General features: G+C 63.9%; 49 protein-coding genes and 1 pseudogene (2 of these 50 only partly in view). 22 read left to right on the top strand and 28 right to left on the bottom strand.

What is annotated here, in order from left to right; genetic code table 11:
• A protein-coding gene (locus tag IWX85_RS14100) for a hypothetical protein (protein WP_036809790.1) crosses the window boundary here: on the top strand, positions 1 to 90 show its 3' end. It extends 147 nt beyond the left edge of the window; only the last 90 of its 237 coding nucleotides appear in the window; its start codon lies off the left edge, out of view; the stop codon is at positions 88 to 90.
• 64 nt (positions 91 to 154) lie between these two features.
• Here IWX85_RS14100 and IWX85_RS14095 read toward each other — a convergent pair whose 3' ends face one another.
• From IWX85_RS14095 to IWX85_RS14070, 6 genes are all read right to left on the bottom strand, one after another.
• Positions 155 to 2,731 carry an ABC transporter permease gene (locus tag IWX85_RS14095; protein WP_196870154.1) on the bottom strand — a complete coding sequence of 859 codons (2,577 nt, stop codon included), beginning with the start codon at positions 2,729 to 2,731 and terminating at the stop codon, positions 155 to 157.
• A 77-nt stretch (positions 2,732 to 2,808) separates the two neighbouring features.
• Positions 2,809 to 2,991 carry a hypothetical protein gene (locus IWX85_RS14090; RefSeq protein ID WP_196870153.1) on the bottom strand — a complete coding sequence of 61 codons (183 nt, stop codon included), beginning with the start codon at positions 2,989 to 2,991 and terminating at the stop codon, positions 2,809 to 2,811.
• Complete coding sequence (locus IWX85_RS14085) at positions 2,991 to 5,213, bottom strand: ATP-binding protein (protein ID WP_196870152.1); 2,223 nt, start codon at positions 5,211 to 5,213, stop codon at positions 2,991 to 2,993. The genes IWX85_RS14090 and IWX85_RS14085 overlap by 1 nt, the downstream gene beginning before the upstream one ends.
• Before the next feature lie 159 nt (positions 5,214 to 5,372).
• Complete coding sequence (locus tag IWX85_RS14080; RefSeq protein WP_196870151.1) at positions 5,373 to 6,020, bottom strand: ABC transporter ATP-binding protein; 648 nt, start codon at positions 6,018 to 6,020, stop codon at positions 5,373 to 5,375.
• Complete coding sequence (gene miaA / locus IWX85_RS14075; RefSeq protein WP_196870150.1) at positions 6,011 to 7,045, bottom strand: tRNA (adenosine(37)-N6)-dimethylallyltransferase MiaA; 1,035 nt, start codon at positions 7,043 to 7,045, stop codon at positions 6,011 to 6,013. Before miaA ends, IWX85_RS14080 begins: the two co-directional genes overlap by 10 nt.
• Before the next feature lie 199 nt (positions 7,046 to 7,244).
• Positions 7,245 to 8,150 (bottom strand): alpha/beta hydrolase, encoded by a 906-nt coding sequence (locus IWX85_RS14070; protein ID WP_196870149.1) that lies wholly within the window; start codon positions 8,148 to 8,150, stop codon positions 7,245 to 7,247.
• A gap of 225 nt (positions 8,151 to 8,375) precedes the next feature.
• On the opposite strand from IWX85_RS14070, the gene IWX85_RS14065 reads away from it, so the two are divergent.
• Positions 8,376 to 8,828, top strand: a complete 453-nt coding sequence (locus IWX85_RS14065; RefSeq protein WP_196870148.1) for a DUF3429 domain-containing protein — start codon at positions 8,376 to 8,378, stop codon at positions 8,826 to 8,828.
• A 293-nt stretch (positions 8,829 to 9,121) separates the two neighbouring features.
• On the opposite strand, the gene mutL is transcribed toward IWX85_RS14065, so the two are convergent.
• Positions 9,122 to 11,056 carry a DNA mismatch repair endonuclease MutL gene (gene mutL / locus IWX85_RS14060; protein WP_196870147.1) on the bottom strand — a complete coding sequence of 645 codons (1,935 nt, stop codon included), beginning with the start codon at positions 11,054 to 11,056 and terminating at the stop codon, positions 9,122 to 9,124.
• 199 nt (positions 11,057 to 11,255) lie between these two features.
• Between mutL and IWX85_RS14055 the strand changes: the two genes are divergently transcribed.
• Together IWX85_RS14055 and IWX85_RS14050 are read left to right on the top strand one after the other, a co-directional pair.
• The gene (locus IWX85_RS14055; RefSeq protein ID WP_036809806.1) at positions 11,256 to 11,915 is read left to right on the top strand and encodes a DedA family protein; all 660 of its coding nucleotides are present in this window, start codon (positions 11,256 to 11,258) and stop codon (positions 11,913 to 11,915) included.
• Between the two features lie 89 nt (positions 11,916 to 12,004).
• A pseudogene (locus IWX85_RS14050) lies at positions 12,005 to 12,921 on the top strand (AMP-binding protein); the annotation flags it as partial.
• A 160-nt stretch (positions 12,922 to 13,081) separates the two neighbouring features.
• On the opposite strand, the gene IWX85_RS14045 reads toward IWX85_RS14050, so the two are convergent.
• The 3 genes from IWX85_RS14045 to tsaE form a co-directional block, all read right to left on the bottom strand.
• Positions 13,082 to 13,294 (bottom strand): glycine zipper 2TM domain-containing protein, encoded by a 213-nt coding sequence (locus tag IWX85_RS14045; protein ID WP_029523924.1) that lies wholly within the window; start codon positions 13,292 to 13,294, stop codon positions 13,082 to 13,084.
• A 169-nt stretch (positions 13,295 to 13,463) separates the two neighbouring features.
• Positions 13,464 to 14,987, bottom strand: a complete 1,524-nt coding sequence (locus IWX85_RS14040) for an N-acetylmuramoyl-L-alanine amidase (protein ID WP_036809808.1) — start codon at positions 14,985 to 14,987, stop codon at positions 13,464 to 13,466.
• Positions 14,984 to 15,502, bottom strand: coding sequence for a tRNA (adenosine(37)-N6)-threonylcarbamoyltransferase complex ATPase subunit type 1 TsaE (gene tsaE, locus IWX85_RS14035; protein WP_196870146.1), 519 nt, complete (start codon positions 15,500 to 15,502; stop codon positions 14,984 to 14,986). The genes IWX85_RS14040 and tsaE overlap by 4 nt, the downstream gene beginning before the upstream one ends.
• Between tsaE and queG the strand changes: the two genes are divergently transcribed.
• The gene (gene queG / locus IWX85_RS14030; protein WP_196870145.1) at positions 15,473 to 16,576 is read left to right on the top strand and encodes a tRNA epoxyqueuosine(34) reductase QueG; all 1,104 of its coding nucleotides are present in this window, start codon (positions 15,473 to 15,475) and stop codon (positions 16,574 to 16,576) included. The genes tsaE and queG overlap by 30 nt on opposite strands.
• 104 nt (positions 16,577 to 16,680) lie before the next feature.
• Here the strand turns inward: queG and IWX85_RS14025 are convergent, their stop codons facing one another.
• The gene (locus tag IWX85_RS14025) at positions 16,681 to 17,598 is read right to left on the bottom strand and encodes an AEC family transporter (RefSeq protein ID WP_370584294.1); all 918 of its coding nucleotides are present in this window, start codon (positions 17,596 to 17,598) and stop codon (positions 16,681 to 16,683) included.
• Between the two features lie 100 nt (positions 17,599 to 17,698).
• Between IWX85_RS14025 and IWX85_RS14020 the strand changes: the two genes are divergently transcribed.
• Together IWX85_RS14020 and xerD are read left to right on the top strand one after the other, a co-directional pair.
• Entirely contained in the window at positions 17,699 to 18,670 is a 972-nt protein-coding gene (locus IWX85_RS14020) for a tripartite tricarboxylate transporter substrate binding protein BugE (RefSeq protein WP_196870144.1), read from the top strand.
• A gap of 86 nt (positions 18,671 to 18,756) precedes the next feature.
• Positions 18,757 to 19,659 carry a site-specific tyrosine recombinase XerD gene (gene xerD, locus IWX85_RS14015; protein ID WP_196870143.1) on the top strand — a complete coding sequence of 301 codons (903 nt, stop codon included), beginning with the start codon at positions 18,757 to 18,759 and terminating at the stop codon, positions 19,657 to 19,659.
• Between the two features lie 143 nt (positions 19,660 to 19,802).
• Here xerD and IWX85_RS14010 read toward each other — a convergent pair whose 3' ends face one another.
• From IWX85_RS14010 to IWX85_RS14000, 3 genes are all read right to left on the bottom strand, one after another.
• A complete protein-coding gene (locus IWX85_RS14010; RefSeq protein WP_196870142.1) occupies positions 19,803 to 21,077 on the bottom strand; it encodes a class I SAM-dependent methyltransferase in 1,275 nt (424 codons plus the stop codon).
• Between the two features lie 124 nt (positions 21,078 to 21,201).
• Positions 21,202 to 21,465 carry a hypothetical protein gene (locus IWX85_RS14005; protein WP_196870141.1) on the bottom strand — a complete coding sequence of 88 codons (264 nt, stop codon included), beginning with the start codon at positions 21,463 to 21,465 and terminating at the stop codon, positions 21,202 to 21,204.
• 117 nt (positions 21,466 to 21,582) lie between these two features.
• Positions 21,583 to 22,404, bottom strand: coding sequence for a ferritin-like domain-containing protein (locus IWX85_RS14000; protein WP_196870140.1), 822 nt, complete (start codon positions 22,402 to 22,404; stop codon positions 21,583 to 21,585).
• Positions 22,405 to 22,536: 132 nt separating this feature from the next.
• On the opposite strand from IWX85_RS14000, the gene IWX85_RS13995 reads away from it, so the two are divergent.
• Complete coding sequence (locus tag IWX85_RS13995; RefSeq protein ID WP_196870139.1) at positions 22,537 to 23,061, top strand: gamma carbonic anhydrase family protein; 525 nt, start codon at positions 22,537 to 22,539, stop codon at positions 23,059 to 23,061.
• 264 nt (positions 23,062 to 23,325) lie between these two features.
• Entirely contained in the window at positions 23,326 to 24,294 is a 969-nt protein-coding gene (locus IWX85_RS13990; protein WP_196870138.1) for an Hsp33 family molecular chaperone HslO, read from the top strand.
• Here the strand turns inward: IWX85_RS13990 and IWX85_RS13985 are convergent.
• The 4 genes from IWX85_RS13985 to IWX85_RS13970 form a co-directional block, all read right to left on the bottom strand.
• Positions 24,280 to 24,813: a hypothetical protein gene (locus IWX85_RS13985; protein ID WP_196870137.1), complete on the bottom strand. Its 534-nt coding sequence runs from the start codon at positions 24,811 to 24,813 to the stop codon at positions 24,280 to 24,282. The two genes, IWX85_RS13990 and IWX85_RS13985, sit on opposite strands and share 15 nt — an antisense overlap.
• Positions 24,814 to 24,885: 72 nt before the next feature.
• Complete coding sequence (locus IWX85_RS13980; RefSeq protein WP_036809833.1) at positions 24,886 to 25,164, bottom strand: septum formation initiator family protein; 279 nt, start codon at positions 25,162 to 25,164, stop codon at positions 24,886 to 24,888.
• Positions 25,165 to 25,179: 15 nt separating this feature from the next.
• A complete protein-coding gene (eno, locus tag IWX85_RS13975) occupies positions 25,180 to 26,463 on the bottom strand; it encodes a phosphopyruvate hydratase (protein WP_036809836.1) in 1,284 nt (427 codons plus the stop codon).
• A 126-nt stretch (positions 26,464 to 26,589) separates the two neighbouring features.
• A complete protein-coding gene (locus IWX85_RS13970; RefSeq protein WP_196870136.1) occupies positions 26,590 to 28,290 on the bottom strand; it encodes a CTP synthase in 1,701 nt (566 codons plus the stop codon).
• 377 nt (positions 28,291 to 28,667) lie between these two features.
• Here IWX85_RS13970 and coaBC point away from each other — a divergent pair, with 377 nt between their 5' ends.
• The 4 genes from coaBC (at position 28,668) to IWX85_RS13950 (ending at position 31,563) form a co-directional block, all read left to right on the top strand.
• On the top strand, positions 28,668 to 29,948 hold the full coding sequence (coaBC, locus tag IWX85_RS13965) for a bifunctional phosphopantothenoylcysteine decarboxylase/phosphopantothenate--cysteine ligase CoaBC (protein ID WP_196870135.1): 1,281 nt from the start codon (positions 28,668 to 28,670) through the stop codon (positions 29,946 to 29,948).
• Entirely contained in the window at positions 29,948 to 30,352 is a 405-nt protein-coding gene (locus IWX85_RS13960; protein WP_196870134.1) for a hypothetical protein, read from the top strand. The genes coaBC and IWX85_RS13960 overlap by 1 nt, the downstream gene beginning before the upstream one ends.
• Complete coding sequence (dut, locus tag IWX85_RS13955) at positions 30,349 to 30,795, top strand: dUTP diphosphatase (protein WP_036809851.1); 447 nt, start codon at positions 30,349 to 30,351, stop codon at positions 30,793 to 30,795. The genes IWX85_RS13960 and dut overlap by 4 nt, the downstream gene beginning before the upstream one ends.
• A gap of 210 nt (positions 30,796 to 31,005) precedes the next feature.
• On the top strand, positions 31,006 to 31,563 hold the full coding sequence (locus IWX85_RS13950; RefSeq protein ID WP_036809854.1) for a glycine zipper 2TM domain-containing protein: 558 nt from the start codon (positions 31,006 to 31,008) through the stop codon (positions 31,561 to 31,563).
• Positions 31,564 to 31,646: 83 nt separating this feature from the next.
• Here the strand turns inward: IWX85_RS13950 and IWX85_RS13945 are convergent, their stop codons facing one another.
• Complete coding sequence (locus IWX85_RS13945) at positions 31,647 to 32,171, bottom strand: peptidylprolyl isomerase (RefSeq protein ID WP_036809857.1); 525 nt, start codon at positions 32,169 to 32,171, stop codon at positions 31,647 to 31,649.
• Positions 32,172 to 32,185: 14 nt separating this feature from the next.
• Between IWX85_RS13945 and IWX85_RS13940 the strand changes: the two genes are divergently transcribed.
• The 3 genes from IWX85_RS13940 (at position 32,186) to IWX85_RS13930 (ending at position 34,447) form a co-directional block, all read left to right on the top strand.
• A complete protein-coding gene (locus tag IWX85_RS13940) occupies positions 32,186 to 33,415 on the top strand; it encodes a cupin domain-containing protein (protein WP_196870133.1) in 1,230 nt (409 codons plus the stop codon).
• Between the two features lie 37 nt (positions 33,416 to 33,452).
• The gene (locus IWX85_RS13935) at positions 33,453 to 33,965 is read left to right on the top strand and encodes a hypothetical protein (RefSeq protein WP_196870132.1); all 513 of its coding nucleotides are present in this window, start codon (positions 33,453 to 33,455) and stop codon (positions 33,963 to 33,965) included.
• A 215-nt stretch (positions 33,966 to 34,180) separates the two neighbouring features.
• Positions 34,181 to 34,447: a hypothetical protein gene (locus tag IWX85_RS13930; RefSeq protein WP_081932645.1), complete on the top strand. Its 267-nt coding sequence runs from the start codon at positions 34,181 to 34,183 to the stop codon at positions 34,445 to 34,447.
• 53 nt (positions 34,448 to 34,500) lie between these two features.
• Here IWX85_RS13930 and IWX85_RS13925 read toward each other — a convergent pair whose 3' ends face one another.
• The 5 genes from IWX85_RS13925 to IWX85_RS13905 form a co-directional block, all read right to left on the bottom strand.
• Positions 34,501 to 35,274: an MBL fold metallo-hydrolase gene (locus IWX85_RS13925; protein WP_196870162.1), complete on the bottom strand. Its 774-nt coding sequence runs from the start codon at positions 35,272 to 35,274 to the stop codon at positions 34,501 to 34,503.
• 34 nt (positions 35,275 to 35,308) lie between these two features.
• Complete coding sequence (gene bamC / locus IWX85_RS13920; protein WP_081932809.1) at positions 35,309 to 36,349, bottom strand: outer membrane protein assembly factor BamC; 1,041 nt, start codon at positions 36,347 to 36,349, stop codon at positions 35,309 to 35,311.
• Between the two features lie 138 nt (positions 36,350 to 36,487).
• Positions 36,488 to 37,372, bottom strand: a complete 885-nt coding sequence (gene dapA / locus IWX85_RS13915) for a 4-hydroxy-tetrahydrodipicolinate synthase (RefSeq protein ID WP_196870131.1) — start codon at positions 37,370 to 37,372, stop codon at positions 36,488 to 36,490.
• A gap of 92 nt (positions 37,373 to 37,464) precedes the next feature.
• Positions 37,465 to 38,094 (bottom strand): bifunctional 2-polyprenyl-6-hydroxyphenol methylase/3-demethylubiquinol 3-O-methyltransferase UbiG, encoded by a 630-nt coding sequence (locus IWX85_RS13910; protein ID WP_196870130.1) that lies wholly within the window; start codon positions 38,092 to 38,094, stop codon positions 37,465 to 37,467.
• Positions 38,095 to 38,285: 191 nt separating this feature from the next.
• Positions 38,286 to 39,527, bottom strand: a complete 1,242-nt coding sequence (locus IWX85_RS13905) for an MFS transporter (protein ID WP_196870129.1) — start codon at positions 39,525 to 39,527, stop codon at positions 38,286 to 38,288.
• 157 nt (positions 39,528 to 39,684) lie between these two features.
• On the opposite strand from IWX85_RS13905, the gene IWX85_RS13900 reads away from it, so the two are divergent.
• The 3 genes from IWX85_RS13900 to parC all read left to right on the top strand — a co-directional run bounded on the left by IWX85_RS13900 (position 39,685) and on the right by parC (position 45,248).
• Positions 39,685 to 41,664, top strand: a complete 1,980-nt coding sequence (locus IWX85_RS13900) for a DNA topoisomerase IV subunit B (protein WP_196870128.1) — start codon at positions 39,685 to 39,687, stop codon at positions 41,662 to 41,664.
• On the top strand, positions 41,664 to 42,569 hold the full coding sequence (locus IWX85_RS13895; protein ID WP_196870127.1) for a lytic transglycosylase domain-containing protein: 906 nt from the start codon (positions 41,664 to 41,666) through the stop codon (positions 42,567 to 42,569). The genes IWX85_RS13900 and IWX85_RS13895 overlap by 1 nt, the downstream gene beginning before the upstream one ends.
• A 324-nt stretch (positions 42,570 to 42,893) precedes the next feature.
• Positions 42,894 to 45,248, top strand: a complete 2,355-nt coding sequence (gene parC / locus IWX85_RS13890) for a DNA topoisomerase IV subunit A (protein ID WP_196870126.1) — start codon at positions 42,894 to 42,896, stop codon at positions 45,246 to 45,248.
• Between the two features lie 313 nt (positions 45,249 to 45,561).
• Here the strand turns inward: parC and IWX85_RS13885 are convergent, their stop codons facing one another.
• The 4 genes from IWX85_RS13885 to IWX85_RS13870 all read right to left on the bottom strand — a co-directional run bounded on the left by IWX85_RS13885 (position 45,562) and on the right by IWX85_RS13870 (position 51,725).
• Positions 45,562 to 45,849: a hypothetical protein gene (locus IWX85_RS13885; RefSeq protein WP_196870125.1), complete on the bottom strand. Its 288-nt coding sequence runs from the start codon at positions 45,847 to 45,849 to the stop codon at positions 45,562 to 45,564.
• A 353-nt stretch (positions 45,850 to 46,202) separates the two neighbouring features.
• Positions 46,203 to 48,137, bottom strand: a complete 1,935-nt coding sequence (locus tag IWX85_RS13880) for a hypothetical protein (protein WP_196870124.1) — start codon at positions 48,135 to 48,137, stop codon at positions 46,203 to 46,205.
• Positions 48,137 to 51,136 (bottom strand): caspase family protein, encoded by a 3,000-nt coding sequence (locus tag IWX85_RS13875; RefSeq protein ID WP_196870123.1) that lies wholly within the window; start codon positions 51,134 to 51,136, stop codon positions 48,137 to 48,139. Before IWX85_RS13875 ends, IWX85_RS13880 begins: the two co-directional genes overlap by 1 nt.
• 118 nt (positions 51,137 to 51,254) lie before the next feature.
• Entirely contained in the window at positions 51,255 to 51,725 is a 471-nt protein-coding gene (locus IWX85_RS13870; protein WP_036809881.1) for a RidA family protein, read from the bottom strand.
• A 282-nt stretch (positions 51,726 to 52,007) separates the two neighbouring features.
• Between IWX85_RS13870 and IWX85_RS13865 the strand changes: the two genes are divergently transcribed.
• From IWX85_RS13865 to IWX85_RS13855, 3 genes are all read left to right on the top strand, one after another.
• The gene (locus IWX85_RS13865) at positions 52,008 to 54,536 is read left to right on the top strand and encodes a DNA internalization-related competence protein ComEC/Rec2 (RefSeq protein ID WP_231379775.1); all 2,529 of its coding nucleotides are present in this window, start codon (positions 52,008 to 52,010) and stop codon (positions 54,534 to 54,536) included.
• A 91-nt stretch (positions 54,537 to 54,627) separates the two neighbouring features.
• The gene (locus IWX85_RS13860; RefSeq protein WP_036809884.1) at positions 54,628 to 56,160 is read left to right on the top strand and encodes a circularly permuted type 2 ATP-grasp protein; all 1,533 of its coding nucleotides are present in this window, start codon (positions 54,628 to 54,630) and stop codon (positions 56,158 to 56,160) included.
• Between the two features lie 2 nt (positions 56,161 to 56,162).
• Positions 56,163 to 56,461 carry the beginning of an alpha-E domain-containing protein gene (locus tag IWX85_RS13855; protein WP_196870121.1) on the top strand. Its footprint extends 664 nt past the window's final position, so 299 of the gene's 963 nt are visible here — the first part of the coding sequence; its start codon is at positions 56,163 to 56,165; its stop codon lies off the right edge, out of view.

Raw genomic sequence — 56,461 nt, 5'->3', positions numbered from 1 at the left:
CGCGCTGACGGCGAAGCCTTCCACAAGGCGGGCAAGCATGCCGAATCCGAGAAGGCCTTGGGAGAAGCCAAGAAACTTCTCGGCATCTGAATTTTCAGACCGGGACAGGCGCCTGACCGGCCTGGAGATGCGCAAGCTGCTCAGGCCAGCGCCATCACCAGTCTTCCTTGACTGCCAGCACCGCATCCCGGCCCGCCGCTGACCGCCCGGCCAGCCAGGCGGTCAGCGTGCCCGCCGCCACCACGGCGGCGCACAGCAACAACAGCCGAGCCCACGGCACCTGCAAGTCCATGGTCCAGTGAAAGCTTTGCGGGTTGACGACAAACACCAGCACGGTGGACACCGCCAGGCCGAGCGCCAAGCCCGCAAATGCGCCAATCACCGTCCAGGCTGCGCCTTCGCCAGCCACCACGGTCAGGATTTGCCGGCGTGTCAAGCCCAGGTGAACCAGCAGGCCAAACTCCTTGCGCCGCGCCAGCACCTGCGCACTGAAGCTGGCCGCCACGCCAAACAGGCCAATCGCAATCGCCACGCCCTGCAGCCAGTAGGTCACGGCAAAGCTGCGGTCAAAAATCTTCAGCGACGTGGTGCGAATCTGGCTGACCGAGGCCATTTCCAGCAGTGCGCCGCCGCCGGGTGACTGGGCATCGGCCAGCTGGCGTATGGCCTGTTGCACGTCGGTATCCGGCACGTTGCCGTTCAACCACAGCGCCACGTCATTGACGCGCCGGTCGCCGCTCAGGCGCTCGAAGTCACGCTGCGGCATGGCAATCGCGCCAAACTGCCGGGCATAGTCGCGCCACACGCCAGCCACGTAGAATTTTTGATTTGCTATTGAATCAATAGCTGCTTGCGACCGTCCAGACTGCGCCAGAGCACTAAAAGACTGTGAAAGTGGCAAGAATACGGTGCCCGGCCGGGCGCCGTACAGGTCAACCATCGCCTCGCTGACATAAATGCCGATCTGTCCGTCTGGAACCGGCAGCGCCGCGCCGACCATCGGCAGCGACGTGGCCGGGTCGTCGATGGGCCGGGAAATCAGCGTGACGGCGGGTTGGCCGGCGTCCAGCAGCAAGGGCGTCGAGCGCAGCGTGCTGACGCGCGCCACGCCGGGCAGACCGCCGAGCGACTCGACAAACCCGGGTGAAAAGTAAGCCGCGTCGCTGGCCGACGTGCTCAGCGTGGTGCGCACATACAGGTCGGCCGGCAGCACCACGTCGAGCCAGTGCGTCACGGAGTCGCGAAAGCTCGCCACCATGACCGTCAGCGCCACCGCCAGACTGAGCGACGCCACCACGCCGCTGACGGCCACTGCCGCGCTTTCGCGCACCCGGCGCGCGCGCTCTACGGCCAGCAGCGGCAGCAAGCGGTGCGCCACCCACGGGCTGAGCCGGTCGTACAGCAGCGTGATCAGCCAGGGCAGCGCCGTGATGCCGCCGACCAGCAACAACCCGACCGAAAAATAGGCCGCCAGCGGAATGCCGAATACCGGCGGCATCAAGGCCAGCAGGCCGCCCGCCGCCAGCAAAAGAAGGCTCAGCCAGTGGCCGGAGCCGCCACCGGGCGCCAGGCCCAGTCCCTTCAATGTTTGCGCCGGCGGCAGCTTTTGCGCGGCCCGTGCCGGCCACCAGCCGCCCACGCCCGCCGCCACCACGCCGAGCGCGCCGTAGGTCAGCGCCGCGCCGCTGCTCCACTGCAGCGCCGGCGCGACGCCTGAAAAGTAGCCGCCGCCCAGGTCGCCGCCCAGCAGCCGCAGGGCCAGCGCCGCCAGCCCGGTGCCCAGCGCAATGCCGGCCACACTGCCCACCACGCCCAGCGCCAGTGATTCGACGAGCACAATTTGCAGGCGCTCGCGCCCGGTCAGCCCGAGCACGCCGAGCAGCGCAAACTGCTGCGCCCGCTTGGCCACGCTGAGCGACAGCACTGAAAAAACCAGAAAGGCGCCGGTGAACAGCGCCACCAGCGCCAGCACCGTGAGGTTGACGCGGTAGGCGCGCGACAGGTTGCTGACCCGTTCGGCGGCATCGCCGGGCGCGCTGGCCGTGATGCCGGCCGGCAGCTGCAGCGATTCGGCAAAGCGGCGCATGTCAGCGCCGGCGGTCAGCCGCACGTCAATGCGCGACAGCTGGCCAGCCCGGCCAAACAGGTCTTGCGCAGCGCCAATGTCCATCACCGCCAGCGGCCCGCCGCCCGCGTTCACACTGCCCGCGACTAGCACGCTGCGCAGCTGAAGGCCGTCTTGCAGCTGCAACTGGTTGCTGGCAAAGACCTGGCGCGCCGCTGGATTGAGAAACACCGTGGCCGGCAAAAACAGCGCCAGCCGCTCTGCATCTTTGAACGGCACCGGCATCAGCGCGGGCGCAACGGACGCCACGGCCAGCGCATCGACACCGATGATGCGCAGCGCCTGCCGCCGGGTGCTGTCGCTTTTGTCATCCAGCCCGTAGCTGGTGATTTCCAGCACCGGACTGGCCATGGCCACTTGCGGGTGGTTGGCGACGCGCGCGTACAGGCTTTCGTCAAAGCTGCCCTGCACCGCCCGCAATTCCAGGTCGGGCTGGCCATTGACGGCCCGCACCGCCTGCGAGAACTCGCTGAGCGCTGAATTGTTGATAAGGTGCACCGAAAACGCCAGTGCCACGCCCAGCATCACGGCCAGGACGGCCGCGGCATTGCGCCACGGATGGTGAATGAGTTCCCGCCACGAAAAACTGGTCAAAAGTGCGCGCATGAAGGGATTGTGCCGCGCGACTTCATTGGGCCGCCTGCGCCCGCAAGGCGCGTCCTGCGGAAGGATAAATTCCAGCGTTAATCGCGGACCAGTTCTACGGCTGTTTTCACCAAGCCCACTCCAAATATCGCCACGGTCAAGGCCGCTGCAGGCGCTGCAACCACACTGAACAAAATACGGCCTGACGACATGATGAAATCTTTGGGGATGAAGGAAATTTTGGAAATCCGGCTGCCTGCTGGCTCTTTTTTGGGCGGCATTACTTCAAGCTCGCGGCGATTGTTGACACCAGTGCGTTGAGCGTGGTCAACGCTGCGGGTTTGGCCAGATGATGGTCGAAGCCGGCGGTTTGGGACCTGGCCTTTTCCTTGCTGCCATTCCAGCCTGTCAAGGCAACCAGAACGGTCTGCGTCAGCCCTTCCATTTTGCGCAGGGCTTGCGCGGTTTCGTAGCCATTCATGCCGGGCATGTCAATGTCGAGAAAAACCACGTCGGGCTTGAACTTGCCGGCGGTTTTCAGCGCCTGCTGTCCATCGTGCGCCACCTGGGTCGTGTGGCCCTGGATTTCCAGCAGGGCTGCCAGCGTGGTGGCTGCGTCGGCATGGTCGTCCACCACCAGGATGCGCAGCGCCCGGGCTGGCGCCTGGTCGGGTAGGCTTGGCTGCGGCATGTGCAATTCATCGGATAAGGCCTTCAGGGCGTTGCTGGCCAGCGGCAAACGCACGGTAAACGTGCTGCCCTGACCCAGGCCGTCGCTCACCCCTTCAACAGTGCCGCCGTGCAGTTCCACCAGACGGCGCACCAGGGCCAGCCCGATGCCCAGCCCGCCTTGTGCCCCATTCAGGTTTTGCTCGACCTGCTGGTACAGCTCAAACATCGTGGCCAGCGACGCTTCGGCCATGCCGACGCCGTTGTCGCTCACCCATAAGACCGCTTCATTGCCTTCCTGGTGTGCCGTAATTTCGATGCGGCCGCCAACCGGCGTGTACTTGGCCGCGTTGTTCAGCAGATTCACCACCACCTGGGTCATGCGTGCCGGGTCGGCCTCAATCTCCACGCATGCATCGGGCATCTGAACGATCAGCGCATGGCGCCCGGCTTCCATCAGCGGCAGGCTGGTTTCAATCGCACACGAGACGATGCTTTTCAGTGCCACCCGCTGTTTGCGGAGTTTCACCTGGCCGCCGTTGATGCGTGCCACATCCATCAGGTCGTCGATCAGGTGCGTCATCTGGCTGACCTGCCGATCCATCATGTCCAGCACCTTTTCTTTGCCTTCCGGGCTGCTGCCGCCCAGGCGCAACAGGCCCAGGCCACTTCTGATCGGTGCCAGTGGATGCCTGAGTTCATGGGCCAGCGTCGCCATGAATTCGGTTTTGCAGCGGTCGGCTTCGGCCAGCTCCGTGGCCAGCTGGCGCAGCGCTGTGTCGGATTGCCGCCGGCTGGTGATGTCCCTGAACAAGACGGCCACCTTCAGGCTGCCGGGGCTACCGAATGGGCTGGCATAAACCTCGAACCAGCGATTCACGGACTTGACTTCATGGTCAAACCGTACCGGCTTGCCCGTCAGCACCACCCGGCCGCAGGCGTTTGCCCAGAAATTGTCGTGTTCGGGGAAAAGCATGCGCGCTGTTTTGCGCTGGACGCCGGCAATGCCGGTTTGCTGCTCGAACATGGCGTTCATTTCCACGAACCAGTAGTCAATCGGCGCACCGGCCGGGTCGAACCGCATTTCAATGACGCAAAACGCCTGGTCCATCGATTCGAACAGGCTGCGGTAGCGTTCCTTGCAGCTGCGCAAGGCTTGCAGGCCGTCATGGGCGACCTGCAACTCGTCAAGAAGGCGCTGACGCTCGGCCTGCTGGCACCGGCTTTCGGTGAGATCGGAAAACCGGACGACTCCCCCGGCCGGCTTGCCGTTGGCCGTCAGGGGCGACATCGAACAGGCCACCGGGACCGGCGTGCCATTCTTGCGCCAGAAGGTGTCTTCACTCAATGGCCCGGCCATTTTTTCGGGCGGTACTGCCGTTGTCTGGTCCCTGGCCGGCCAAAAGCCTGAAGCATCGGCTGGGCGGTGATGGATGAGTTTAGACAGTGGCTGGCCAACCAGTTCACTGGCTTCATACCCCAGCAGGGCCGCGCCGGCGGCGTTCATGAAGGTGCAGCAACCGGCGGCGTTGATGCCGTAAATACCTTCCAGGGATGACGCCAGCAGCAGTGACAACAGCGCACGGCTGTCATCCGGCGTGCTGCCCTCTGCCTGAATTTGACCGGCGGGCTGCTGCCGGACGGGCACGGTGCGGAAAAGCCGGCTGAAATCATCCAGCGGCTCGGAAGCGATGTGGGCGGCTGATATCGTTTCGTCCACAAGGAAATAGCTGCTATATCGGCGCGAACCCCAGGAATGGTCTGTCGCCAAGCGGCTCATGCTGGCGATCAGAGAAGCGGGGCGCTGGGGCTGAGGGGCGATGTTAAGGGGCATTTTCGACTCCGGTTGGCGCGGTAGAAGCAAGGATTGCGGTGATTTTTACACCGCAGTAACACTAGCTTACAAACTTTGCCTGACAACTGGTGTCGCTGGTCAAAAAATAGAAAAATAGTTCGGCTTTTTGTCAGAGCGCTGCAACGCCTGGCCCGGCAGTCAGGGCCGGATGCCGTCGGCGCTCAGCTGCAGCACCCGGTCAGCGCGTGCGGCGGCGGCTTGTGAATGCGTCACCAGCACCATGGACGCGCCATGTTCGCGGGTTTGCGCCACCAGCGCATCCATCACCCTGGCGGCGGTGGTCGGGTCCAGGTTGCCGGTGGGCTCGTCGGCGAGCAGCAGGCCGGGGCGGTGGATCAGCGCCCGGGCAATCGCCACGCGCTGCAGCTGCCCGCCGCTCAGTTGCTGCGGCAGGCGCCGGCCCAGGCCGCCCAGGCCGACGGCTTCGAGCAGCGCCTCGACGCGCGTGTCGTCGGGCGCGCCGAGCAGCAGCAGCGGCAGTGCCACGTTTTGCGCCACGTCCAGATGCGGCAGCACATGAAAGGCCTGGAACACAAAGCCGACCTGTCGGCGGCGCAGCAGGGCGCGCTGGTCATCGTTCATGGTGCCCAGGTCGGCGCCGTTCAGCACGACCGTGCCTTCGTCCCAGCTGTCCAGCCCCGCCATGCAGTTGAGCAGCGTGGACTTGCCCACGCCCGACTCCCCGACGATGGCGACGAATTCGCCCGGCGCCACGTCGAGCGAGACGTTGCTGAAGACGGCGGCATCGCCATAGTGCTTGCCCAGCTGGCTGATTTTCAGGCGCATGAAAAGTTGTCCCTGTGTGCCTTGACGCGTTCCAGCACCTGTTGCATCGCCGTCGGGTCGTCGCAGGCCACCACCTCGCGCTGCGGCATGGAACGCAGCCAGGTGATCTGCCGCTTGGCCAGCTGGCGCGTGGCAAAAATGCCCTTGTCGCGCAAGGCGTTGAAGTCTTTTTCGGAAAAATTGTCGCCCAGCCCGTCGGCCTGCAGCGCAGCCAGCGCTTCCCACGCCTGGCGGTAACCGACGCAGCGCATGGACGGCAAGTCAGGCATTAAATCTCCCCGGGCGCGCAAGGCCTTGACTTCATCGATGAAGCCGGCGGCCAGCATCGTGTCAAAGCGTTGGGCAATACGCTCGTGCAGCCAGGCACGATCTGCTGGTTCAAGAGAAATAAGGGTGTTTGCGCATACTGGACGTGCGCTGTCAGCTATATTTTTGCTAGCGTTTCGCTGGTGGAAAAACGACAGTGGCTGGCCGGTCAGGCGGAACACTTCCAGCGCCCGCGAAATGCGCTGCGAATCATGCGGTGCCAGGCGCGCGGCCGTGACCGGATCGACCCGCGCCAGTTGCTGGTGCAGCGCCGGCCAGCCTTGGGCGCTGGCTTCAAGCAGCAATGCCGCGCGCACCGCCGGGTCGGCCTTGGGCATGTCGTCGAGCCCGTCAAACAGCGCCTTGAAATACAGCATGGTGCCGCCCACCAATAGCGGCAGCTTGCCGCGCGCGCTGATGTCTTCGATCAGCCGCTGCGCGTCCTGCACGAATTCGGCTGCGCTGTAGGCTTGCAGCGGGTCGCGAATGTCGATCAGGTGGTGCGGCACGGCGGCCAGTTCGCGGGCAGCAGGCTTGGCGGTGCCGATGTCCATGCCCCGGTAAACCAGGGCTGAATCGACGCTGATGATCTCGACCGGGTACTGCCGGGCGATGGCCAGCGCGGCGGCGGTTTTGCCAGACGCCGTAGGGCCGGCCAGGCCAATGCAAAAAGTGTGGGGGTTTGGCGCGCTGCGCGCCAAGGCAAAAGAAACAGGCATGCGCTTGAGGCTACCAGAAACCCCTGCCAGCGCAGGCGCCCTGGTGTCCGGTTTGGAGCTTAGGATGCGGCCAAAAATAATTTCTCTGCGTCATAGACACGAAGGCGGATATCCAGACTCGGTTGAGCGTTTCAGCCGGTGTCGCTGGATTCCCGCCTTCGCGGGAATGCCGGACGGGACGTTATTGATTGCCAGATCCTCAAGGCCGCAACCACTGGGGAGACACCTGGGGCATAACCTGTGCGCCGGTGGGGCTGGCGTTAAACAGCGTGGCCAGCGCCACGCGCAACTGTGCCTGGCCCAGGGAATTGGTGTTGTAGTGCGAACCGCCCTCGACCAGCACGAAGGCCTTGGGTTGCTGCGCCGCTTCATACAGTTTGCGGCCCAGCGCCGGCTGGATCAGCTGGTCATCGGAGCCATGCACCACCAGCAGCGGCGCGCCCAGGCGGCTGACCTTGTCCACCGAGTCGAAGGGCTGGGTGATCAGCAGGCGCAGCGGCAGCCAGCCCCATTGCATGGTGCCGACCACATCGGCAATCGAGGTGAAGGTGCCCTCGACAATGGTGCCAGCCTCGTTGTCCACCCGCGCCGCCAGTTCGATGGCGACCGCGCCACCCAGCGAATGGCCGAAAATGTAGCGTGGCTGGCCCGGCTGCCGCTCGCCAAGCCAGTCCCAGGCAGCGCCGGCGTCTTCGGCGGCCATGTGTTCCGAGGGCAGGCCGGGCGAGCTTTTGCCGAAACCCCGGTAGTCGATCGCCAGCACCGAAAACCCCAGCTCCTGCATGCGGCGGATGCGCGGCGCCGAGCCCTCGACATTCCAGCGCGCACCGTGCAGGTACAGCATCAACGGCGCCTTGGCACCGCTCCAGGCCGCCGGTCCGGTGGCGGGCAGCCACAGGCCATGCAGCCTGACCGTCTGGCCGGTGGCGCGGGAGTCAAAGCCGATCCAGACCTCCTGCATGTCCTGAACCTGTTCGGCGCTGTTGCCCCAGCTGCGGTCGCTGGGCTGAAAAATCCAGCCACGCTGTTTTTCGTCGAGGGTTGCGCCGCCGGCCAGAACGACAAATGCCAGCAGCACGGAAAACAGGAATTGCCAATGTTTCATTGGCTGGACTGACCCGCTGGTGGGTAAATAGTTCGCGCCCAAGGGTTTTCACCCGTCATTCAGGAAGCCAGTCATGCGGGCGGTACATGCCCGGTTCAGCCTGTGCCGCCGGTGACATTGCCGTTGGCAGCACCTGCCTGCTTGAAGTGCAGGCCACGGCTGGCCAGCCCTGGCACGCACCGCTGCAAGGCGGTTGCCAGATTGACGCTGATCTACACTTTGGTCATGACAACCAGCCGTTTTCCCGTGCCATCCACCACGGCCCGCGCGTTGGGCCTTGCAGGCCTGCTGCCTTTTGTCGCCGGCGCAGCAGCGCTGGCCATGTTGCAGGTCCCAGGCCTGCAGGCCTGGGCGGGGACGGCGCTGGTAGCCTACGCTGCGTTGATTGCCACGTTTCTCGGCGGCATTCACTGGGGGCTGGCAATGCAGGATGTGCCGCCCGTGAACGTGCGGTTGGGCTGGGGCATTTCGCCCAGCCTGCTGGCGTGGGTGGCCGTGCTGCTCCCGCCCAGCGCCGGCCTTGTGGTGTTGGCCGCATTGCTGGTGGCCTGCTATGTGGTCGATCGCCGGCTTTATGCCAGCGCCGGACTGTCACGCTGGCTTGGCCTGCGTCTGCAACTGACCGCTGTGGCGACAGCCAGTTGCCTGGCCGGGGCTTGGGCGATGCGTCAGCATTGACCCGCTAACCATTCCAGTTTTTGCCATGCCGAAGCAGGACCCCTCAATGCCTGCGGCCTGGTGGAACAGCCCTCGCCTAGCGCCATGTCCGCTGCTGCGCAAGACAACAATGAAATTCGCCATCAATTGAGGAACTGGCCCTGCAATGAACGATTAGGCTAGAGACCGATTTAATGCTTGATAAAGCTTTTTTTGGCCTGCCGAAGGCGTTTGAAGGCTGAAAGCTGGCGACGCAGGTTCCAAATTTAACCTGGAAGTTAAATTTGGATGCTTTCGATCACCGGGTTGCTGCCTCAGCGCCCCCGTAAAAACAATCCGTCCAGTTCCTTGATGCTGACCTGGCGCCACGTCGGCCGGCCGTGGTTGCACTGGTCGGAGCGCTCGGTGGCTTCCATCTGGCGCAGCAGGGCGTTCATTTCGTCGACCGTGAGCCGCCGGTTGGCGCGCACCGCGCCATGGCAGGCCATGGTCCCGAGCAACTCGTGGTGCGCCCGCTCGACCACGGTGCTGGCATCGTGTTGCGCCAGTTCGGCCAGCACGGATCTGGCCAATTCCACCGCATCACCGGCCGCCAGGCTGGTCGGCACGGCCCGCACCGCCAGCGTCTTGGGCGAAAACGGCGTGATTTCCAGGCCCAGCAGGGCCAGTGTGTCGATGCAGGCTTCAGCCGTCGCCACTTCGTGCGGCGTGGAGGCAAATGTCGCGGGAATCAGCAAGGGCTGGCTGGCGATGCGCGCGCTGTCAAACTGGCTTTTCAGCCGTTCGTAGACGATGCGCTCGTGGGCGGCATGCATGTCCACGATGACCAGGCCCTGGGCGTTTTCGGCCAGGATGTAGACGCCCTGCAACTGCGCCAAAGCGCGGCCCAGCGGCCAGTCGCCGTGGGGCAGGGTGTCCTCTGGCGGCAGACCGGACGGCTGGCTTTCCAGCGTGGCGGCCGTGGCGGTGGTTTGTGGCCGGTCAGGCGCAGCGGGTTTGAGCGTGCCGGGCAGCACCGGCCACAGCGCTTCCAAGTCCGAAACGCGGTTTGTCTGGTCTGCTCCGAATTTGATAGCTGGTTGCGCCCACCCCTGCTGCGAAAAAGCCTTATTTGGCTTTACATTGAGCGTCAGCGTCAGCGACGGCTCAGGGGATGCTTCGCTGGACGTGGCGTACGGGCTGGCCGCCCCGGCGCGCGGCGCGGCCAGCGCATCCTGCACGCCATGGCGCACCGCCTGGTGCACTTCACGGCTGTCGCGAAAGCGCACCTCGATCTTGGTCGGGTGCACATTCACGTCGACCCGTGCGGGGTCGATCTCGACATACAGCGCATACACCGGCTGGCGGTGGCCGTGCAGCACGTCCTCGTAGGCGCTGCGGGCGGCATGCATGAGCACCTTGTCGCGCACGAAGCGGCCGTTGACATAGGCAAACTGCTGGTCCGCGCGCGAGCGGGCGGCGTCGGGAATGCCAGCCCGGCCCCAAATGCGCACCACTGGCTGGCCATCCAGCCGGGTGGCACTGCTCTGGTAGCTCACCGCCACCGACTGCGCCACGAAGTCGTCCCCCAGCACATCGGCCAGGCGCTGGGTGTGGGCTTCAAAACCGTCGGTGCCCTTTGGCCCCACGCAGGCGCGCCATTGTTCGACCAGTTTGCCTTCGTGCCAGATGGCAAAGCCCACATCGGGCCGCACCAAGGCATGGCGGCGCACGGCTTCGATGCAGTGCGCCAGTTCGGTGGCATCGGTCTTCAAAAACTTGCGCCGCGCGGGCGTGGCGTAGAACAGCTCGCGCACCTCGACGCTGGTGCCGCGCGCGCGCGGCGCCGGCTTCAACTCGCCAGTGCGGCCGTCCAGTTGCCATGCGTGGTCGGTGTCCAGCGTGCGCGAGATCAGGCTCATGTCGGCAATCGAGTTGATCGCGGCCAGCGCCTCGCCCCGAAAGCCCATGGTGCCGACGGCTTCGAGGTCCTGCAGCGACGCAATCTTGCTGGTCGCATGGCGGCGCAGCGCCACCGGCAGTTCTTCTCTGGCAATGCCCAGGCCGTTGTCTTCGACCACGATCAGCCGCACGCCGCCGGCCGACAGGCGAACGGTGAGTTGCGTTGCGCCGGCGTCCAGCGCGTTGTCGAGCAGCTCGCGCACCACCGAAGCCGGGCGCTCCACCACCTCGCCCGCGGCGATCTGGCTGATCAGTTCATCGGGAAGGTCACGGATGGGGCGGCGCGTGGCCGTGTCTTGAGGCGTCATGAAGCGCTGATTTTAGGCTCGGCAGCCTTGCGGCCCGCCCCGGCTACAGGGGCATGGCCGCGCCGGCGACCGATGGCGCATGCCTCCCGGACGCTTCCAGCACCGCGCCCCAAACGGTGCAGGACCACTCGGCGTGATGTGACGCCTTTTCCGGGAGTCCTGGAAAAAAAGCTTCGGCAGACCTGTCAAAATCAGCGGCATGGAACTAGCCGCCTTTCTCATCGATTTCATCCTGCATGTCGACAAGCACCTCGAAACCTTCGTGGCCAGTTATGGCCTGTGGGTTTACGCGCTGCTTTTCTTGATCATTTTTGTCGAGACTGGCGTGGTGGTCATGCCGTTTTTGCCGGGCGATTCGCTGCTGTTTGTGGTGGGCGCGATGTGCGGTGTCGGCCTGATGAGCTATCCGCTGGCCGTGGGCCTGCTGTTTGTCGCGGCGGTGCTGGGCGACCAGTGCAATTATTCGATTGGCCGCTACATCGGGCCCAAGGTGTTCCAGTGGGAAGACTCGCGCTTTTTCAACAAGAGGGCGTTCAACCAGGCGCATGCGTTTTACGAGCGCTATGGCGGCGTGACCATCATCGCGGCGCGCTTTATGCCCTTTTTGCGCACCTTCGCGCCCTTCGTCGCCGGCATTTCGCACATGAGCCGCGGCAAGTTCTCGCTGTTCAACGTCGTCGGCGCGGCCTTGTGGGTCGGCGGCATCGTCACCGCCGGCTATGCCTTTGGCAACGTTCCCTTCGTCAAGACGCACCTGGACAAGATTATCTGGGCGATGATTCTGGTTCCTGGCCTGTTCGTGCTTTTTGGCGCCTGGCGGGCACGGCGCCAGGCTGGCAGCACACCGGTCCAGCCTTGACACCGGCGGGGCGTTGCAGCGGCCACGGCCTTACCGGGCGACAGACCATCCATCGCTTTGCACGCCGTGCCAGTGGTTTCGCTGGTGGACTGGCGGACTGGCTGTCAGCGGGGCAGGGCGTTGTGCCTGAGGTTGCGCAGTTCCCGATGCCGGCGAAATGGCGGCCATCGCCCTGACCTCGGGCACGACCGGCAAGCCCAAGGGCGTGATGCATGACGCATGCGAACGTGGTCTCCAACGTGCTCGCCATCCTGGCGCGCGTGGTGCCGACGGCAGACGATGTGTTTTTGTCCTTCCTGCCGCTGTCGCACACCTTCGAGCGCATGACCGGCTACTTGCCTGCCGCTGGCCGTGGCCTATGCGCGGTCGGTGGCGCTGCTGGCAGAAGACCTCAAGACCGTGCGGCCGACGGTGTTGATCTCGGTGCCGCGCATCCATGAGCGCGTGGTCGGCAAATTGCAGGAATCGCTGGCCGTCCCGCCCCTGAAGTCGCGCCTGTTTCGCGCCGCGCAGGCTGTCCACTAGCGAACAGGCCGACATGCAGGACGGGCGCATCCGCATCAGGGGCCGGATCAAGGAAATCATCGTGACATTGACCGGCGAAAAGGTGCCGCCGGGCGATCTGGAGCTGGCCATTGCGGTGGGCCCGCTGTTCGCGCAGGTGCTGGTGGTCGGCGAAAACCGGCCCTTCATCGGCTGCGTGGCGGTGGTCAATCCGGTGGAGTGGCGCCGCCTGGCGGCCTCGCTGGAGCTGGATGCCGAAGCCAACCTGAATTTGCCGGCCGTCCGCCGGGTGGCGCTGGCACGCGTGGCTGCCCAGGCGCGGAACTTTGCCCGTTGTGCCACGCCCCGGGCGATCTTCCTGACGCGCGCTGCCTGGACGGTAGAAAGCACCCTGATGACCCCCACCCTCAAGCTCAAGCGGAGCACCCTGATGGCACGCTTTGCTGTTGAAATCGAATCGATGTACCGTACCGAAGTGCGTCAGGCGAAGGTGAGCGCATAAACCTTGCTGACCTTCGAGGACTTGCGGGGCGGCTTGGGCAAAAAAAAAGACGATCCGCTGACATTGGTCAGGAATCGTCTTTTTTATTTCAACCTGTTTGGCTGAACGCTGTTGCCGCCACTTCGCCCAAGCTTGGCGGGCGGCATGCAAGCCCAAAGGCTTATTTGCGCTTGCCAACCTCATTGCCGATCAGCGCGCCGGCAGCTGCACCGCCAACGGTTCCGAGGGTGCCGCCGAAGACTGCATTTCCAGCCACGCCGCCAAGCACTGCGCCCGCGCCGGTGCCAATTTGCGCATTGGTCGGGTTGGTTCCGCAGCCGGTCAGGGCAATCAGGGAAGCTGCAGCGGCTGACATCAAAATTTTCGTGATCATGGTTTTCACCTTTTCTGTTTGGATCCAGGCTGATTCACCAGGGATCGTCACGTTGTGACATCTCGGCGCAGCCTGTGAGCCACAGTCTAGTGCATGCATCCAAGCCGGACTGTAGGAAGAAACCGCCGGCCCTTGTCGTATGGACGGTTCCTGAGCAGGTCAGCCGGTTTTACAGGGCGCGGTTGCGCGCCAGCGGCGGGTTCTTGGCAAAGTAGCGTGAAATGCCGCGCATCAGCGCATCGGCCAGCTGGATCTGGTAGCCGTCGCTGCGCAGCCGGGCTTCTTCAACCGGGTTGCTGATGAAGGCGGTCTCGACCAGCACGCTCGGAATATCAGGCGCCTTCAGCACGGCGAAGCTGGCCTGCTCGACCCGGGGCTTGTGCAGCTTGCCGACGTTGCCGATCTCGCCCAGCATGGCGCTGCCCAGCTTCATGCTGTCATTGATCTGCGCCGTGGTGCTCATGTCGAACAGGGCCCGCTGCACCTGCGCATCCTTGGCCTTGACATTGATGCCGCCGACCAGGTCAGCGGAGTTTTCCTTGTCGGCAATCCAGCGTGCCGCGCTGCTCGACGCGCCTTTTTCGCTCAGGGCAAAGACGCTGGCGCCCTGCGGCGTTTCGGTGAAAAAAGCGTCGGCATGCAGGCTGATGAACAGGTCGGCCTTCACGCTGCGTGCCTTTTGCACCCGGACATGCAAGGGCACGAAAAAATCGGCATCGCGCGTGAGGTAGGCGCGCATGTTGGGCTGCTGGTTGATGCGGTCGCGCAGGCGGTGCGCAATTTGCAGCACCACGTCTTTTTCACGCGTGCCGCCCGGACCGATGGCGCCGGGGTCCTCGCCGCCATGGCCCGGATCGAGGGCGACGATGACCAGGCGGTCGGTCTTGTTTTCAATCTCTGGCGCGGTATCGCCCCTGGAAAAGGGTGTGGTGTCGGCCTGCGGCCGTGCAGGCGGCAGCCTGATGGCCGGCGGTTCCACGGACGCGACCACCGGTGGCCTGGAGGTGGCCGGACGGCTGGCGTTGGCTGCAACGCTGGCTGACGGTGCAGCAGGCGCCGCCACGGAAGGCGCGGAAGCGGCCTTGCCCGCTTGCTGCGCCATCAAGGTGCCCAACGGGTCATTGGCCTGTGCGGCGGCATTGCCCGGCGGCGCCACGGGCGCAGCGGTTACGGGCGCGGTAGCTGCGGGCGCTACCGGCTTGACCGGGTCGGCCAGTCGTTCGGCAATCAGCGCTTCAAGCGGGTCCACCGGCTGCGCCGGATACAGGTCGAACACCAGCCGGTGCTGGTAGGCGGCCACCGGCGCCAAGCTGAAAACCTGCGGCAGCATCGGCTTTTTCAGGTCCATGACCAGCCGCACCACGCCGGGCGAGTTCTGGCCAACGCGAATGCCCGAAATGTTCGGGTCATCGGACTTGACCTTGGCAACAAGTTCGCGCAGCGCCGGGATCAGGTCAATGCCCTCAATGTCCACGGCCAGCCGGGGCGGCTCGGGAATGAAGAACTGGCGCGCCTTGATTGCGGTGTCGGACTCGATGGTCAGGCGGGTGTAGTCTTTCGACGGCCAGACGCGCACCGCCACGATCGAGGCACCCCGGGCGATGTGCTGGGTGCCCAGCAACAGCACGATGCCGCCCATCTGCAGCGCATGGCGACGACTCGGACCCCGGGAAGACTTTTTATTGTTGTTCATGCCAGTAACTCCGCCCCCGTGGGGGTATGGGCCGTCAGGGTGATGCGCCGTGATTCGTCGGGCTGCATCTCGATGGCAATCACCAGGTCGGGCCGGGGTAGGTGATCCCCTGCCTTTTCCGGCCATTCGACCAGCTTGAGCCCGGGGCTGGCGAAAATGTCGCGGAACCCGGCTTCTTCCCACTCATGCGGATCATTGAAACGGTAAAAGTCAAAATGCCAGATTGCCCATTCCAGATTGTGGCCCGAGTCAAGGCTGGATGCCTTCAATGTGTAAGGTTCTACAACCGCATAGGTGGGGCTCTTGATGCGTCCCCGTACGCCCAGGGCGCCGAGCAGGTGGCGCACAAACGTCGTCTTGCCAGCACCCAGGTCGCCGTGCAGTTCGATCAGTGCCCGGCGAATCGCCGGCTTGGCGGCCAGCGCCCGCGCAAGGGATTGCGTGGCCGCCTCGTCTGGCCAGGTGATGTTTTTTACAATCAGCGCATGCCGACCTGCAATCAGTGGAACAGTCATCAATTCGTTTCTCAAATTCAAACCTGGGCGCGCGAGCTTGGATTTTCGCAAACCGGCATCGCGGATATTGACTTGTCGTCAGCCGAAGCCGGATTATCGGCCTGGCTGGCTGCCGGCTTTCATGGCAGCATGCTCTACATGGCGGCGCATGGCCTTAAAAGAGCACGTCCGGCCGAATTGGTTCCGGGCACAGTCAGCGTAATCACTGTTCGAATGGATTATTTGCCGGCATCCACCCCGCGCCAGCCCGGCGAATGGCAGGCGATGGAACTCGGCCGCCTGCAGCGGCCGACCGAAGGCATCGTCTCGGTGTATGCCCGGGGACGCGACTACCACAAGGTGCTGCGCGCCCGGCTGCAAAAGCTTGCCGAACGCATCGGCGAGGAGATCGGCCCTTTTGGCCACCGCGCCTTCACCGACTCGGCGCCGGTGCTGGAGGCAGAACTGGCATCGCGCAGCGGCCAGGGCTGGCGCGGCAAGCACACGCTGCTGCTGAACCGCGAGGCGGGCTCGATGTTCTTCCTTGGCGAAATCTACGTTGACATTGACCTGCCGCCCAGCGCGCCGGTCACGCCGCATTGCGGCAGCTGCCAGGCGTGCATCGACATCTGCCCGACGCAGGCGATCATTGCGCCCGGCAAGCTCGATGCGCGGCGTTGCATTTCTTACCTGACCATAGAACACGCCGGCCCGATTCCGTTGGAACTTCGCCACTTGATGGGCAACCGCATCTACGGCTGCGACGACTGCCAGCTGGCCTGCCCCTGGAACAAGTTCGCCCAACGCAGCAGCCTGCCTGATTTCGACGAACGCCAGGGCCTGAGCGGACAGCAACTGGCCACACTCTTCGGCTGGAGCGAAGACGCCTTCCTGCGCTTGACCGAAGGCAGCCCGATCCGCCGCATCGGCCATGAACGCTGGCTGCGCAACATCGCGCTGGCCATGGGCAATGCCTTGCGCGGCGGCGTGGCAAATCCGGCGGACGAGGCCGCCCTGCGCGCCAGCTTGCAGGGCCGCGCCGATCACCCGAACGAGGTGGTTCGCGAGCAGGTGGCGTGGGCGCTGGACCCGTGAGGCTGCTGGAATGCAGGATATGATGTAAAGTGATTTTTTCGCACGTTGGACATACATTAGTAGCTATTAAATAAATAGCGGCTAGTGTGCCGCGACCGCCGGCTTTACGGCAGCAGGCCCAGCGCGAACGGCAGGCTCACCACGCCCAGCAGCGTGGATAGCGTGACGAGGCCGGCGACGTAGCTGCCGTTGTAACCCATGCGCGCGGCCAGTACATACGCGCTCGACGCCGTCGGCAGGCCGGAAAACGCCAGCAGGATGCTGCTTTGCACGGCATCGAGGCCAAAGGCCCGGGCGAGTCCCAGCGCCGCCAGAGGCATCAGGAAATGCCTGATCGACAGCACGGCCGCCGACAGGGTCTTGGCCTGTGACAGGTGGCCCAACTGCATGCCGGCGCCGGCCGTCATCAGGCCGAGGACGATGGCCGAGGCGCCAAGGCGCGACAGCGTCGGCACCGACCAAGCGGGCAGGCTGAACCCCAGCAGGTTTGCCGCCAGGCCCGCCGCCGTGGCCAGGATCAGCGGATTGCGCGCCAGTTCACGCAAAAAGCCGTTCCCCGCATGCCGTGCCATTGGCCACACCGCCGCCATATTGAGCAGTGGCACGCACACGCCGATCAGCACGGCGATGAGTTGCAGCCCCTGGCTGCCCGCCAGCCGCTCAGCCAGCGCCAGGCCGATGAAGGAGTTGAAGCGAAAAGCCACCTGGGCGCTGGCGGCATGCTCGCGACGGTCGATGTGACGGCGCAAGCCAGGCAGGAAAGGCAGGCTGTAGGCCAGGGCGATGCCCGCAAGCCCCAACGCCACGCCGGCGCCGATCAGGTTGGATGTCGCGGCCAGGTCGAGCGGGCTTTTGACGATGGACTGGAACAGCAGTACTGGAAACAAAAAATAATAGACCAGGTTTTCCACCGGACCCCATACCGTGCGATTGAGCGCTGTGTGGCGGCACAGCAGGTAGCCGCACAAAATGAGCGAAAAGTCGGGCAAAAGCAGCTGGGCGTAAATCACCGGGCGAAGAATAACCGCAATCGTCGGGGTTAGCCCTTATGCGTTTTCCACAGGTAGGCCCGCCCATGGCAGCGTTTACGATGCAAGGTTGTCTTCTTACAAGGAATTGATCATGAAACGTCGCTACCTGCTGGCTTTTTCCGCATTGGCCCTGGGCGCTGCCTCTGGCGCCGTGCTGGCCCAAGGCTATCCGAACAAGGTCATCAAGCTGCAGATTCCGTTCGCGCCGGGCGGCACGACCGACATCATTGGCCGTGTCATGGCCGATCCGCTGGGCAAGGCGCTGGGCCAGGTGGTGATTGTGGAAAACAAGGCTGGCGGCGGCGGCGTGATTGGCGCGACCGAAACCGCGCGCGCACTGCCCGACGGCTATTCGCTGGGCATCGCCACGGTGTCCACCACCGCTGCCAATCCCGCCATCAATCCAAAAATCCCCTACAACCCGCTGACGGACTTCACGCCGATCATCAACATTGCCGCCACGCCCAACATCATTGCGGTGCATCCGAGCTTTCCGGCGCGCAACTACAAGGAGTTTGTCGCCGAGCTGAAGAAAAACCCCGGCAAGTACTCGTTTTCATCGTCGGGCACCGGGGGCATTGCGCACCTGCAGATGGAACTGTACAAGAGCCTGAGCGGCACTTTCATCACGCACATTCCCTACCGCGGTTCCGGCCCGGCCTTGAACGACACCGTGGCCGGCCAGGTCTTGATCATTTTCGACAATCTGCCGTCCACTTTGCCCTTTGTCCAGCAAAAAAGGCTGATTCCGATTGTTGTCGCGGCGCCTGCGCGTCTTGCGGCCTTGCCCGATGTGCCGACCTTCAAGGAAGTCGGGCTGGAGCCGGTCAACCGCATGGCGTATTACGGCATCGTCGGCCCGAAAGATCTGCCGAAGGAGGTGGTCGACAAGGTCAGCGCCGGCGTGAAAAAGGCACTCGAAGACCCGGCCGTTCGCAAGCGCATCGAGGACACCGGCTCGCAGATCGTGGCCAACACGCCCGAGCAGTTCGCCGCCCAGATCAAGGCCGAGTTCGACGTGTATAAAAAAGTCGTCGAAACCTCCAAACTCAAGCTGGAATAAGCCACTTTCTCACTGCCTTGCCCGCCCGTCCAGTTCATGCCGGTTTCGGCAGGCGGACTTGCCACCCTTTTCACGAGCGCCACACCATGCACCCGCAAAGCCAGTCAGCCATCGACGCGTTCATCGACGCCCTGTGGCTGGAGGACGGCCTGTCGCGCAACACGCTGGCGGCCTACCGGCGTGACCTGTCGCTGTATGCCGCCTGGCTCAATGCCAGGGAACAGCACCACTGCAAGCTCGACGATTCGGATGAAGGCGCCATCAAGGCTTACTTTGCGTTTCGCCATGCAGTGACCAAGGCCACCTCGGCAAACCGCTGCCTGACGGTGCTCAAGCGCTACTTTCGCTGGGCGCTGCGCGAAAACCTGGTGACCGCCGACCCCACGCTCAAGCTGGCGTCGGCCAAGCAGGCCCTGCGCGTTCCCAAGGTGATGTCTGAGCCGCAGGTCGAGGCCCTGCTGTCGGCGCCCGACGACGACCTGCCGCTCGGGCTGCGCGACCGTGCCATGCTGGAAACCATGTATGCCAGCGGCCTGCGCGTCAGTGAACTGGTCGGGCTCAAGACGTTTCACGTTGGCCTGAACGAGGGCGTGCTGCGTGTCCTGGGCAAGGGCAGCACCGAGCGGCTGGTGCCGTTTGGCCAGGTGGCGCGTGAATGGATCGTTCGCTACATCGCCGAGGCGCGGCCGGTCATCCTGGGCGGCCAGCAGACCGACGACCTGTTCGTCACCAGCCACGGCCACGGCATGAGCCGGGTGATGTTCTGGAAACTGGTGAAAAAGTATGCGCTGCTGGCCGGCATCCATTCACCGCTGTCGCCGCACACGCTGCGCCATGCCTTCGCCACGCACCTGCTGAACCACGGCGCCGACCTGCGCGCGGTGCAGATGCTGCTCGGCCATGCCGACATTTCCACCACCACGATCTACACCCATGTGGCGCGCGAGCGCCTGAAGGCAATCCATGCGGAGCATCATCCGCGCGGCTGATGCTGCACATTTCAAACGACAACTGCGTTGCTTCGCCTGGCGCTGCTTGTCGCACTGTTTGCAGCTTCGCGCCTTGTGGTTGCTTTTAATGCGAAATGGAATGACGGGTCCGGCGCCGCTATCAATGCCGCATGCAGGCGCTGTCAGCCATACATGAATTCGCGGTTGAAGGGGTAGGGCGACTTCGCCCCCCGGATGGCTTCGTCCTGAAAGGCCGCTGCCGGCCGCGTCGCCAGCACCTGGTGCAGCGCAATCCAGCCCTGCTCGAAGCTCATGGCGCTGCCCGCCAGGTACAGCCGGTAGGCGCGCAGTATCTTTTCAGCACGTTCGGGCGGGCTGCCCGCTGCCAGCGCCTGGCGCGCTTCGTCCAGGTGCGCTTCCAGCGCATCCGACCAGTCCCACAGCGTGCGGCCGTAGTGGGGCCGCAGGTTCTCGGTGTCGACCATTTCCAGTCCGGAATTCGCCAGGTGGCCGAGCACGGCGCTGACATGCAGCAACTCGCCACCCGGGAAAATGTATTTTTCAATGAAGTCGCCCATGCCGGCACCTATTTGCCGGTGCTGCAGGTCGCCTGCGGTGATGCCATGGTTCATGACCAGCCCGCCCGGCGCCAGCAAACGCATGATCTTGCCGAAGTAGGCGTCCATGTTGGCCTGGCCGACATGCTCGAACATGCCGACCGACGATATCTTGTCGAACGGCTGCGCTTCCGGCAGGTCGCGGTAGTCGCGCAGTTCAACGCGCACCCGGCGCGCCAGGCCCTTGTCGGCGATCAACTGCCGCACATGCCGGTACTGGTTTTCCGACAGCGTGATGCCGGTCGCATCGACGCCGTGATGCTCGGCGGCCCACAGCAGCAGGGCGCCCCAGCCGGCCCCGATGTCCAGGAAACGCTCGCCTGGCTTGAGCATCAGCTTGCGGCATATATGCTCGAGCTTGGCTTCCTGCGCCCGTGCCAGGGTCATGCCGTTGTCACGGTAATAGGCGCAGGAATAGACACGGCGCGGGTCCAGCCAGAGCCCATAGAAAGCATCTGAAACATCGTAATGGAACTGTATCTGCGCCGAGTCCCTGGCACGCGTGTGGGTCGATGTAGAGCGTGCACGGGTCATCAGGCGGGACCACCAGCCGGTGTTGCTTTCCAGCGGGCTTTTGGGCAGGAGCTTGAGCATGACGCCCATCACATCGCGCATGGCGCCCTCGAACTGCAGCTTGCCCTCGACATACTCTTCGGCCAGTTCGCCGATCTGCCCCGCCTTGAGGCGGGCAATGCTCGACCACCGGGACAGCGACAGCCTGACCGGCGCGTCTGCTGCCCCCAGTTGCTGGCCCTGCGGCAAACGCACTGCCATTTCTTCGGGCAGTCCGGCAAGGGCCGCAAGGGAAGACAAAGGACCGGATGCCAGGGACTGGGACATGAGCGACTCCTTGGGGTTCCAAAAAGTCTAGCGCGTCACCGTGCGGGCTGCCATCACCTGAAATGCACGGTCGCCAGCCGGGGCGCTGTTTGCGCACGCGGAAGGCCGCTGCTGAGCCAGTGCCTCAGTCGGTGAGCAGGTCCCGCATTTCCTGCGCAAAGCACAGCGACGAATTTTTCCACCGGGCAACGTCGGCACGAAGCTGCTGTATCTGGTTTTCGAGCAGCTGGATGCGTTGCTGCTCGGCGCTCAGCCGGTTGAGCGTGGCCGGCCGGTTGAACATGTCCACCTTCAGGGGGCTGGCAATGCAACGGAGCATGGGCCCGCTGACTTCATCGGGTTCAAAAAACTTGATTTTTGCCTTTTGAATCAGTTGCATCATCATCATTGCGAATCTCCTGTTTTCAGTCGCCCGGTGTTTCCTGCCAGTGGTTTTAAATGTATCGCCGTCCAGTCCAGCTGTGCAAAAAGGTGGTTGGGCCGTTTGGACTATGGCAGGGCACCCTCAGGCGCTGGCGTTCAACGCGTCCATTTCGGCATCGCTGAAGCCTGCCTGGCGCCTGGCGGGCAGATTCAGCGGCCCTTTCAGGCGCGGCGCGCCGTATTGCGCCGCCAGCAGCGCATAGGTGGCCAGCGGTTCCAGGCCGCGCTGGGCGCACAGGGTGCGGTACCAGTGGTTGCCGATGGCGACATGCCCAATTTCATCGCGCAGGATGATGTCCAGGATGTCCACGGCGCGCAGCGCCTGCGGCGTGCCGACTTTGCGCAGCTTGGCCTGCATCGGCGGCGTGGCATCCAGCCCGCGCGCTTCCAGCGTACGCGGCACCAGCGCCATGCGCGCCAGCACATCGCCCTCGGTTTTCTGCGTCATGTCCCACAGGCCGGTGTGCGCCGCGAAGTCGCCGTAGTCGTAGCCCAGGGTTTGCAGGTGGCCGCGCAACAGGCTGAAGTGTTCGGCTTCCTCGGCCGCCACCCCGAGCCAGTCGAGGTAATAGGCGCGCGGCATCCCGGCAAAGCGCCAGACGGCATCGAGCGCCAGGTTGATCGCGTTGAATTCGATGTGCGTCACCGCATGCAGCAGGGCAGCCAGTCCGTCCGGGGTGAACGGCGAGCGACGGGGCATGTTCAGGTGCAACTGCAATTCGGGCCGCAGCGGACAACCGGGCACACCGGCAGGTGCGCTGAGGGGTTGATCGGTTGCTATTAAAAGCGTAGCTGCTTGCGCTTGCAGCGCTTGCGTCAGCAGCACTTTTTGATGTGGATCAGGCTCCAGGAGCGCTTGCAGGGCAAGCTGGCGCACTTCGGGCGCGGGTGGCGTGGCGGTCATGCCGGGATTGTCGTTGATGCGGGTTGATCCGAGTAGAAGGCCAGAACCCCGGCCTGAACATGCCGCTTGGCGCTTGCCTACAATCAAAAGCCGTTTTCAACCCCCACTAACCCACTATTGATTAGGAACCCCATGGCCATTTACCAGCTGGACGATCTGCAACCTTCCATCCACGCCTCGGCCTGGGTGGCCGACAGCGCGCAGGTCATGGGCAATGTGACGCTGGCCGAGGGCAGCAGCGTCTGGTTTGGCGTGGTGGCCCGGGGCGACACCGCCAGCATCAGGGTAGGCAAGGGCTCCAACATCCAGGACAACAGCGTGCTGCATGCCGACGAAGGCCTGCCGCTGGTGATCGGCGAGTACGTCACCGTCGGCCACCAGGTCATGCTGCATGGCTGCACGATTGGCGACGGCTCGCTCATCGGCATCCAGGCGGTGGTGCTCAATGGCGCGAAAATCGGCAAAAACTGCCTGGTCGGCGCCGGCTCGCTGGTCACCGAGGGCAAGGAGTTCCCCGATGGCTGCATGATCCTGGGCAGCCCGGCCAAGGCGGTCAGGCAACTCTCGCCCGAACAGATCGAGGGTTTAAAAATGAGCGCGCAGCACTATATGGACAATGCCCGGCGCTACAAAGCCGGACTCAAGAAACTGGCCTGAACGGCCTCCAGAACGACATTGAGAGCGACATCCAGAACATGAACCATTTAAAAACGCGGTCGTCCCCGAAACCGCACAGATCAGCAGAAGCTGCGGAACCGGCTTTGCTAAGCCGCAGGCGAACCGAAGTACGCAAAGCGACAAGCATGGAAGCGGTAGCGTTCCGGGCCAGCCAGGGCCGCGGAACCGGCTTTGCCGGGCCGCAGGCGCAGCGGCCCCCTCGGGGGGCAGCGCAGTACGCGAAGCGACAAGCGTGGGGGCTCCATGTCTGAACTGCATAAATTCATCTTCGACGGCTTGCCGGTGCGCGGCATGATTGTGCGCCTGACCGACGCGTGGCAGGAAATCCTCAAGCGCCGCGAGGCCGCCGGCGGCTACCCGGCCGAAGTCATGCAACTGCTGGGCGAAATGACGGCAGCCGGCGCCCTGATGCAAAGCAGCATCAGCTTCAACGGCGCGCTGATCCTGCAGATTTTCGGCGACGGCCCAGTCAAGCTGGCCGTGGCTGAAGTGCAGCCCGACCTGAGCCTGCGCGCCACCGCCACCGTGACCGGCGACGTGCCCGAGGGCGGTTCACTGAGTCAGCTGGTCAACGTGAAGAACGAAGGGCGTTGCGCCATCACGCTCGACCCGACGACCAAGTTTCCGGGCCAGCAGCCTTATCAGGGCGTGGTGCCGCTGTTTGGCGACCAGCATGAAAAAATCGAAAAACTCAGCGAGGTGCTGGAGCATTACATGCTGCAAAGCGAGCAGCTCGACACGCGTTTGATCCTGGCCGCCGATGGCAATGTGGCCGCTGGCCTGCTGATCCAGCGCCTGCCGGTACAGGGCGAGGGCAACCTTGAAGGCCAGAGAGACCGCCAAGCCAATGAAGACCAGATTGGCGTGAACGAAGACTACCAGCGCATCGCGCTGCTGGCCGGAACGCTCAAGCGCGAGGAACTCTTGACCCTGGATGTCGACACGATCTTGCGCCGCTTGTTCTGGGAAGAACCCGTTACGCGATTCGAGCCGCTCACGCCGAGCTTTGCCTGCAGTTGCTCGCGCGAACGCGTGGGCAACATGCTGCGCGGCTTGGGAACGGAAGAGGTCGAAAGCATCATCGCCGAGCGTGGCCAGGTCGATGTGGCCTGTGAATTCTGCGGTGCGCAGTATGAATTCGATCCGGTCGATGCGGCGCAGCTTTTCACCAACCCGCTCCAGCAACCGCCGCCGACGTCAACGGTTCAATAAGTGGCGCGCCTGCTCGCCGGGCGTTGAAGCCGCGCTGTCGCGGCTGGCCAACAAGGCCGTCAGCAACAGGTGCTCGCACTGCGGGTCGCTGCACTTGTCACACATCCAGATCCATGACTGGTTTTTCTGGCGTTCCGGGCGGGTGGCTTGCCTGGGCCAGCTGGCCGAAGGCCGCAGGCTTTCCACTGCCTGCAGTGCGTGGGCAAGCCGCTCGCCGGACGTGCCATAGAGCACCCGGTAGGCAACACCAGCCCGCGCCAGCGCGGCGCGAATCAAGTGGTCTTTCGCTTCGGGGTCGGTCGCAGCGTGCAGGTCCGTCACAGCCTTGTACGGCGCTTCAAGCCCTGCCAGCAACACCAGGTCAAAGCCGGGCAAGCCTGTGGGCAGGGCGTCGGCCCCGGCCGCCGTGACCAGCATGGTTTGGCGGTCCAGGGCTTGTGTCGCCTGCGCCTGTTTCAGGGCTGCGGCGAGTTCGGACAACTGGAGCGGGCAGTCGCCCAGCAGCGCAATGGTCAGCATGGTGATCGATGCGGGTGGAGCCGGCCCTGAACGGGCGCGTTGCCCGCAAGCCACGGAGCAGGCCGCTTAAGCTTATTCGGTGAGCTGGACGAACATTTCATTGGGCTTGACCATACCGAGTTCGCTGCGCGCCTTCTCCTCGACCATTTCCAGACCTTCCTGCAGATCCTTGATCTCGGTGGCCAGCTGGTCGTTGCCCGCCTGCAGCAGCTTGTTGTTCGCCAGCTGCTCCTCCAGGCGCTGCTGCATCTCGCGCACGTTGGGGATGCTGCCGCGGCCCAGCCAGAGCTGGGCCTGGAACAGCCCGAGCAGCACGACCAGAACGGCAGGAACCAATAAGTGCTTGCCCATGGGCTGGCGGATGCCTTAGCGCAGGTTGTAGAAAGCGGCGCGGCCAGGGTAGCTGGCGACTTCGCCCAGGTCTTCCTCGATGCGCAGCAACTGGTTGTACTTGGCCATGCGGTCCGAGCGCGACAGCGAGCCGGTCTTGATCTGTCCGGCGTTGGTGCCCACGGCGATGTCGGCAATCGTCGAGTCCTCGGTTTCGCCCGAGCGGTGCGAGATCACGGCGGTGTAGCCGGCGCGCTTGGCCATTTCGATGGCGGCAAAGGTTTCGGTCAGCGTGCCGATCTGGTTGATCTTGATGAGGATCGAGTTGGCGATGCCCTTGTCGATGCCTTCCTTCAATATCTTGGTGTTGGTGACGAACAGGTCGTCGCCGACGATCTGCACATTTTTGCCGAGGCGGTCGGTCAAAATTTTCCAGCCGTCCCAGTCGCCTTCGGCCATGCCGTCCTCGATGCTGATGATCGGGTACTTGTCGACCCAGGTCGCCAGCATGTCGGTCCATTCCTGTGCCGAGAGGCTCAGGCCTTCGCCGGACAACTCGTACTTGCCGTCCTTGTAGAACTCGGAGGCAGCGCAGTCCAGGCCCAGGGCAATTTGCTCGCCGGCGACAAAACCGGCCTTGTCGATGGCTTGCAGGATCATCTGGATCGCCGCTTCATGACTGGGGACGTTGGGCGCAAAGCCGCCTTCGTCGCCGACGGCGGTGCTGATGCCCTGGTCGTGCAGGATTTTCTTCAGGGCGTGGAACACTTCGGCGCCATAGCGCAGCGCTTCGCGAAAGCTTGGCGCGCCCAGCGGAATGATCATGAATTCCTGGATGTCCAGGTTATTGTTGGCATGCTCGCCGCCATTGATGACGTTCATCATGGGAACGGGCATTTGCACCGCCGCCATGCCGCCAAAGTAGCGGTACAGCGGCAGGCCGGCTTCCTCGGCGGCGGCACGGGCCACGGCCATGGAAACGGCCAGCATGGCGTTGGCGCCCAGGCGCGACTTGTTGTCGGTGCCGTCGAGCTCGATCAGCGTGCGGTCCAGGAAAGCCTGCTCGCTGGCATCCAGGCCGAGCACGGCTTCAGAGATTTCGTTGTTGATATGGCCCACGGCCTTGAGCACACCCTTGCCAAGGTAACGCGACTTGTCGCCGTCGCGCAACTCGATGGCTTCGCGCGAGCCGGTGGAGGCGCCTGACGGCACGGCAGCCCGGCCCATCACGCCGGACTCCAGCAGCACGTCGCATTCGACGGTGGGGTTGCCACGGCTGTCGAGAACCTCGCGGCCGACGATATCAACAATTGCGCTCATTTTTTTCCTTGGGAAGTAGAAAGAAGAAGGTTTTTCAGACGGGCTTTCGTGTGCCAGGACAGAAAGGCATTCGGGCCTGCGACCTGTGCACAAGGTTGCCCAGCTCAATCCCGGACCCGCAGGGCTTCATGCCGCTGCCACCACTTTGAGGGGTTTGGCCGCGTCCGCCGTCTGTGCCAGGCTGGCCGCATCGCGGTGAGCCAAGGTGGCGGCAATGTAGGCATTGAACAGTGGATGGCCGTTCCACGGCGTCGAATTGAATTCGGGGTGAAACTGCACGCCGATGAACCAGGGATGCACCGCATGCGGCAACTCGACGATTTCGGTCAGGTTCTCGCGCTGCGTGAGCGCTGAAATCACCAGGCCTGCCTTGCGCAGCGCATCCAGGTAGTTGACGTTGGCTTCGTAACGGTGGCGATGGCGTTCGGTCACCACGTCGCCGTAGATCTGGTGCGCCAGGCTGTTCGGCGCGACGTCTGAGCTTTGCGCGCCCAGGCGCATCGTGCCGCCGAGGTCGGACTTGGCATGGCGCGTCTTGATGGTGCCGTCGGCGTCTTTCCATTCGGTGATCAGGGCAATCACCGGATGTTTTGTGGCGGGATCAAACTCGGTACTGTTGGCGTCTTTCAGCCCGGCGACATGGCGTGCGAACTCGATGGTCGCCACCTGCATGCCCAGGCAGATGCCGAGGTAGGGAATCTTGTTCTCGCGGGCAAAGCGGGCCGCGCAGATCTTGCCTTCGACGCCGCGGATGCCAAAACCGCCGGGCACCAGGATACCGTCGAACGCTGCCAGGCACGACACGGTGTCGGGTGTCAGGGTTTCGGAATCGAAGTAGGTGATGCGCACCTTGGCATGGTTTTTCATGCCGGCGTGGCGCAGTGCTTCGTTGAGCGACTTGTAGCTGTCGCTCAGTTCCACGTACTTGCCGACCATGGCAATGCTGACCTCGGACTGAGGGTGCTCGGTTTCATACACCAGGTCGTCCCAGCGCTTGAGGTTGGCCGGCGGCGTGTTCAGGCGCAGCTTGTCGCAGATCAGGCCGTCCAGACCCTGCTCGTGCAGCATGCGCGGCACCTTGTAGATCGTGTCCACGTCCCACATCGAGATCACGCCCCATTCGGGCACGTTGGAGAACAGCGAGATTTTCTCGCGCTCCTCGTTGGGAATCCGGCGGTCGGCGCGGCACAGCAGCACGTCGGCCTGGATGCCGATCTCGCGCAGTTGCTTGGCGGTGTGCTGCGTCGGCTTGGTCTTGAGTTCTCCGGCAGCGGCAATCCACGGCACGTAGCTCAAGTGCACGAAGGCGGTGTTGTTCGGCCCCATGCGCAGGCTCATCTGGCGAACCGCCTCCAAGAAAGGCAGGGACTCGATGTCGCCCACCGTTCCGCCGATCTCGACAATCGCCACATCCACCGCGTCCGGCTTGTCGTAGCGCGCGCCGCGCTTGATGAAGTCCTGGATCTCGTTGGTGATGTGCGGAATCACCTGAACCGTCTTGCCAAGATAGTCACCGCGGCGTTCCTTTTCAAGCACGCTCTGGTAAATCTGGCCGGTGGTGAAATTGTTGGCCTTGCGCATCCGCGTTTCGACGAAACGCTCGTAGTGGCCCAGGTCCAGGTCGGTTTCGGCGCCGTCCTCGGTCACGAACACCTCGCCGTGCTGGAAAGGAGACATGGTGCCCGGGTCTACGTTGATGTAGGGGTCGAGCTTGATGAGGGTGACCTTGAGGCCGCGCGATTCAAGGATCGCAGCCAGGGAGGCTGAGGCGATTCCCTTGCCCAGGGAAGACACCACACCGCCGGTGACGAAGACAAATTTGGTCATGCCATGTACGAACCTGCAAGTTCGCTGAGGTGGTAAACGGAGATTATAGGGGTTGGCTGTCTGGCGCAGACGGCTGCATTCTTCAAGAAATTGTCTGTCGCTGGCTCGGAACTTCACGTCAGGTTCTGGATGTGCCAGAAGCGCGGAATGAAAAAATTCATGACAAAAAAAGCTGTTTGCGCATACTGCGCATGCAGCGCAAGCTATCAAAAGAATAGTAATCAGCCGTCCCGGGCTGCAGATGCTGCAGCGCCGTGCCCAATACGCTCCGTACTCTGCCCAACTCTCGCCCGATGCCACCAGACGGCGGTTTTGGCGGTTGATGCGATGCTTCGCGGTCTGCCAGCCCGCCGTGCTTAGCTGATACATTGCCAGCCATGACAAATCAAGTAAACGTGTGTGGCGCCGACGCGCCCGAGCTGGCGGGCAAACATATCGTGCTCGGTCTGTCGGGCGGCATTGCCTGCTACAAGTCGGCCGAGTTGTGCCGGCTGCTGGTCAAGGCCGGTGCCACGGTCCAGGTGGTGATGACCGAGGCCGCCGCCCAGTTCATCACGCCGGTCACGATGCAGGCGCTCAGCGGCCGGCCGGTGTATTCGAGCCAGTGGGACGGCCGCGAGCCGAATGGCATGGCGCACATCAACCTGTCACGCGAAGCCGATGCGATCCTTGTCGCGCCGTGCAGCGCCGACTTCATCGCCCGGCTGGTGCAGGGAAGGGCCGACGAACTACTCAGCCTGCTGTGCCTGGCGCGACCCGTCGACCGGGTTCCGCTGCTGGTGGCGCCGGCCATGAACCGCGAGATGTATGCGCATCCCGCCACGCAGCGCAACCTGGCGCAACTGACGCAGGACGGCGCCACGGTGCTGGGCGTCGGCACCGGCTTTCAGGCTTGCGGCGAAACCGGCGACGGCCGCATGCTGGAGCCTGGCGAACTGCTGGAAGACCTGATGGCCTTTTTCACGCCCAAGGTCCTGAACGGCCAGCGTGTGCTGGTGACAGCCGGACCGACCTACGAAGCGATCGACCCAGTGCGCGGCATCACCAACCGGTCCAGCGGCAAGATGGGTTTTGCCATTGCCCGCGCGGCACGCGAAGCCGGTGCCGAGGTCACGCTGGTGGCCGGTCCGGTCAGCCTGACCACGCCGCGCGGCGTCACGCGAATCGACGTGAAATCTGCGTCAAACATGCTCTCAGCAGTTGCTGAAAGGGCGCAGTCAGCCAGTATTTTCATAGCAACGGCAGCTGTGGCTGACTGGCGGCCGGCCGACCCGTCGCTGCAAAAAATCAAGAAGGACGGTTCCGGCCAGGCGCCACAGCTGGCTTTCACTGAAAACGCCGACATCCTGGCAAGCGTGGCCCGCTCGCCGGCTGCACTGGCGGGCCGGCTGTTTTGCGTCGGCTTTGCGGCGGAAAGCCATGACCTGCTGGAAAACGCGCAGGCCAAGCGCTTGCGCAAGCAGGTGCCTCTGTTGGTCGGCAACATCGGCCCCGACACCTTCGGCCAGGACGACAATGCCCTGCTGCTGATTGACGCGCAGGGCAGCCTTGAATTGCCCCGGGCGTCCAAGCGGTCGCTGGCGCTGCGGCTGGTCGTCGAGATTGCCCGCCGGGTACCAGCCCATGCACCCGCCGGGCAGAACACTGCGCCCGCGTGATGCAGCCTTCGAATACCCCGCCTGATGGTGACTTTGTGCGTTATCTGGAACGCCTGACGGCCGCCCAGGCGGTGGCAAGGGATACGCCTGCGCCAGGCGCGACGATGGCGATTCAGGGCTTGCCGTCGGTGGCGGCGGGGCTGAAATCCATGGCGCGCATTCCTTTTTTGCGGCACGTCAAATGGGTCGCCGGCCTGTGGGTGGCCACGCAAATCCTGGCCCGTTTCGTGCCCGGCGCCGGGTTCTTGTTCATACCCATGCTCGCGGGGTATGTCGCCTGGCACATCTACCGCTTGAGATCGCAGCCACCGGGCGCTTTCGGCAAAAAAATGGTCGCGCTGGCCAGGCGCGCAGCCGAAGAAGCCCGAAAAGTATCCTCAACCCTTCCCAAAAACAAGCCATGAACATCGACCTCAAGATCCTCGACCCGCGCCTTCAGGACAACCTGCCCGGCTATGCCACGCCCGGCAGCGCCGGACTCGACCTGCGCGCCTGCCTGGACGCGCCCCTGACGCTGGGCGCCAACGCCTGGCAGCTGATTCCGACCGGCATGGCCATCTACCTGCACAACCCAGGCTATGCCGCGATCATCCTGCCGCGTTCCGGGCTGGGCCACAAGCACGGCATCGTGCTGGGCAACCTGGTCGGGCTGATCGACAGCGACTACCAGGGCCAGCTCATGGTCAGCGCCTGGAACCGAAGCGACGTGCCCTTCACCATTGAGCCGATGGAGCGGATTGCTCAGCTGGTCATCGTTCCGGTGGTGCAGGCGCAATTCAGGGTGGTGAATGAATTCGTTGCCACCGAACGGGGCGAGAACGGCTACGGCTCTACAGGAAAAGTCTGAGCCATCATTGCGCCCGGCCCATGGCATGCGTGAGGTCTGTCCTACCCTCATTGATTCATTCCTCCCACGCACGCTAAGCTTCGGACCTGACCTAGAAACACTTGGTCTGCCATTCAAATCAAGGCTTCGGATTACCTTCACGCTTGGCTGAATTAGAAAATAAAAGCCGAAGCAGGACAGAATTTCAATGACTTTATCCAGGAGAGTTTCATGCGCCGTATTTCCCGCTTTGTTTCAGTGACTGCTTCAGTGCTTGTGCTGGCCGGTCTGGCTGCCTGTGGCTCCGTGCCCATGGATAACCAGGGCCAGATGTCGTCGTATCCGTCGCCAGCGTACCCGGGCCAGGGTCCGTACCCCAGCCAGTATCCGAATCAGTACCCCACGCAATCCCAGTACCCCGCCCAAAACCAGCAAGGCAATTACGCGGAATACGGTCGTGTCAACAACATCGAGGTATTCCAGGGCCAACCGCAAGCGCAGGGTCCCGGCCTTGGCGCGGTTCTGGGCGGTGTCGCTGGCGCGGTGGTTGGCCGCCAGATCGGTGGCGGCACCGGCCGTGACTTTGCAACAATAGCCGGCGCCGTCGGCGGCGCCGTGGCCGGCAATGCGATCCAGAACAACAATCGCAACGCCAACGTCAGCCAGACCTACCGCGTCACCGTCCAGCTGGACAACGGCGGGGCGCGCGCCTACGACGTGCCGGCCACCGGCGAGTTGCGCATCGGTGACCGCGTCAGGATCCAGAACAACCAGCTGTTTCGCTACTGATTCGCTGGCGTCCTGACGCAAAAGCGGCGCCGCAGTTTCATCTGTGGCGCCGCTTTTTCATGGGCCAGTAACTGTGGCTGTGTTCAGTGCAGTGTGTCGTTGCCGGTTGCCGTGGACTCCAGCTTGAAGAAACCGGTGCCTAGAGAACCCTGGCCGATTTCTGACTCGGTGGCTTCGCGCACCGATTCGACCTTCAGCGCCAGCCGGATGGCAATGCCGCCCAGCGGGTGGTTGCCGTCCAGCACCACATGCTCGGGATAGATGTCCGTCACGGTATAGATGTGCTCGGGCGGAATTTTCGCGGTAGCGCCTGCCGGCATGGCCGCACCGTCAAACGTCATGCCTTCTTCGAGTTCGGCTGGAAAAATGCTGCGCGGCTCAAGAAACACCCGGTTTTCATCGTAGTCGCCAAAGGCGTTTTCAGGCTCCAGGTGAAGCTCCAGCGTGTCGCCGGCGGCGTGGCCAAGCAGTGCTTCCTCGATGCTGGCCAGCAGGTCCTTGCCGCCGAGCAGGAAATCGACCGGCTCGTCCAGTTCGTCCAGCACATCGCCCAAAGTGTCTTTCAGCGTCCATGTCAGGGCAACGACGCATTGCGGGGTGATTTTCATCCGACAATTGTCCCATGGATGTCAATCAGCCCCTCTCCCTTCTCGCCGGTCTTACCCCCGCCCAGTTCATGCGCCGCCACTGGCAGAAAAAGCCGTTGCTGGTGCGCCAGGCGATTTCCGGCTACCAGCCTTTTCTCAGCCGCACGGCCCTGACCAAGCTGGCTTCCCGGGAAGAGGTCGAGTCGCGCCTGATCGTCCAGCAGGACACTGGCTGGACGCTGAAAAAAGGGCCGCTTGCTCCCCGGAGTCTGCCGCCGCTGGGCCAGCAAGGCTGGACCTTGCTGGTTCAGGGCGTGGATTTGCACGAGCCTGCTGGTCACGCGCTGCTGCAGCAATTCCGTTTCGTTCCCGATGTGCGCATGGATGACCTGATGATCTCGTTTGCCACGCCGGGCGGCGGTGTGGGGCCGCATTTTGACAGCTATGACGTGTTTTTATTCCAGGCCAGCGGCCGCCGGCGTTGGAAAATCGGCAAGCAGAAAGACTTTTCACTGCAGCCGGGCGTGCCGCTGAAAATCCTGCAGAACTTTGAAGCCGACGAGGAATTCGTGCTGGAGGCCGGCGACATGCTTTATCTGCCGCCGCGCTATGCCCACGACGGCATTGCCGAGGCCAGCATCGGGCCAGATGGCAAGCACGCTGACTGCATGACGTATTCCATTGGTTTTCGCTGCCCTGTGCAGGGCGAACTGACCGCCGACCTACTGCACCGGCTGGCTGAAATGGGTGAAGATGCCGCCCAATTGTGTGGCGAAGAAAACCAGGGCGCGCGCGCCGTTCCCAAGCGCATGTACCGCGACCCCGCGCAAACCGCCACCGAAACGCCGGCCGCCATGCCCATCGGCCTGGCGGACTTTGCCCGGCAGGCGGTGCTTGACGCCCTGAACGACTCGCTGGCATTGACTTGTGCGCTGGGTGAATCCATGTCCGAGCCCAAGCCGGGCATCTGGTTTGACGAAGCCGAACAGGCTTGGGACGGCGAAGCTGCCAAGGCCGGCCAGACAGGCATTGCGCTCGATGCACGCACCCGCATGCTGTATGACAGCGACCACCTCTTCATCAATGGCGAAAGCTACCGGGCCAAAGGTGCCGATGCTGCCTTGATGCAGCGCCTGGCCAACCAGCGCCACCTGGCCGCGAGTGATTTGCGCAAGGCCAGTAAAAGCGCGATTGCCCTGCTGGGCGACTGGCATGAAGCAGGCTGGCTCATGCAACACGAGGACACGCTGGCAGGCCAGGGCTAAAGGTTCGCACTTCGCCCGAATTCAAGGTTCAAGCAACATGACATCCGGACAGGCAGGCGCTACGCATTCGATGCTGCCCGATGGCCGTTTCGGCGGTCGCAGTGAATTCGCCGAACTGGTTCGCCAAGCCTTGGCTGCAGCCGCGGCGCAGGGCTGGCGCGAAATGATCTGGTGCGATCCGGACTTCGGCGACTGGCCACTGGGCGAGCGCGCCGTGGCGCAGTCGCTCAACGACTGGGCGGGAGGCGGTCGCAAGCTCACCCTGCTGGCCGGGCATTACGATGCCGTTCTCCGTCAGCATGCGCGCTTCGTCAACTGGCGGCGGACCTGGGCGCAGGTTATCGAGTGCCGCAAGAGCGGTGCGGCTTCGGCAGGCAGCCTGCCCAGCGCGTTCTGGAGTCCGGTGTGGGTGTTTGAACGGCTGGACAGCCCGCGCTGCACAGGCGTTGCCGGTGCGGACCTTGCCCGCCGCAGCGCTTTGAAGGAGCGCCTCAATGAGCACCTTTTGACCAGTTCAGCGGGTTTTCCAGCAACCGTTTTGGGCTTGTAAGTGTGGTTTTACGGTTGCGGGCTGGCCCCCCACAGCTTATTTTGAGTGGTTAAGGGTTTTCATGCTTGTGCTTGGCAGCATATAATTTAGGGCTGCGTAGAAAGAGCTCGAGTCCTTTCCTCACAGGTCAGGACATCACTCGAATTTGTCGTTTGAGCTTGGGTTTTGACAATTTCAGGAAATTGTTTTCTTAAATATCATCAAGGATCGTAAAAATGAACAAGTCCCTCGTACTGGCCGCTATCGTTGCCGCTGTTGCCCTGGCCGCCTGCGGTAAAAAAGAAGAAGTCGTTGCGCCTGCACCTGCGCCCTCCGTCGTTGTCGTTCCTGTAGAGGCTCCTTCTGCTGCGGCCGCGGTCGCAGCCGCTACCGGCGCCGCTTCCGCCGCCGCCGACTCCGCCAATACCGCTGTAAGCGCCGCTATGGATGCAGCTTCTGCTGCTGGCAGCGCTGCCTCTTCTGCTGCATCCGCTGCGAAGTAAGACTTCCTGATTTCCTTAAAAGCCGCCCCCGGGCGGCTTTTTTCATGGCCGCATCAAAGCTGCATCCATGGCGTCCCGCTGGAGGGCCCGGCCACCACGATGTCGCCGGGCTGGCAGCCCAGGGCGTTGGAAAGCACCTCTTGGACCAGGTCAGGCCGGTTGTTTTTGGCGCTCAGGTGCGCCGCCACCACGTGCTTCAATCCGCCGTGGTTCACGGCATTCGCAATGGCGGCCGCCGCCATATTCGACAAATGGCCGTAGTCGCCGCCCACCCGTCGCTTCAAAAAAGGCGGATACACCGACTGGTCCAAAAGGTCGGTGTCGTGGTTGGATTCCAGCAGCAGGGCATGGCAGGCCTGCAGATGGGCCATTACATGCGGCGTTGCATGGCCCAGGTCGGTCAGAATTCCCAGCTTGGACGAGCCATCGGTGCAACTGAGTTGCAGCGGCTCCCGGGCATCGTGCGGAACGGTGAACGGCATGAGCTGCAGGCCGCCCATGTCAATGGCCTTGGCGTCTCGCGCAATGTGCAGCAAGCCATCAAAGTCAGGCGAGCCGATCGCCGAATGCGTCCCCTGGCTCATCCAGACCGGAATCCGGTAGCGCAGCGCCAGCGTATGCGCACAGCCAATGTGGTCGCCATGCTCATGGGTGATGAACACCGCGTCAATATCTTCAGCTTGCAGCCCGGCCTGACCCAGGCGAACCGCGAGTTGCCGGATGCCCAGGCCGCAGTCCACCAGCAGGCGAAAGGGTAGCAGGCCACCGGCTTCCACCAGAGTGGCGTTGCCACCGCTGCCGCTGCCCAGACTCCTGAAACGCATCAGATCAACGCTTGCTGGTACGCCGCCGTGGCGGTGCTTACTTCAGGTCGTCTGCAATCACCTGGACAATGCGCTGGGCATTGGCAGACGACTCGGGCGTTCCCTGGAAATTCAAGACTGAAACCGTGGTTTTTTCGCCTTCGCTCTTGACCGAAATGCGGTATTTCAACGGCATGACGGCTGCAGCCGAGCCGCTGAAAATTTTGCTGAAAAAGCCCTGTTCGCCCTTGTTGGCGGTCGGCTCGACATAGCGTACGAAGTAGGTGCCCTGGCTGCGGTCGCGGTCTTCGACGGTAAAGCCGGTGCGGTCCAGCGCCAGGCCGACCCGTCGCCAGGCCCGCTCGAAGCCTTCGTCGATCTGCACCACGGGCAGGTTGTTGACCATGGCAATACGCGATGTCTGCGCCGTGGCGCCGGCGGCAATCAGCGCCTTGGACTGCTCCTGCGTCACGCCCAGCTTGACCATCAGGCGGCGCAAGAACTCCGCTTCGAGTTCGGGATCGCTCGCGCGCGGCTGCCAGATCGTGCCGTCTCCCCCAGCCGAACTGCCGCCGCTCTTGGCGCCCGTGACAATTTCTTCCATGCCGCGGTGGCTGATGTAGATTTCGGTTCCGCCGTCGGGGCGGCGCTCCAGGCGGGTGCGGAACTTGTCGCGCTCGCCGGTCGAGTACAGGCTGTCGAAGACCTTGCCCAACGCATTGCGGATGAAGTCCTGGGGAAGCTTGGCGCGGTTTTCGGCATAGTCGGTTTCCATGATGCCGAGGTTTTCCTGGTCCTGTGCCAGCAGGAATCCGCTTTCCAGCCAGAAATCGCGCACCGGCGTCCAGAGCTTGTCGGCCGGACGGTTGACCACCAGCCAGCGCTGGTTGCCGGCGCGTTCGATGCGCACATCGCCGACCGCAGCGGCCGCTGTGGTGACGGTCTGCGCCGGCTGGGCAATCTGGTAGCTGCTGGCGCTGACGGCCGTGCCCGGCACCACGTAGCGGGTGTCGCGGCTGAGCTGCGTCAGGTCGGGTGGCACATCAAGCGAAGGGCCTTTGGCGCCGCTCGACTTGTAATCGACCCGCTCGCCATCCATGGTGTCCCGGATCGTGGAGCAGCCTGCCAGCAGGCTGGCGGCCAGCAGTGCTGAAAGAGCGGCCGCGCTGCGGGCGTTGCGCAGGGCTTGGCGCTGGGGGGATCTCGGCAATGTCTTCACGTGGGGTTCCCTTAATAATCAGATCAGGCCGCAAGCGCGCAAGGCGCTTTCGACGGCAGCTTCGTTGCTGGTTTCAAGCGGAGTCATGGGCAGCCGCAGCGTGTTGCCGCACAGGCCCATGCGGGCCATGGCCCATTTGACCGGGATCGGATTGGCTTCGACGAACAGGTTGCGGTGCAGCGGCAGGAGTCTGAACTGCAGTTCCATGGCCAGCCTGACGTTGCCGGCCACGGCGGCCATGCACAGCGCGTGCATGAGCCGGGGCGCGACATTGGCCGTCACGCTGATGTTGCCCTGGCCACCGGAGAGCATCAGCGCCACGGCCGTCGGGTCGTCGCCCGAATACACGGCAAAGCCCTTGGGCACTTCCTTGATCAGCCACTGGGCGCGCTCGATGTTGCCGGTGGCTTCCTTGATGCCGACAATGCCGGGCACTTCGGCCAGGCGCAGCACGGTGGCATGCGCCATGTCGGCCACGCTGCGGCCGGGCACGTTGTAGAGCACCAGCGGCAGGTCGCCCACGGCTTCGGCAATCGCCTTGAAGTGCAGGTACTGGCCCTGCTGCGTCGGCTTGTTGTAATAGGGAACCACCTGCAACTGGCAGTCGGCACCGACCTGTTTGGCGAACTTTGCCAGCTCGATGGCCTCGGCAGTTGAATTCGCACCGCAACCGGCCATGATCGGCACCCGCTTGGCGGCCTGCTCGACAGAAACGCGGATGATCTCGCAATGCTCCTCGACGTTCACCGTGGGCGACTCCCCGGTGGTGCCGACCACACCGATGCAGTCGGTGCCCTCGGCAATGTGCCAGTCAACGAGTTTTCGCAGCGTAGGGTAGTCCACGCTGCCGTCTTCATGCAAGGGGGTTGCCAGAGCAACAATGCTGCCAGTAATGGGGTTCATGTCGTGCTTGTAACGTCGTGGCTGGTGTGATGAAGCGGCTTCAAGGCGCTGAAGGCCGGCCCAAAAAGCCAAATGCGCATTCTACCCAGAGCTCAGCAAAGTGGGTACCTGGGCGGGCTGGACGCTGTCGCGGGCAGCACCCCGCCTGAATGCGTTGCATCCATCGCTTTCCGGACAGCGGCGATGCGCTGGACAAAACGCGGCTTTTCCCCGTTGGGCCCTTCGAGAAAGCCCTCTTCAAAGGCGACGATGCGCAATGTGCGACAGGTCTCCAGCAGTTCGCCGGGACGCAGCAGAAAATCAAGCCTTGAGGGTTTTCCAACCGTTTCGTTGCCCTGCGCAAAGGTTTCGTAAATCAGCACGCCCCCGGGCGCGAGACTGGCCAGCAGGGTGGGCATCAGCGGTCGCCACAGGTAGTTGGCGATCACCACCGCATCGAATTGGCGGCCCGCGAACGGCCAGGGGCCGTTTTCAATGTCGGCCACCACGGCTTCGCAGGCCGGCGCCGGAATGGCGATGGACTCAATTGCTGCCTGCGCCCGGTCCACCAGCACGACCGGATGATTTTGCTGATGGAACCAGCGCGCATGGCGCCCATGACCGCAGGCCACGTCGAGCACCACACCGCCCGGCGTGACCAGATGCGACCAGCGCACCACCCAGGAGGAAGGCGCTGCTGCGTCTGCATGAAGGGCGTCGAATGCTGAATGGTTTACTATCATTTTTATAGCTGTCAAGGCAATACCTGCTTGCGCAAGAGGCCTTAAAGGCTTGAAATTTTTAAAGAAAGTCCTAAAAACACGACCACATCTGGTCGGCCAGTGAGATCAGGAACTCGGGCCGCGTATACAGCGAAAACACGCCCAGTGAGACCACGATGGCCAGGCTCCAGAGTACGGCTTTGCGCAGCATCTCAAGCGCCCTGTACCAGGCCGCCCGGGCTGACCCGGTGAATCGGCGTTTCCCGGACTGGCAGGTTGATCAGCGCCGCCAGCACGCCCAGCACGATGGCGATGTACCAGACGATGTCGTAGCTGCCGGTGCGGTCATACAGGAAGCCGCCCAGCCACACGCCCATGAAAGAGCCGATCTGGTGGCTGAAGAAGATGAAGCCGCTGAGCATCGACATGTGCTGGATGCCGAAGATCTGCGCCACCACCGCGTTGGTCGGCGGAATCGTCGAGAGCCACAGCAGGCCCATCAGGCTGGAAAAGATATAGACGCTGGCCGGGCTCAGCGGCGCGGCGATGAACACGCTGATCACGATGGCGCGCGAAAAATAGATCGTCGCCAGGATCTTGCGCTTGGCCATCCGCTGGCCGAGCACGCCCGCCGCGTAGGTCCCAAACACGTTGAACAGGCCGATCAATGCCAGCGCGTAACCGGCCACCTGCGGCGACAGCCCCTTGTCCTTGAGGTAGCTGGGCATGTGGACGCCGATGAAAACGACCTGGAAGCCGCAGACAAAGTAACCCGCCATCAGCATCTGAAAGCTCGGGTACTTCAGCGCCTCGCCCAGCGCCTGGCCGATGCTCTGGTCGCGCCTGGCGGGCACGCCGCCGTCAAACCCGTTTTCGCGCAGGCCCAGTGCCACTGGCACGATCAGCAGCACGGCGCCGCCCAGCACCAGCAGGGCGGTCTGCCAGCCCAGCGTGCTGATGAGGAAACCCTCGGTGGGCACCATCAGGAACTGGCCAAACGATCCTGCCGCCGCCGCCACGCCCATGGCCCACGAGCGCTTGTCCGCCGAGATGTTGCGGCCGATCACGCCGTAAATCACCGCATAGGTGGTGCCCGCCTGGGCCGCGCCGATCAGCACGCCGGCCGTCAGCGTGAACAGCAGCCCCGTCGGCGACAGCGCCATGCCAACCAGTCCCAGGGCATAGAGCACAGCGCCACCGGCAATCACCCGGAACGCGCCGAAGCGGTCGGCCACCATGCCGGCAAAAATGCCAAAGATACCCCACGACAGGTTCTGCACCGCAATCGCAAAGGCAAAGGTTTCGCGCGTCCAGCCCTGCGCCTGGGTGATGGGCTGCAGCCACAGGCCAAAGCCATGCCGGATGCCCATCGACAGCGTGACAATGGCCGCGCCGCAGGCCAGAACCTGAAACATCGACAGTTTTTGGGGGGACGAAAGCGCGCTTGAAGTCATGGGCAGACTTTAACGAAAATGTTCTCCAGCGGCAGTCGTCTGCGCAAAAGTTGACTCGGCCAACCCCACGGGGGGAAATGAGCGGGCTTGAGGGCTGTATGTTTGTACAGTTGACTTGGTCGCCCCGGTCTACAATTCAGGCAACACTTGAACTGCCATGGCCGACAAAAACATCATTGCTTCCCCCGCTTATTCCGAAAGTTCGATCCGCGTCTTGAAGGGCCTGGAGCCCGTCAAGCAGCGCCCGGGCATGTACACCCGAACCGACAATCCGCTGCACATCATCCAGGAGGTGCTCGACAACTCGGCCGACGAGGCACTGGCCGGGCACGGCAAGAAGATCAAGGTCACACTGCACGCCGACGGCTCGGTGACCATCGAGGACGACGGGCGCGGCATTCCCTTTGGCCTGCACCCGGAAGAGCAGGCGCCGGTGGTCGAGCTGGTGTTCACCCGGCTGCATGCCGGCGGCAAATTCGACAAGGGAAAGGGCGGCGCCTACAGTTTTTCGGGGGGTCTGCACGGCGTCGGCGTCAGCGTGACGAATGCGCTGTCCACCCGGCTTGAAGTCACGTCCTACCGCGAAGGCAAGGTCGCCAGCCTGGCTTTTTCCGGTGGCGACGTGATCGAGCCGCTGGTGCTGCGCAAGACCGAAAGCGGCGACCGTAAATCCGGCACCACGGTGCGCGCCTGGCCGGATGCCAAATATTTTGAATCATCAGCGCTGCCGATGGCTGAGTTGACGCACCTGCTGCGCAGCAAGGCGGTGTTGATGCCCGGCGTGACCGTCACGCTGACGAACGAGAAAACGAAGGACGTGCAGACCTGGGTCTTCAAGGGCGGCTTGCGCGACTACCTGATGCAGACCCTCACCGCCGATCCGCTGATCCCGATGTTCGAGAGCGAAGGCTTTGCCGACAGTGCGCATGAAACCTTTGCCGAAGGTGAGGGCGCCAGCTGGTGCGTCGCTTTCACCGAAGACGGTGCGCCGGTGCGCGAAAGCTATGTCAACCTGATCCCGACCAGCGCCGGCGGCACGCATGAAAGCGGGCTGCGTGACGGCCTGTTCACGGCGGTCAAGAGCTTCATCGAACTGCATTCGCTGCTGCCCAAAGGCGTCAAGCTGCTGCCCGAGGACGTGTTTGCCCGCGCCAGCTACGTGCTCAGCGCCAAGGTGCTCGATCCGCAGTTCCAGGGCCAGATCAAGGAGCGGCTCAATTCGCGTGATGCGGTGCGGCTGGTGTCCAGCTTTGTCCGGCCGTCGCTTGAACTCTGGCTGAACCAGCATGTCGACTATGGCAAGAAGCTGGCCGAACTCGCCATCAAGGCCGCGCAGACCCGCCAGAAAGCGGGGCAGAAGGTTGAAAAACGCAAGGGTTCGGGCGTGGCCGTGCTGCCCGGCAAGCTGACCGACTGCGAAAGCCGCGACCTGGCGAACAACGAGGTGTTTTTGGTCGAGGGCGATTCGGCCGGCGGCAGCGCCAAGATGGGCCGCAACAAGGAAAGCCAGGCGGTGCTGCCGCTGCGCGGCAAGGTGCTCAACACCTGGGAAGTGGACCGTGACCGGTTGTTTGCCAACACCGAAATCCACGACATCGCGGTGGCCATCGGCGTGGACCCGCACGGTCCGAACGACACGCCGGACCTGAGTGGCCTGCGCTACGGCAAGGTCTGCATCCTGTCCGACGCCGACGTGGACGGCTCGCACATCCAGGTGCTGCTGCTGACGCTGTTTTTCCGGCACTTTCCAAAATTGATCGAAACTGGCCATGTGTACGTGGCACGTCCGCCGTTGTACCGGGTTGATGCGCCGGCGCGCGGCAAGAAGCCGGCATCCAAGGTCTACGCCCTTGATGAAGGCGAACTGACCGCCATCCTGGACAAGCTGCGCAAGGATGGCGTGCGTGAAAACGCCTGGAGCATCAGCCGTTTCAAGGGGTTGGGCGAGATGAGCGCAGAGCAACTCTGGGACACCACGCTCAACCCCGACACCCGGCGCCTGCTGCCGGTCCAGCTGGGTAACCAGGATTTCTTGCAGACGGAGAGCCTCATCACTAAACTGATGGGCAAGGGAGAGGCCGCAGCGCGCCGCGAGTTGATGGAATTGCATGGCGATGCTGTGGAGATTGATATTTGATGACCATTGACCCATTACCCGTCGCGACAAGCGCCAAGGATCGACAGCCCCGCAAATCGCTGTGCGGGCGTGCCGGTCTTCTGGCACCGTTGATGTTGCTGGCCTTGCAGGCCGCGCCGGCACGGGCTGACATCTGGGGCTATGTGGACGAGGACCGGATCCCACACTTTGCTTCCAGCCGCCTTGACGACCGCTACGAGCTTTTTCTGCGCGACAACATCGAACCCTACCGCCTGATGGACGTGCCCCGCAAGGCGCAGGACAGGGGCCTGGACGAGGCTGCTGCACCGGCCGTGGCCGACGTGGCGGGTATTGGCGTGCTCTCGCCCCGCATGGTGGCTTTTTTTGACCGCTCGCCAGGCTACAAGGCGGCCAGCCCCCTGCTGCGCGAAGCCTCCAGCAGGCATGGCATCGACTACTCGCTGCTCAAGGCGCTGATCGCCACCGAGTCGGGCTTCAACACCTTTGCGGTGTCGCCCAAGGGCGCCGTGGGCCTGATGCAGCTGATACCGCCGACCGCCGAGCGCTACGGCGTCACGGCAGGCAAGGACGGATCAATTGAAAAAAAGCTCACCGACCCGAAAACCAACATCCGGGCGGGTGCGCGCTACCTGGCCTACCTGATCCACATGTTTCCGGGCCGGCTGGAACTGGCGCTGGCCGCCTACAACGCTGGCGAAGGCGCGGTGCAGCGGGCCGGCAACCGGATTCCCAACTACCCCGAAACCCAGAACTACGTGAAGACCGTCATGCAGCTTTACAGTGGGCTGACGCCTCCCGGGTTCAAGGCACCGACTGGCCGGGTACATGTGGAGCTCAAGGGCACAAGCATCGGGCGCGCCAGCATGCCCACGCAGGGCAACCCGGCTTCTCCACTGAATCGGACTGAGTTTCCCCGCGAGTAGCCGCTTGCGTTTGCGCGCTGAAACTGGTTTGCGCCGCAAGCTCGAAGGGCTGGGACGTTTTCCCGATTTCGGGCATTAACCCACCACAATCAGCGTTACGTTACTTTTGTTGCATAACGTGGTGAGCTGGAAATCCCGGCTTTGCCCTCCATTCCCATTCATATCCTTCCATTTTCAGCCCATATCGCCCGGTGGTTTTTCGCCTTGTCCTTTGCCGCGTTGCCTGTGGCTTCGCATCTCATCCCGGATGGGTCTGGAAACCGGACCAGGCATCCGCCTTGTCTTTTTCAATGCCTGACCACTTACTGACTGATTAAAAAAACCATGGATCTTTTCACGCCAGATGCTGAACTGCCGATGCCTGCAACGCCTGATGAAGACTCGCTGGCCGCCTACGCCCAGCGTGCCTACCTTGAATACGCGCTGAGCGTCGTCAAGGGCCGGGCGCTGCCCGATGTCTGCGACGGCCAGAAACCCGTGCAGCGGCGTATTCTCTACAGCATGGCCCGCATGGGCCTGGCCTTTGGTGGCCCGAATGGCGCGACCGGCGCCCGGCCCGTCAAATGCGCCCGCGTGGTCGGCGACGTGCTCGGCCGCTTCCATCCACACGGCGACCAGGCGGCGTATGACGCGCTGGTGCGCATGGCGCAGGACTTCTCCCAGCGCTACCCGCTGATCGACGGGCAGGGTAACTTCGGCTCCCGGGACGGCGACGGCGCCGCCGCCATGCGCTACACCGAAGCCCGGCTGGCGCGCATCACCACGCTGCTGATGGACGAAATCGACGAAGGCACGGTCGATTTCATTGCCAACTACGACGGCTCGACCGAGGAGCCGCGCCAGTTGCCGGCGCGCCTGCCGTTCACGCTGCTCAACGGCGCCAGCGGCATTGCCGTCGGGCTGGCGACCGAAATCCCCAGCCACAACCTGCGCGAGGTGGCCGATGCCTGCGTCGCCCTGATCCGGGCGCCCAAGCTGAGCGATGAAGAGCTGTACCTGCTGATTGCCGGCCCCGACTACCCGGGCGGCGGCCAGATCATCTCCAGCGGCGCCGAGATTGCCGCCGCCTACCGCACCGGACGCGGCTCGCTGAAAGTGCGCGCGCGCTGGAAAATCGAGGAATTGGCGCGCGGCCAGTGGCAGCTGGTGGTGCAGGAACTGCCACCCGGCGTGAGTACCCAGCGCGTGCTGGAGGAAATCGAGGACATCACCAACCCCAAGATCAAGCTGGGCAAAAAAGCGCTCAGCCTGGACCAGGTGCAGCTCAAGCAGTCGATGCTGGCGGTGCTCGACGTGGTGCGCGACGAATCGAGCAAGGACGCCGCCGTGCGCCTGGTGTTCGAGCCCAAGACCAGCCGCACGGCCCAGGCCGAACTCATCAACACGCTGCTGTCGCACACCAGCCTGGAGAGTTCATCGCCGATCAACATGACCATGATCGGCCTGGATGGCCGGCCGACGCAAAAGTCGCTGCGCCAGATGTTGAACGAATGGATTGCGTTTCGCCAGACGACGATTGAAAAACGCTCGCAGCACAGGCTCGACAAGGTGCTGGCGCGCATCCACATCCTCGAAGGGCGGCAGCTGGTGCTGCTCAACATCGACGAGGTGATCGCCATCATCCGCCAGTCAGAAGAGCCGAAATCGGCGCTGATCGACAGGTTCAGCCTGAGTGAGCGTCAGGCCGAGGACATCCTGGAAATCCGCCTGCGCCAGCTGGCCCGGCTGGAGGCCATCAAGATCGAGCAGGAACTGAAAACCCTGCGCGACGAGCAGGGCAAGCTCGAAGACATTCTGGGCAACCCGACGGCACTGCGTCGGCTGATGATCAAGGAAATTGAAGCGGACGCCAAACAGTTCGCTGACCCGCGCCGCACCCTGATCCAGGCCGAGAAAAAATCTGTTCTGGAAGTCAAGGTGCTCGACGAACCGGTCACCGTCGTGGTCAGCAGCAAGGGCTGGGTGCGCGCACGCGGCGGCCACGGCCATGCGCCGACCAGCTTTGCCTTCAAGGCCGGCGACGCGTTGTATGGCACGTTTGAATGCCGCACGGTTGATACGCTGCTGGCCTTTGGCAGCAACGGCCGCCTCTATTCGGTGCCGGTGGCGCTGCTGCCCGGCGCGCGCGGCGACGGCCAGCCAGTCACGACGCTGATCGAACTGGAGTCGGGAACGCAGCTGCTGCACTACTTTGCCGGGCCCACCCCGGCCATGCTGCTGCTGTCGAGTTCGGGCGGCTACGGTTTCCTGGCGACGGTGGACAACATGGTGTCGCGCAACAAGAGCGGCAAGGCCTTCATCACGCTGGGCGAAGGCGAAACCATCTGCCAGCCGTCGCACGTCAAGGGCACCTCGGGCAGCCAGCCGGTGCCGCCCGCCACGCACGTGGCCTGTGCCTCGACCGGCCAGCGCATCCTGACCTTCGACATCGCCGAGATCAAGCAGATGGAAAAGGGCGGGCGCGGCCTGATGCTGATCGACCTGGAGGGCGCGGACGCACTGGCCGGCGCGGCCGCCTACACCCGCAGCGTGCGCATCGACGGCATCGGGCGCGGCGCCAAGGCGCGCGAGGAAACGCTGGAAATTCGCAGCCTGAACAACGCGCGCACCGTGCGCGCCCGAAAAGGAAAATCAGCCGACCTGGGCTTCAAGCCGACGGGAATTGTCCGGGTTGAGTGATGAAAATGGTTGTTTGCGCAATAGGGGCGGGCGCGAGCAGCTATATATTTAATAGCCATTCCGCCAGGCGCTGTTTTGTCGGGCTTTGGGCGGGTTCTTCTATGGTTGGAGGGATGAGCGCCTTCCCGGCGGGGGGTAACTTTCTTTTCTGGCAAAAAAGAAAGTCACCAAAGAAAGTTGCCTTGGGAACGGGAGCGGGTTAGAGCTGAGCGCTCTGTCGGGCCATCGCTTCGCTGGGCTCTGGGTTCCTTGATCGGTGGCTCGTGGCCAATGCCGGTGGCTGGCTGGTTCGACCGCTCGTTCGCCAACAGCTTCACGCTCTGCTTGATCGTTTCTTTTGTGTTCCAAGCACTGCTGGCAGTTTTTTGCCCTTTTTTTTCTCGGCCAAGGCAGGCCGGCGGCTGACAGGGGACAGTAAAAAGGGCAATCGTTGTTCCACACCCACCGACCCACCGGTTTGTACCCAGCAGGTGAGGGAGAGAAAAAAAAGGCGCAGCCGATAGCTGACAGCGACGCGCGCAGCGCGAGTAAACCAGATCAAGCAGAGCGTGAAGCTGTTGGCGAACGAGCGGTCGAACCAGCCAGCGACAGGCATGATCACCGGCTGTAGATCAAAGAACCCAGGGCCCAGCGAAGCGAAGGCCCGACAGAGCGTTCAGTTCTAACCCGCTCCCGTTGCCCAGGCAACTTTCTTTGGTTACTTTCTTTTTTGCCAGAAAAGAAAGTTACCCCCCGCCGGGAAGGCGCTCACCCCTCAATCCACAGAAGAACCCACCCAAAGCCCCAAAACAGAAAACGCAGCGATCAAACCGCAAACGTCAGCAGTTACAAATTTCCAATCAAAAAGCATGCTTTCGCAATATAGGCGAACATAACCCGCTATTTATTTGATAGCAGTATATGTGTCAGGTGCTCCAGCGCGGCCATCCATTGCTGCAAGACCGACGCAAGCCGTCAATGTCCGCCATGCACCAGCGCAAAAAGCCCTGGCAGCGGCAGCCAGCGTTTGTCTGCCAGGTGCCAGTACGTCTGACCGCAGGCGGTGTCGAAAAACGCCCGCCGCCGTTCCAGCCGGCCGGCACCGACGACATTTTTCAGCACCACATAGCGGATTTCGCCGGTCGGCCCGAGGATCACCGTCGAGCCGCCGTAGTAGGTGAAAGCCGGCCCTTCGGCCGAGGCGCGGACATGGCGTTCCTGGGTGATTTCGGCAACCAGGTCAAAGACAATTTGCCCGTTTGGTCCGGCGCGCCGCGCCGAACGGATTGATTCGACGCAGGGCAGGCCGACCGTGTCGCCGTCAAGGCGCGCGTCGCCATTGGCCACCAGCCCGAATTCCTCCGTGCGGCCAGCGTGCGTGACGTAGTGGCCGAGCATGCAGGCCTGCCGGTACAGCTCGTCGAGACCGGCCGCATTGGCCGGGTCGCCGCTGAAGCGCAGCGCCGCGAAATCGAGCCCCGGCACCGGCGGCAGTTCCAGCCGGGGCCGGTGCCAGAGCAGCGCGTCCTGCGACAGGTGGTTGGCGCTGCGCGGATAGATGTCGCGCCGCCAGAAGGCATCAATCAGCGCGCCCCGGTAGTCCCACGGGTCGTCGGGCACCAGGTCGTAGTCGGCGGTGATCAGGGCGCGCAGGTAGTCGCCGAAGGTCATGCCGACGGGCGGGCAGTAGTCGATGGCGCGGATGCAGATGCCCAGGAACTGGCTGGCCAGCTTGCTGGCGCGCTCGGCCAGGATGGTCTGCAGGTCGTGCGAGAGTTCTCCCGGCGGCAACACGCCGCTGCCGTTGGTGGCCAGGCGCACGAAGCGCTCGGTGCGGCGCTGGTAGACCTGCACGAAGGCGTCGAACACGGCGCTGACCAGCACCGTGCCCAACTGGTGCGCCTCCAGCCCGGGCTGGTAACGGGTCGGGTTGCCGGCGTCTTTCTCGACTGCGCTGCGCAACGGGCCGTTCTGGCCGGTGGTGTGGCCAAATTCTCCGGCCAGTTCGGTCAGCAGATTGGCATGCTGCAAGGCGCCCTTGCAGCGCCGGATCGCGGTCAGCACCACCTCGGAGTAGCTGAAATGCTGGAAGATGGCGACCAGGTCGGCAAAGGCTTCATGAAACGCGACGACGTCCGTGTTGGTCGGCACGATGAAGTGCGCGCGCAGCCCGTCGAGCAGTGCATGCGTCACCTCGTGCACCACGATGTCGTGCGACAGGCAGGTGAAGACATAGCCGCCCGGCATGGTGCGCGTGGTCGGCTTGTCGCTGGCCGGGAAATAGCCAAAACGCAATTCGCCGGTGGTGATGCCGTTTTCATAGTAGGCGTTCTGCTCCTGGCCATGGTGCGGCCTGAGCACCAGCCGCGCCGGCGTTTTGCCGTCGCCAAAGCCCCAGCCCAGGTTGCGGCCCAGCGCCGTCTTGAAGGTCGAATAGACATTGCTGCAGACGGCATAGACCATCTGGTGGTGAAAGCGCGGGTCCGAAGGCGAGGGGTCGTAGCCGCTGGCCATCAGCACCTTGCGGTCTTCCAGGTCGGCCTCGCGGTAGCGCACGCCCCGCTGCCCGTCGTTCGGATCGACCTCGAACAGCTTGCCCACCGGACCCGGCTGCAGCGGCTCAAACGGGACGTTGAGGGTCGCGATCGAGCCTTCGAGCCGCGACACCGACGGATCCACCGTGTAGATGCGCAGCGGGCGGTAGAGCGGGTCGCCGTGCCGGCGTTCATACGGTACGACCGGCGGCTGCTGCACGCCGGTCCCGATGCGGTAGTCTTCGCCGTCGCCAGGATAGTGGCGCGCGATGTGAGGAGCGTCCCCGGGCCGGCCTTCTTCGCGGCTGGCGGCATCGGCGGCGACGGCCTCGGTGGTCGTTGCGGTTGCGGTTCCAGCCGCAGGCTCGGATGCCATCATCGCCTGCCCGGCGCGAGCGCTTTCACGGCCTGGGTCAGTTCATTCACGGCGTGGCGCAAGCTGGTGTCGCCAGGGGCTGCGGCCATGGCTGGCTCCCAGGTAGCAGGTGCGCGGTTGCCCGCAGCCAGTGACTGAAGGAGTGCGCCCTGGCGCGCGGCTTCGGCGCAGTCGAGCATCGGCGCCTGGCGCGGTGCGCTGCCGAACTCGGCCAGCACATGGTGCAGGAACTCCTCATTGCTGAGGCCCTTGATGCCTGCGGCCAGCACTTTGGTGGCGCGCCGCGTGAAGTCGCCATTGCCGCCGCTTTCCAGCGCGACCTGGTGGTCCAGGCAGGCCGAGAACTTCACATCGCGCATCCGTTGCGGCCCGCCGCTGCCAACGGCCCGCGTGGCGCTGCGCGACTGCCGGCGAAAACGCTGGTGCGCCTCGGCAATCTCCTGAGTCATCCTGACGAAGCGGGCCCTGGTGCCGGGCGGCACGGCCATTTCCCCCGGTGACAAACCGACGGCGAAACGGCTGTTGGTGCCGGAATGGCAGCAGTCCATGAAGCAGGTCATGTTCACGCCGTCGGGGATGCGGGCAAACAGCTCGGCAATGTCGTCGTCGATATACAGCGCGCCGCTGGCAAAGTCAACCGGGCACAGCGCCTCGTCAATCGCATCGTCCTCGTCGCCGTTCAAATCCGGCACCTGTGTGCCGTGGCCGGCGTACTGGAAGACGATCACGTCGCCGCAGCAGCATTCGCCGACCAGACGGTTCAGTTCGCGCTCCAGCGTGGCGCGGGTCGCGTCAAGGTTGACCAGCAGCCGGGTCTCGAAACCGAGCGCCCCCAGGGTGCGCGCCCAGTTGCGGGCATCGTTGACGCAGCCGGCGAGCTGGTGCTCCGGCGCCGGGTAGGCGTCGATGCCGACGCACAGCGCCACGCGCCGGCCGCCGCTGCTGCCAGTGCTGATGGCCGGTACCGGCAGGGGCGCCGCCGGGGAAAGCGGATAAGGCGGCATCGCTGCGGCGCCTGGCATCGACGCGGGCAGGCTGACCGGTGGCATCGCGTATGGGATGCCTGGGGTCGCGGGCAGTGCGCTGAAACCGAATTCGGCGGGCCAGTCGACCTCTTCAATCCAGGGCCGCGGTGCGCTGCGGGTGACCGGGAACGCCGCGATATCGGCCGCGTCGGGCTGGTCCAGGATGCGGCGCACGATGCTGTTCATGGTCGGCGCGTCGTCGTCGAAGCCGCCGTGCGACAGCGACCGGCTGGCCGACCGGCCGGTGTCGCCCGGCGTGGGCGACCAGACCACGCTCGAGGGCGTTGGCGATGCGCCCGCCAGGCCGAACAGGCGCTTGAGGTCGGCATCGCCGCGCAGGCTTTCCTCCAGCCCGAGGATCGGCGTGGCGCGCCGGTCTTCCAGCGCATTGAAGATCAGGTAGAGCAGCGACTTGCGGTAGACCTGCGCGCAGTTGTCCTTGCGCTCGAAGTCCCTCTGCATGGTGTAGAGCGTGAGCGACTCGGCCGCGCGGCCCGGGCCAATGTGCGCCAGCAGGCGCTGCCGGAAGGTGTCGACGCGCACTGCAGGCGCCAGGAAATGCGCGGTCTTGAAGCCCGGCACGCCCAGCGCGTGGGCCAGCGGCAGGAAATGGCTGTGAAAGATCGAGCCTGCGCTGTGACCGACCGCATGCAGTTCGATCCGGTCGGCATGCTTGTCGCACAGCGCCTTGAGCCGGGTGGCGACGTAATGCGCGCCGCCGCCGATATCGTCGCCGCTGGCCGCCGGCGCGTCCATCGCATGCTCGGCGCTGGACTTCATGCCGCCCCAGATGCGCGGCCCCTGCAGGGCGCGCGCACCGATCTCGACCAGCGGGTCGGTGGTGAAGTCGGCCAGGCCGCGCGACAGGGCGCGGCTGCCTTGTTGCGCACGGCCAAGCAACTGGCCGATGGTCTCGAAAAAGCCGGTTTCCCAGATGAAGTAGATCGGGTAGATATTGTTGCGCTGCCACCAGTCGATGTGCTTGTGGGCGATCTGCAGGCCGCTCGATTCGGACACCAGCCCGCCATGCGCGTAGAACACCAGGCGCAGCTTGTGGCCCGCAGGCATTTCGCTGACCGCCTGCGGCAGGTGCTGCTCGAAGATCGCGTCGATGTCCCCGGCCGTCGAGGCTGCCTCGCCTTCGCCCGACAGGCGGCCGACCCGCAGGTTGACCAGGTGCGGCCGCATGGCATGGAGCGCTGCCGTGCCCAGGCCCGAGTCACGGCTTTGCGCAGCGGCCGATGTGCCGCCGGCATCGCCAGCGGGGCCGGCGTGGCTTGCAGCGGCGGCCTGGCCGGCTTCCTGCTCGTCATGCGACAACTCGGCATCGCCGCGCTCGCCGGCATTGTCGGCGGTGCGCGACAACGCGCGGATGGCCTCGGCGATGAAGCGCTCGGTTTCATCGGGAAACGGCTGGGGCTGAGCCGGGCCGCGCGAGGCACTGGCTTGCATTGCACGCTTGACGGCTTCGATCTCGTCCAGGATGTCGGCATACACCAGCGCGCTGCCAGGGCACGACTTGGGCGACATGGCGTTGTGAAAGCGCAGCGTGCTGGCCGGCAGGTGAAAGCGCGACTGGACCAGCGCCACGACCCGCAGCGCTGTCTCCTTCTGCGCGCCGCCGAACGGGTCGCGGCCCTGGTCGAAGTCGCCGATCATCTCGAACATGAACGGGCCGAAGGCCTTGTTGCCGTTGTGCCCGGCGGCGCTGGCCGGCGACAGGTTCCAGTTGCGCCCCAGCCAGACCATGCCGTCGGGGTCGATGGTGAGGTGCTGGGCAATGTCGCTCCAGCCGTTGACCTGCGTGTGGTGGCGCCACATCGAGACAATCGTGTCGTGGCCGCGAAAGTCGGCGTGCCGGGGGCGCCAGGTATGGTGCATGTGCACCGCGTCGATCTTCCGGGTAAAGGGAAACTTCTGGAGAAGCTGCTCGAACTGATCCGGCGACAAACGCTGGAAAGTGGGTGTTGACATGGCGCGCCCCTGTGACGAGTGGGCGCCCACTCTACACCCGCAAGGGGTGCGCTTTCAAGCTGGGCAGCAGCCGACAGACGCTGCGGCCGGCTGCCATTTCAGCGGGGCTTGCGCTGCGTCAATCGACTTCGGCAATCAGTTCGATCTCGACGCAGGCGCCCAGCGGAATCTGCGCCACGCCAAATGCGCTGCGGGCATGCTTGCCGGCGTCGCCAAACACCTCGCCGAGCAGTTCGCTGCAGCCGTTGGTGACCAAGTGGTGCTCGGTGAAGTCGCCGGTCGAGTTGACCAGACTCATGACCTTGACGATGCGCCTGACCTTGCCCAGGTCGCCCACGGCGGCCTGCAGGGTGCCCATCAGGTCGATGGCGATCAGGCGGGCGGCAGCCTTGCCTTCCTCGGTCGTCACGTCCTTGCCCAACTGGCCGGCGATGACCTGGCCGTCACGCTTGGCCAGATGGCCGCTCAGGAACACCAGGTTGCCGGTGCGCACGAAGGGCAGGTAGGCGGCCGCCGGCGCGGCGACTTCGGGGAGGGTGATGCCCAGGGACTTGAGTTTGGCATGGACGGGATGGGTGCTGGTGGTCATGGTGGTCATGGTGGTGGGTGGGTGTAAAGGGAAAAAACGGGGCTGATGTTCGCCTGCGCGGAAAAGTCCGGATTGTGAAGCCGGAAAATTACATGAAACAAGTCAAATACGGTGTTTGCGCAACAGTTGCGGGCATGCCATGCTATGAATAAAAAAGCACTGGTGGCCCCGGCGCTTTGGCATATTAACGCACTGCAATCGCGCGCTTGAAGCGATGTAAGCTCTGCCATGGGCCGGTTTTTCAAGCCGGCGTGTGCCTGCCACCCGTCCAGAAAGACCTCCTTGCGTTCTTCCATTGCCACCGGCCGTGCAGGCTTCGGGCCTGCGTTGGCCGGTCTGGTTGCGGGCGTGGCCTGGCAGTTGCAGCAGTCCGCGCTGTGGCCTGCCGACCGCTATGCCGCGCTGGCGGCATTTGCCCTGGTGCTGGCGGCTGGCGGCTACGCGTTCAAGGCAAGGCACCTTGAACGCCCGGCTTCCCGGATGGCTGGCGTACTGGTGTTTTCCATGGCCCTGCTGTTGGGCTTTGGCCTGACCGGCTGGCGGGCCATCGCCTTCCAGGCGACCGCGCTGAATCCGTCGTTGGAAGGCCGCGACATCGACGTGACCGGCACGGTGATGGCGATGCCGCAGATCGGCGAGGATGCGGTGCGCTTTCGCCTGGAGGTGGCGTCGGCCCGCCTCGACGGCCGGGCGGTGACGCTGCCGCCGCAGATCATGCTGGGCTGGTATTCGGGTTTCGCAGCGCGCGATACCAAAGCCACGTCGGTCGAAAGCAGCGACGCGTCCGAACTGGCGCTCGACCTGCAGCGCCAGCCGCAGCCGCTGCGCGCCGGCGAGCGCTGGCGGATGACGGTGCGGCTCAAGGCGCCGCACGGCAACAGCAACCCGCATGGCTTCGACTACGAGCTCTGGCTTTGGGAGCAGGGCATTCAGGCCACCGGTTATGTGCGCGCCGGGCCGCAGGATGCGCCGCCGCTCAGGCTGTCCAGCGACTGGCGCCATCCGGTGGAACGCGCCCGCCAGTCGGTTCGCGAGGCGATTTACCGGCAGGTGGACAACCGGCAACTGGCTGGCGTGCTGGCCGCACTGGTGGTCGGCGACCAGAACGCCATCGAGCGCGCCGACTGGGACGTGTTTCGCGCCACCGGTGTGGCCCACCTCATGAGCATCTCGGGGCTGCACATCACGATGTTCGCCTGGGTCGCGTCGCTGCTCATCGGCAGGCTGTGGCGCGCTTCGGTGCGGCTGACGCCCCGGCTGTGCCTGGCGTTGCCGGCCAGCAGCGCCGGCGCGCTGGGCGGGCTGCTGCTGGCGGCGCTGTATGCCCTGTTTTCGGGTTGGGGCGTTCCGGCGCAGCGCACCATCTGGATGCTCGCCACGGTCGTCATGCTGCGCCAGGGCAGCCGGCACTGGCCGTGGGCCCATACCTGGCTGCTGGCGATGGCGGTGGTCGTCATGCTCGACCCGTGGGCGCTGCTGCAGGCGGGATTCTGGCTGTCGTTTGTCGCCGTGGGCGTGCTGTTTGCTACCGATTCACGCGCTGAAGGCGCAGGCCAGCAAAGCGCAGAGTCCTTGTCAGATTCAAAATTTCTGCCCTGGTGGCTGCACCGGCCGTTGTATGGCCTGTGGCGCACGGCGCGCGAGCAGTGGGTCGTCACGCTGGCGCTCACGCCGCTGTCGCTGCTGTTGTTCAACCAGGTGTCGCTGGTTGGCCTGCTGGCCAATGCCGTCGCCATTCCATGGGTCACGCTGGTCGTCACGCCGCTGGCGCTGCTGGGTGTCATTTATGCACCAATATGGGAAATGGCTGCCTGGGCGGTCGGGTTGCTGACGGGGGGTCTGCAGGGGCTGGCCGGCTGGCCGATGGCTTCGGTCAGCGTCGCCGCAGCCCCTTTGTGGTGCGCGCTGGCCGGCGTGCTGGGCGGCGGGCTGATCGCCCTGCGCCTGCCCTGGCCCTGGCGCCTGCTCGGTGTTCCGCTGCTGCTGCCGGTGCTCCTTTGGCAGCCGGCCCGCGTCGCGCCGGGCCAGTTTGAATTGCTCGGGGCCGACATCGGCCAGGGCAATGCCGTCCTGGTGCGCACGGCCAGCCACAGCCTGCTGTACGACACCGGTCCGCGTTTTTCACGCGAAAGCGATGCCGGCCACCGGGTGCTGGTGCCGCTGCTGCGGGCGCTGGGCGAACGCATCGATATTTTGATGCTCAGCCACCGCGACAGCGACCACACCGGTGGCGCCCCGGCTGTGCTGGCCATGCAGCCGCAGGCCCGGCTGCTGTCTTCCATCGAGGACGGCCATCAACTTCAGGCACTGCGCCCGTCAACGCGATGCATCGCCGGCCAGCGCTGGGTTTGGGACGGCGTCGATTTCGAAGTACTGGCACCAGCGGCGGGCGACTACGACGTGCCGAACAAGTCCAACGCCATGAGTTGTGTGCTGCGCATTTCCAATGGCGCGCAGACGGCCCTGCTGGCCGGCGACATCGAGGCGCCGCAGGAAGCCCGACTGGTGGCCGGCGATCCGGCCCGCTTGAAAGCCGACTTCTTGCTGGTGCCGCACCATGGCAGCAAGACCTCGTCAAGCCCCGGCTTCCTCGACGCGGTGCAGCCCCGTCTGGCGCTGGCCCAGGCGGGCTACCGCAACCGCTTCGGCCATCCGGTCGCCGTGGTGGCGGCGCGCTATGACGAACGCGGCATCCGACTGGTGCGCTCGCCTGCGTGCGGCGCAGCGACCTGGCAGAGTTGGGAGCCGGCGCATCTCACCTGCCAGCGGCATGCACAAAAACGCTATTGGCAACCCCGGGAGGGTCTTTAATATCTTCTGGCCTACATTTTCATGGCGCATTACTTGCTAAGCTATAAAAAAATTATTCAATGATTGCAAACCCAGACGGAAATTCAAGCTTATGAGCCCACCGATGTTTGACGAGATGAATGCCAGCACGACCAGCGTGCGCAAACACTACCAGGGTTATCAGCGCTGGCTGGCACAGCAGCCATCCGACGTCATGCAGGCGCGCCGCGCCGAGGCAGAAATGATTTTTCGCCGGGTCGGCATCACGTTTGCCGTTTATGGCGACAAGGACGAGGACGGCTCCGGCGCCGAGCGGCTGATTCCGTTCGACCTGATCCCCCGCATCATTCCGGCGCACGAATGGGCGTCGATGGAAAAGGGCCTGATCCAGCGTGTCACCGCGCTCAACCGCTTCATCCATGATGTCTACCACGACCAGGAAATCATCAAGGCCGGCCACATTCCGTCCGAGCAGATTTTCCAGAATTCGCAGTTCCGCCCTGAAATGATCGGCGTCAACGTGCCGGGCAACATCTATTCGCACATCAGCGGCATCGACATCGTTCGCGCGCCCAACGCCCAGGGCGAGGGGGAATACTACGTGCTCGAAGACAACCTGCGGGTGCCCAGCGGCGTGAGCTACATGCTGGAAGACCGCAAGATGATGATGCGGCTGTTCCCCGAACTGTTCAGCAGGAACCGCGTCGCGCCGGTCGAGCACTACCCCGACCTGCTGCTGGAAACCCTGCGCGCCATGGCGCCGCCCGCCACCGCCGAGCCGACCGTGGTCGTGCTGACGCCCGGCATGCACAACTCGGCGTATTTCGAGCATGCGTTTTTGGCCCAGCAGATGGGCGTCGAACTGGTCGAGGGCCTGGACCTGTTCGTCAAGGACAACTTCGTCTACATGCGCACCACGCGCGGCCCCAAGCGGGTCGATGTGATCTACCGCCGGGTTGACGACGATTTTCTCGACCCGCTGGCGTTCCGGCCCAATTCAACGCTCGGCTGCGCCGGCCTGCTCAACGTCTACCGCAGCGGCAATGTCGCCATCTGCAACGCCATCGGCACCGGCGTCGCCGACGACAAGTCGATTTACCCCTACGTGCCGAAGATGATCGAGTTCTATCTCGGCGAAAAGCCGATCCTCAAGAACGTCCCGACCTTCATGTGCCGCAACCCGGAAGACCTGAAATACACCCTGGCCCACCTCAAGGATCTGGTGGTCAAGGAAGTCCATGGCGCCGGCGGCTACGGCATGCTGGTGGGGCCGGCCGCGTCGCAGGCTGAAATCGAGGATTTCCGGCGCGCCCTCATTGCCAATCCGTCGGGTTACATTGCCCAGCCGACGCTGAGCCTGTCCACCTGCCCGACCTATGTCGAAAGCGGCGTGGCGCCGCGCCACATCGACCTGCGGCCTTTCGTGCTGAGCGGCAAGGACGTGCAGATGGTCCCCGGTGGCCTGACGCGGGTGGCGCTCAAGGACGGCTCGCTGGTGGTCAATTCGTCGCAGGGCGGCGGCACCAAGGACACCTGGATACTGGAGGCCGATGGCGCTTCCTTCCTGCCGCCTGAGACACAAACGCCGTCGCAGTCGCAATCACAGTCGCAATCCGTCACCGTCACTGTCGCCGAGGGAACCTGAACATGCTGTCACGCACTGCCGATCACCTGTTCTGGATGTCACGCTACACCGAACGCGCTGAAAATACCGCCCGCCTGCTCGATGTGAACTACCAGACCTCGCTGCTGCCGCAGTCCACCGCCGATGTGCAGACCGGCTGGCGCGGCCTGCTCAGCATCAGCGAGCTCAAGCCCGCCTATGCGGCGCGCTACGGCGAGAGCATCACCGCCCAGGACGTCATGGACTTCATGGTGCGGGACGAGAAAAACCCGTCCAGCATCGTGTCCTGCCTGAAGAATGCGCGGGAAAACGCCCGTGCGGT

This window comes from Polaromonas sp. CG_9.11 (genome assembly GCF_015752225.1).
Taxonomy (GTDB): Bacteria; Pseudomonadota; Gammaproteobacteria; order Burkholderiales; family Burkholderiaceae_C; genus Polaromonas.
The sequence above is the reverse complement of the archived record's forward strand: the minus strand, read 5'-3'. Positions and strand labels throughout refer to the sequence as shown.

Bases quoted from the DNA above. Each gene is read 5' to 3' on its own strand.
- queG (WP_196870145.1), top strand. From the start codon at position 15,473: ATGCCGACCTGCAATCAGTGGAACAGTCATCAATTCGTTTCTCAAATT.
- IWX85_RS13950 (WP_036809854.1), top strand. From the start codon at position 31,006: ATGCGCCGTATTTCCCGCTTTGTTTCAGTGACTGCTTCAGTGCTTGTG.
- IWX85_RS14065 (WP_196870148.1), top strand. From the start codon at position 8,376: ATGACAACCAGCCGTTTTCCCGTGCCATCCACCACGGCCCGCGCGTTG.
- IWX85_RS14070 (WP_196870149.1), bottom strand. From the start codon at position 8,150: ATGAAACATTGGCAATTCCTGTTTTCCGTGCTGCTGGCATTTGTCGTT.
- IWX85_RS13905 (WP_196870129.1), bottom strand. From the start codon at position 39,527: ATGACTTCAAGCGCGCTTTCGTCCCCCCAAAAACTGTCGATGTTTCAG.
- coaBC (WP_196870135.1), top strand. From the start codon at position 28,668: ATGACAAATCAAGTAAACGTGTGTGGCGCCGACGCGCCCGAGCTGGCG.
- dapA (WP_196870131.1), bottom strand. From the start codon at position 37,372: ATGAACCCCATTACTGGCAGCATTGTTGCTCTGGCAACCCCCTTGCAT.
- IWX85_RS13880 (WP_196870124.1), bottom strand. From the start codon at position 48,137: ATGGCATCCGAGCCTGCGGCTGGAACCGCAACCGCAACGACCACCGAG.
- IWX85_RS13960 (WP_196870134.1), top strand. From the start codon at position 29,948: ATGCAGCCTTCGAATACCCCGCCTGATGGTGACTTTGTGCGTTATCTG.
- miaA (WP_196870150.1), bottom strand. From the start codon at position 7,045: ATGCCTGTTTCTTTTGCCTTGGCGCGCAGCGCGCCAAACCCCCACACT.
- IWX85_RS14055 (WP_036809806.1), top strand. From the start codon at position 11,256: ATGGAACTAGCCGCCTTTCTCATCGATTTCATCCTGCATGTCGACAAG.
- IWX85_RS14090 (WP_196870153.1), bottom strand. From the start codon at position 2,991: ATGCCGCCCAAAAAAGAGCCAGCAGGCAGCCGGATTTCCAAAATTTCC.
- xerD (WP_196870143.1), top strand. From the start codon at position 18,757: ATGCACCCGCAAAGCCAGTCAGCCATCGACGCGTTCATCGACGCCCTG.
- IWX85_RS13995 (WP_196870139.1), top strand. From the start codon at position 22,537: ATGGCCATTTACCAGCTGGACGATCTGCAACCTTCCATCCACGCCTCG.
- IWX85_RS13930 (WP_081932645.1), top strand. From the start codon at position 34,181: ATGAACAAGTCCCTCGTACTGGCCGCTATCGTTGCCGCTGTTGCCCTG.
- IWX85_RS14020 (WP_196870144.1), top strand. From the start codon at position 17,699: ATGAAACGTCGCTACCTGCTGGCTTTTTCCGCATTGGCCCTGGGCGCT.
- IWX85_RS14085 (WP_196870152.1), bottom strand. From the start codon at position 5,213: ATGCCCCTTAACATCGCCCCTCAGCCCCAGCGCCCCGCTTCTCTGATC.
- eno (WP_036809836.1), bottom strand. From the start codon at position 26,463: ATGAGCGCAATTGTTGATATCGTCGGCCGCGAGGTTCTCGACAGCCGT.
- IWX85_RS13990 (WP_196870138.1), top strand. From the start codon at position 23,326: ATGTCTGAACTGCATAAATTCATCTTCGACGGCTTGCCGGTGCGCGGC.
- mutL (WP_196870147.1), bottom strand. From the start codon at position 11,056: ATGACGCCTCAAGACACGGCCACGCGCCGCCCCATCCGTGACCTTCCC.
- IWX85_RS13945 (WP_036809857.1), bottom strand. From the start codon at position 32,171: ATGAAAATCACCCCGCAATGCGTCGTTGCCCTGACATGGACGCTGAAA.
- bamC (WP_081932809.1), bottom strand. From the start codon at position 36,349: ATGGATGGCGAGCGGGTCGATTACAAGTCGAGCGGCGCCAAAGGCCCT.
- IWX85_RS14095 (WP_196870154.1), bottom strand. From the start codon at position 2,731: ATGCGCGCACTTTTGACCAGTTTTTCGTGGCGGGAACTCATTCACCAT.
- IWX85_RS14040 (WP_036809808.1), bottom strand. From the start codon at position 14,987: ATGAACAACAATAAAAAGTCTTCCCGGGGTCCGAGTCGTCGCCATGCG.
- IWX85_RS14005 (WP_196870141.1), bottom strand. From the start codon at position 21,465: ATGATGATGATGCAACTGATTCAAAAGGCAAAAATCAAGTTTTTTGAA.
- IWX85_RS13900 (WP_196870128.1), top strand. From the start codon at position 39,685: ATGGCCGACAAAAACATCATTGCTTCCCCCGCTTATTCCGAAAGTTCG.
- IWX85_RS13980 (WP_036809833.1), bottom strand. From the start codon at position 25,164: ATGGGCAAGCACTTATTGGTTCCTGCCGTTCTGGTCGTGCTGCTCGGG.
- IWX85_RS13860 (WP_036809884.1), top strand. From the start codon at position 54,628: ATGAGCCCACCGATGTTTGACGAGATGAATGCCAGCACGACCAGCGTG.
- IWX85_RS13875 (WP_196870123.1), bottom strand. From the start codon at position 51,136: ATGTCAACACCCACTTTCCAGCGTTTGTCGCCGGATCAGTTCGAGCAG.
- IWX85_RS13940 (WP_196870133.1), top strand. From the start codon at position 32,186: ATGGATGTCAATCAGCCCCTCTCCCTTCTCGCCGGTCTTACCCCCGCC.
- IWX85_RS14010 (WP_196870142.1), bottom strand. From the start codon at position 21,077: ATGTCCCAGTCCCTGGCATCCGGTCCTTTGTCTTCCCTTGCGGCCCTT.
- IWX85_RS13935 (WP_196870132.1), top strand. From the start codon at position 33,453: ATGACATCCGGACAGGCAGGCGCTACGCATTCGATGCTGCCCGATGGC.
- IWX85_RS14000 (WP_196870140.1), bottom strand. From the start codon at position 22,404: ATGACCGCCACGCCACCCGCGCCCGAAGTGCGCCAGCTTGCCCTGCAA.
- IWX85_RS13870 (WP_036809881.1), bottom strand. From the start codon at position 51,725: ATGACCACCAGCACCCATCCCGTCCATGCCAAACTCAAGTCCCTGGGC.
- tsaE (WP_196870146.1), bottom strand. From the start codon at position 15,502: ATGACTGTTCCACTGATTGCAGGTCGGCATGCGCTGATTGTAAAAAAC.
- IWX85_RS14045 (WP_029523924.1), bottom strand. From the start codon at position 13,294: ATGATCACGAAAATTTTGATGTCAGCCGCTGCAGCTTCCCTGATTGCC.
- IWX85_RS13985 (WP_196870137.1), bottom strand. From the start codon at position 24,813: ATGCTGACCATTGCGCTGCTGGGCGACTGCCCGCTCCAGTTGTCCGAA.
- dut (WP_036809851.1), top strand. From the start codon at position 30,349: ATGAACATCGACCTCAAGATCCTCGACCCGCGCCTTCAGGACAACCTG.
- parC (WP_196870126.1), top strand. From the start codon at position 42,894: ATGGATCTTTTCACGCCAGATGCTGAACTGCCGATGCCTGCAACGCCT.
- IWX85_RS13895 (WP_196870127.1), top strand. From the start codon at position 41,664: ATGACCATTGACCCATTACCCGTCGCGACAAGCGCCAAGGATCGACAG.
- IWX85_RS13910 (WP_196870130.1), bottom strand. From the start codon at position 38,094: ATGATAGTAAACCATTCAGCATTCGACGCCCTTCATGCAGACGCAGCA.
- IWX85_RS14080 (WP_196870151.1), bottom strand. From the start codon at position 6,020: ATGCGCCTGAAAATCAGCCAGCTGGGCAAGCACTATGGCGATGCCGCC.
- IWX85_RS13970 (WP_196870136.1), bottom strand. From the start codon at position 28,290: ATGACCAAATTTGTCTTCGTCACCGGCGGTGTGGTGTCTTCCCTGGGC.